Annotated in this window: 43 protein-coding genes, 1 tRNA gene and 1 pseudogene (1 of these 45 running past the window's edge); 24 read left to right on the forward strand and 21 right to left on the reverse strand. The window is 67.3% G+C overall.

Annotated elements, in window-relative coordinates:
* Nucleotides 1-95: 95 nt before the first annotated feature.
* A pseudogene (locus ABT299_RS30320) lies at nt 96-452 on the reverse strand (transposase); the annotation flags it as partial.
* A 557-nt stretch (nt 453-1,009) separates the two neighbouring features.
* On the opposite strand from ABT299_RS30320, the gene ABT299_RS30325 reads away from it, so the two are divergent.
* Entirely contained in the window at nt 1,010-1,849 is an 840-nt protein-coding gene (locus tag ABT299_RS30325) for a hypothetical protein (RefSeq protein ID WP_500252812.1), read from the forward strand.
* 493 nt (nt 1,850-2,342) lie between these two features.
* On the opposite strand, the gene ABT299_RS30330 is transcribed toward ABT299_RS30325, so the two are convergent.
* Entirely contained in the window at nt 2,343-5,084 is a 2,742-nt protein-coding gene (locus ABT299_RS30330) for a phospholipase D-like domain-containing protein (RefSeq protein WP_500252813.1), read from the reverse strand.
* Nucleotides 5,081-6,835: a hypothetical protein gene (locus ABT299_RS30335; RefSeq protein WP_500252814.1), complete on the reverse strand. Its 1,755-nt coding sequence runs from the start codon at nt 6,833-6,835 to the stop codon at nt 5,081-5,083. Before ABT299_RS30335 ends, ABT299_RS30330 begins: the two co-directional genes overlap by 4 nt.
* A 209-nt stretch (nt 6,836-7,044) precedes the next feature.
* On the opposite strand from ABT299_RS30335, the gene pglW reads away from it, so the two are divergent.
* Complete coding sequence (gene pglW, locus ABT299_RS30340; protein ID WP_500252815.1) at nt 7,045-11,595, forward strand: BREX system serine/threonine kinase PglW; 4,551 nt, start codon at nt 7,045-7,047, stop codon at nt 11,593-11,595.
* A 77-nt stretch (nt 11,596-11,672) separates the two neighbouring features.
* Here the strand turns inward: pglW and ABT299_RS30345 are convergent, their stop codons facing one another.
* Together ABT299_RS30345 and ABT299_RS30350 are read right to left on the reverse strand one after the other, a co-directional pair.
* On the reverse strand, nt 11,673-11,867 hold the full coding sequence (locus ABT299_RS30345; protein ID WP_500252816.1) for a DUF397 domain-containing protein: 195 nt from the start codon (nt 11,865-11,867) through the stop codon (nt 11,673-11,675).
* The gene (locus tag ABT299_RS30350) at nt 11,864-12,514 is read right to left on the reverse strand and encodes a DUF5753 domain-containing protein (protein ID WP_500252817.1); all 651 of its coding nucleotides are present in this window, start codon (nt 12,512-12,514) and stop codon (nt 11,864-11,866) included. The genes ABT299_RS30345 and ABT299_RS30350 overlap by 4 nt, the downstream gene beginning before the upstream one ends.
* A 257-nt stretch (nt 12,515-12,771) precedes the next feature.
* Between ABT299_RS30350 and ABT299_RS30355 the strand changes: the two genes are divergently transcribed.
* From ABT299_RS30355 to ABT299_RS30380, 6 genes are all read left to right on the forward strand, one after another.
* A complete protein-coding gene (locus ABT299_RS30355) occupies nt 12,772-13,008 on the forward strand; it encodes a hypothetical protein (protein WP_500252818.1) in 237 nt (78 codons plus the stop codon).
* 478 nt (nt 13,009-13,486) lie between these two features.
* Nucleotides 13,487-17,074 carry a BREX-2 system adenine-specific DNA-methyltransferase PglX gene (pglX, locus tag ABT299_RS30360; protein WP_500252819.1) on the forward strand — a complete coding sequence of 1,196 codons (3,588 nt, stop codon included), beginning with the start codon at nt 13,487-13,489 and terminating at the stop codon, nt 17,072-17,074.
* 38 nt (nt 17,075-17,112) lie between these two features.
* Entirely contained in the window at nt 17,113-21,024 is a 3,912-nt protein-coding gene (gene pglY, locus ABT299_RS30365) for a BREX-2 system ATPase PglY (protein WP_500252847.1), read from the forward strand.
* Nucleotides 21,024-23,939, forward strand: coding sequence for a BREX-2 system phosphatase PglZ (gene pglZ, locus ABT299_RS30370; RefSeq protein ID WP_500252820.1), 2,916 nt, complete (start codon nt 21,024-21,026; stop codon nt 23,937-23,939). Before pglY ends, pglZ begins: the two co-directional genes overlap by 1 nt.
* Nucleotides 23,940-23,963: 24 nt before the next feature.
* Nucleotides 23,964-25,277, forward strand: coding sequence for a BREX system ATP-binding protein BrxD (gene brxD, locus ABT299_RS30375; RefSeq protein WP_500252821.1), 1,314 nt, complete (start codon nt 23,964-23,966; stop codon nt 25,275-25,277).
* A complete protein-coding gene (locus ABT299_RS30380) occupies nt 25,277-27,367 on the forward strand; it encodes a DEAD/DEAH box helicase (protein ID WP_500252822.1) in 2,091 nt (696 codons plus the stop codon). The genes brxD and ABT299_RS30380 overlap by 1 nt, the downstream gene beginning before the upstream one ends.
* A gap of 137 nt (nt 27,368-27,504) precedes the next feature.
* Here ABT299_RS30380 and ABT299_RS30385 read toward each other — a convergent pair whose 3' ends face one another.
* Entirely contained in the window at nt 27,505-28,677 is a 1,173-nt protein-coding gene (locus ABT299_RS30385; RefSeq protein ID WP_500252823.1) for a phosphorothioated DNA-binding restriction endonuclease family protein, read from the reverse strand.
* Between the two features lie 796 nt (nt 28,678-29,473).
* Here ABT299_RS30385 and ABT299_RS30390 point away from each other — a divergent pair.
* The 5 genes from ABT299_RS30390 to ABT299_RS30410 all read left to right on the forward strand — a co-directional run bounded on the left by ABT299_RS30390 (nt 29,474) and on the right by ABT299_RS30410 (nt 35,200).
* A complete protein-coding gene (locus ABT299_RS30390) occupies nt 29,474-29,914 on the forward strand; it encodes a plasmid mobilization protein (RefSeq protein ID WP_500252824.1) in 441 nt (146 codons plus the stop codon).
* Nucleotides 29,915-29,949: 35 nt separating this feature from the next.
* Nucleotides 29,950-31,449 (forward strand): relaxase/mobilization nuclease domain-containing protein, encoded by a 1,500-nt coding sequence (locus ABT299_RS30395; protein WP_500252825.1) that lies wholly within the window; start codon nt 29,950-29,952, stop codon nt 31,447-31,449.
* A gap of 224 nt (nt 31,450-31,673) precedes the next feature.
* Nucleotides 31,674-32,240, forward strand: coding sequence for a hypothetical protein (locus ABT299_RS30400; RefSeq protein WP_500252826.1), 567 nt, complete (start codon nt 31,674-31,676; stop codon nt 32,238-32,240).
* 11 nt (nt 32,241-32,251) lie between these two features.
* Nucleotides 32,252-32,452 carry a helix-turn-helix domain-containing protein gene (locus ABT299_RS30405; RefSeq protein ID WP_500252827.1) on the forward strand — a complete coding sequence of 67 codons (201 nt, stop codon included), beginning with the start codon at nt 32,252-32,254 and terminating at the stop codon, nt 32,450-32,452.
* 474 nt (nt 32,453-32,926) lie between these two features.
* Nucleotides 32,927-35,200 carry an nSTAND3 domain-containing NTPase gene (locus tag ABT299_RS30410; RefSeq protein WP_500252828.1) on the forward strand — a complete coding sequence of 758 codons (2,274 nt, stop codon included), beginning with the start codon at nt 32,927-32,929 and terminating at the stop codon, nt 35,198-35,200.
* A gap of 326 nt (nt 35,201-35,526) precedes the next feature.
* Here ABT299_RS30410 and ABT299_RS30415 read toward each other — a convergent pair whose 3' ends face one another.
* The 7 genes from ABT299_RS30415 to ABT299_RS30445 form a co-directional block, all read right to left on the reverse strand.
* Nucleotides 35,527-36,192: a class I SAM-dependent methyltransferase gene (locus ABT299_RS30415; RefSeq protein WP_500252829.1), complete on the reverse strand. Its 666-nt coding sequence runs from the start codon at nt 36,190-36,192 to the stop codon at nt 35,527-35,529.
* 134 nt (nt 36,193-36,326) lie between these two features.
* Complete coding sequence (locus ABT299_RS30420) at nt 36,327-36,785, reverse strand: glycine-rich domain-containing protein (protein WP_500252830.1); 459 nt, start codon at nt 36,783-36,785, stop codon at nt 36,327-36,329.
* A gap of 171 nt (nt 36,786-36,956) precedes the next feature.
* Entirely contained in the window at nt 36,957-37,478 is a 522-nt protein-coding gene (locus ABT299_RS30425) for a hypothetical protein (RefSeq protein WP_500252831.1), read from the reverse strand.
* Between the two features lie 80 nt (nt 37,479-37,558).
* Entirely contained in the window at nt 37,559-38,218 is a 660-nt protein-coding gene (locus tag ABT299_RS30430) for a helix-turn-helix transcriptional regulator (RefSeq protein ID WP_500252832.1), read from the reverse strand.
* Nucleotides 38,219-38,537: 319 nt separating this feature from the next.
* Nucleotides 38,538-38,611, reverse strand: a tRNA-Pro gene (locus ABT299_RS30435).
* Nucleotides 38,612-38,648: 37 nt separating this feature from the next.
* Entirely contained in the window at nt 38,649-39,278 is a 630-nt protein-coding gene (locus tag ABT299_RS30440) for a class I SAM-dependent methyltransferase (protein ID WP_500252833.1), read from the reverse strand.
* A complete protein-coding gene (locus ABT299_RS30445; protein ID WP_372442450.1) occupies nt 39,275-40,171 on the reverse strand; it encodes a metallophosphoesterase in 897 nt (298 codons plus the stop codon). The genes ABT299_RS30440 and ABT299_RS30445 overlap by 4 nt, the downstream gene beginning before the upstream one ends.
* 93 nt (nt 40,172-40,264) lie before the next feature.
* Here ABT299_RS30445 and ABT299_RS30450 point away from each other — a divergent pair, with 93 nt between their 5' ends.
* Nucleotides 40,265-40,720, forward strand: coding sequence for a GatB/YqeY domain-containing protein (locus tag ABT299_RS30450; RefSeq protein WP_190856032.1), 456 nt, complete (start codon nt 40,265-40,267; stop codon nt 40,718-40,720).
* A gap of 88 nt (nt 40,721-40,808) precedes the next feature.
* On the opposite strand, the gene ABT299_RS30455 is transcribed toward ABT299_RS30450, so the two are convergent.
* Nucleotides 40,809-43,172, reverse strand: a complete 2,364-nt coding sequence (locus tag ABT299_RS30455) for a transglycosylase domain-containing protein (RefSeq protein ID WP_190856033.1) — start codon at nt 43,170-43,172, stop codon at nt 40,809-40,811.
* Nucleotides 43,173-43,497: 325 nt separating this feature from the next.
* On the opposite strand from ABT299_RS30455, the gene ABT299_RS30460 reads away from it, so the two are divergent.
* On the forward strand, nt 43,498-43,809 hold the full coding sequence (locus ABT299_RS30460; protein WP_151540244.1) for a WhiB family transcriptional regulator: 312 nt from the start codon (nt 43,498-43,500) through the stop codon (nt 43,807-43,809).
* A 210-nt stretch (nt 43,810-44,019) separates the two neighbouring features.
* Here ABT299_RS30460 and ABT299_RS30465 read toward each other — a convergent pair whose 3' ends face one another.
* Nucleotides 44,020-44,424, reverse strand: coding sequence for a hypothetical protein (locus ABT299_RS30465; RefSeq protein WP_500252834.1), 405 nt, complete (start codon nt 44,422-44,424; stop codon nt 44,020-44,022).
* Nucleotides 44,425-44,549: 125 nt separating this feature from the next.
* On the opposite strand from ABT299_RS30465, the gene ABT299_RS30470 reads away from it, so the two are divergent.
* Nucleotides 44,550-45,410, forward strand: a complete 861-nt coding sequence (locus tag ABT299_RS30470; RefSeq protein WP_500252835.1) for a MerR family transcriptional regulator — start codon at nt 44,550-44,552, stop codon at nt 45,408-45,410.
* 476 nt (nt 45,411-45,886) lie between these two features.
* On the opposite strand, the gene bagB is transcribed toward ABT299_RS30470, so the two are convergent.
* Nucleotides 45,887-47,047 (reverse strand): ATPase BagB, encoded by a 1,161-nt coding sequence (bagB, locus tag ABT299_RS30475; protein ID WP_190856036.1) that lies wholly within the window; start codon nt 47,045-47,047, stop codon nt 45,887-45,889.
* Between the two features lie 79 nt (nt 47,048-47,126).
* Nucleotides 47,127-48,122, reverse strand: a complete 996-nt coding sequence (gene bagA, locus ABT299_RS30480) for an ATPase BagA (RefSeq protein WP_347256650.1) — start codon at nt 48,120-48,122, stop codon at nt 47,127-47,129.
* Nucleotides 48,123-48,342: 220 nt separating this feature from the next.
* On the opposite strand from bagA, the gene ABT299_RS30485 reads away from it, so the two are divergent.
* The gene (locus ABT299_RS30485) at nt 48,343-49,419 is read left to right on the forward strand and encodes a slipin family protein (protein ID WP_387032766.1); all 1,077 of its coding nucleotides are present in this window, start codon (nt 48,343-48,345) and stop codon (nt 49,417-49,419) included.
* 79 nt (nt 49,420-49,498) lie between these two features.
* Here ABT299_RS30485 and ABT299_RS30490 read toward each other — a convergent pair whose 3' ends face one another.
* Nucleotides 49,499-50,746, reverse strand: a complete 1,248-nt coding sequence (locus tag ABT299_RS30490; RefSeq protein WP_433144020.1) for an MFS transporter — start codon at nt 50,744-50,746, stop codon at nt 49,499-49,501.
* A gap of 80 nt (nt 50,747-50,826) precedes the next feature.
* On the opposite strand from ABT299_RS30490, the gene ABT299_RS30495 reads away from it, so the two are divergent.
* Nucleotides 50,827-51,420 (forward strand): MarR family winged helix-turn-helix transcriptional regulator, encoded by a 594-nt coding sequence (locus tag ABT299_RS30495; protein WP_387032769.1) that lies wholly within the window; start codon nt 50,827-50,829, stop codon nt 51,418-51,420.
* A gap of 24 nt (nt 51,421-51,444) precedes the next feature.
* Here ABT299_RS30495 and ABT299_RS30500 read toward each other — a convergent pair whose 3' ends face one another.
* The gene (locus tag ABT299_RS30500; RefSeq protein WP_500252836.1) at nt 51,445-52,635 is read right to left on the reverse strand and encodes an FAD-dependent monooxygenase; all 1,191 of its coding nucleotides are present in this window, start codon (nt 52,633-52,635) and stop codon (nt 51,445-51,447) included.
* A 157-nt stretch (nt 52,636-52,792) separates the two neighbouring features.
* Nucleotides 52,793-53,743: an NADP-dependent oxidoreductase gene (locus ABT299_RS30505; protein ID WP_500252837.1), complete on the reverse strand. Its 951-nt coding sequence runs from the start codon at nt 53,741-53,743 to the stop codon at nt 52,793-52,795.
* A gap of 133 nt (nt 53,744-53,876) precedes the next feature.
* Here ABT299_RS30505 and ABT299_RS30510 point away from each other — a divergent pair, with 133 nt between their 5' ends.
* The 6 genes from ABT299_RS30510 to ABT299_RS30535 all read left to right on the forward strand — a co-directional run bounded on the left by ABT299_RS30510 (nt 53,877) and on the right by ABT299_RS30535 (nt 57,435).
* Nucleotides 53,877-54,281, forward strand: a complete 405-nt coding sequence (locus tag ABT299_RS30510; RefSeq protein ID WP_387032774.1) for a winged helix-turn-helix transcriptional regulator — start codon at nt 53,877-53,879, stop codon at nt 54,279-54,281.
* A gap of 166 nt (nt 54,282-54,447) precedes the next feature.
* Nucleotides 54,448-54,813, forward strand: coding sequence for a DUF4345 domain-containing protein (locus ABT299_RS30515; RefSeq protein WP_500252838.1), 366 nt, complete (start codon nt 54,448-54,450; stop codon nt 54,811-54,813).
* Between the two features lie 49 nt (nt 54,814-54,862).
* Entirely contained in the window at nt 54,863-55,021 is a 159-nt protein-coding gene (gene sp36 / locus ABT299_RS30520; protein WP_151540233.1) for a Sp36 family protein, read from the forward strand.
* A 53-nt stretch (nt 55,022-55,074) separates the two neighbouring features.
* Entirely contained in the window at nt 55,075-55,536 is a 462-nt protein-coding gene (locus ABT299_RS30525) for a RidA family protein (protein ID WP_190856044.1), read from the forward strand.
* A gap of 131 nt (nt 55,537-55,667) precedes the next feature.
* On the forward strand, nt 55,668-56,486 hold the full coding sequence (locus ABT299_RS30530) for an NUDIX hydrolase (protein WP_190856136.1): 819 nt from the start codon (nt 55,668-55,670) through the stop codon (nt 56,484-56,486).
* Between the two features lie 151 nt (nt 56,487-56,637).
* Nucleotides 56,638-57,435, forward strand: coding sequence for an MBL fold metallo-hydrolase (locus ABT299_RS30535; RefSeq protein ID WP_500252839.1), 798 nt, complete (start codon nt 56,638-56,640; stop codon nt 57,433-57,435).
* Nucleotides 57,436-57,502: 67 nt separating this feature from the next.
* Here the strand turns inward: ABT299_RS30535 and ABT299_RS30540 are convergent, their stop codons facing one another.
* A protein-coding gene (locus ABT299_RS30540) for a Crp/Fnr family transcriptional regulator (protein ID WP_067483689.1) crosses the window boundary here: on the reverse strand, nt 57,503-57,671 show its 3' end. Its footprint extends 518 nt past the window's final position; only the last 169 of its 687 coding nucleotides appear in the window; its start codon lies off the right edge, out of view — the gene reads right to left on this strand; it ends in the stop codon at nt 57,503-57,505.

Below are 57,671 nucleotides of genomic sequence, written 5' to 3' on the forward strand. Positions count from 1 at the left end.
CGACTTCGCTCCTATCAGGGGCCTCGCCGCGTCACCGCCCACCTCAGCCCACCGCAACCACCTTGTGACCAGCACGATCAAGCTGGAAAAGGCTCCGTGGTCAGGCCCTTGGCATACAGCGACACGATCGCCTCGTCGAACCCCTCGACCCGGCGGGCGTGCTTGGGTACGATCTGCGGCTCGAACACCCCCGACCGGTCCCGCGGCACCTCGATCCGCACCGGCCCGACCTCGGTCGACACCGTCTTTGCCGAGGTGCCGTTGCGGTGGTTGCCGGACGGAGCGGCCGGGCGTTCGCCTCGCTCATAGCCCAGATGCTCGGTCATCTCGGCCTCCAGAGCGGCCTGCAGCACGGTCTTGGTGATCCCGGCAAGCAGTCCGTCCGGCTCGACCAGTGACACCCCCTGCGCCTTGGCCTTCTCGAGCAGCTCGGCCGCGAGCTGCCCATCCAGCCCGCCCTGCGGCTCGTCCTCGTCGTGGTTGGTCACGTGTGATCCTTCCCGGCCGGGGCACCAGCCCCAGCCTTCCGGATCACCACCCCACCCACACGATCTTCAGGACAGTCCCGCGGCACGAGCCGTAACCAGTCACACTGGTTAGTGTGATCGCCTGCTAATGGAGCGATGGATTGCTTCTGCAGAAGATAGGCCTAGAGCAAGTGGTGCGGCCAGAGAAGGATAGGCCACTGCAAGGGCTACTACTGAGAAGACTCCTATGGCCAGAATGACCCAGTAGCGCCAAGAGCGGGTAGCTGCTTGGTCTGGTCTTCCTGAACGTTCTGGCGGTTCTAGGCTGTCGCTGGCAGGCATGGGGATCCAGATTCTGTCTCTTTATAGGGCGTGTGTGCCATCTATGAATCTCCAGCATGTTGGCCCTGCGCGGGGATACGCTCAACAGTGTTCCCTCACCCTCACTCTGGAGGCAAGGCAAGGTGTCCCCACTACTTCCCCCCACGGGACTCTTCGATCTCAAGTTGTGGCCAGGAAGTCCTCTACCTATTCCGCAAGTCATGTCTGTACCTGATGTTCAGATAGGTAATGACCTCATCTTTAGCTATGAGAATCCCGGAAACTATGTCGAGTTTCCCGAGGAGTTTATATTAAGAGAGGCGCTAGATCTCGACCCTAATGATCTAGGGCGTGCGGCAGATATTTACGAAAACTACGGTGAACTCTTCAGCCCAAATTTGCAGGAGCTCCCCACCCCCGACACTCCTGAACTTGCGGTGAAGGCGAGGAGGATAGAGCTGGAAAGAAATATAAAACTGCCAAAGCTTGGAGTTTCGGAGAACCAGTTCTTTACTGCACTCGAGATTGAGCTGCATTTCAAAGCGATGCACTTTCTGGCTGAAACCTGGATCGCGATGAAGACTCCCGGCGGCCTAGAAGCTTTGGCGGAACGAGAATTCACGAGTGAGTACATAGGTGCGAAGAGGAAAGAAATTGAGGAAGACTGGGAGATCTCATATGTCGATTTCATGGGCAAGCTAACGGCAAGCGAAGAAGAGGTCATGCTTTATATTTTCTGGCACGAGCGGCGAGATAAATTTGTGGACCTCCTGGACGTTGCGTTGTCTAAATTTCATGTCGGGGTGGATCTCCCGCAGGAGCGAAGTGTAAGCGTATATGCGGTTGCATGTCTGCAGCTCTATAACCTGATGGTCAATCAAGTCCCAGTGAGGGTATGTGCAAATGAGACATGTGGCCGCCGATTCTCACAGCAGATTGGAACGGCCAAGTATGGTCAGCATCGAAAATCCGGCGTGAAATATTGTTCAAGTGCTTGCGGTAAAGCTCAGAATGAGAGAGAGCGGAGACGTAGGAAAAGTCGACAGAAAGATGATGGGTGAGGTATCAACCTTGCCTTGCGTTCCTGTCGGCTCCCGCGCCTCGGAGATCAAAGGGTCCCCCAAGTGATCCGGTGATAAAGACTTGGAGGTGATGAGTACTTTAAAGGTATTTTCGTCAGCGACTGGGCGTGCATGTGGGTCGGGAGGATCTTTCCTTCAGTTCGGCGGGCAGCTCGATGGAGGGTGAAGGCTCCGACAGCATTCGCATCCGCAGCCACCGACAGCGACGCCGTTGTAGGTGACGTGCTGTGGTGTATCGGGGTGTCCTTGGTGTTCGGTCCGGTTCGGGTGAGTGTTTCGAGGTTCGGGACATCGGTGTGATGCGCGCGCTATGCTTTCCTTGGGGCGGCATCTAGAATGATGGAACGTTTTCTGGAAGGTTGCCTGCTGTCAATAAATAGCGTCCAGTGCCGGCTTTTACCCGTGATTGAAGTACTAGTCGTTACGAAGCGTCTTCTCCCTGCCGCTCGCCGCCTCATGGTGTGGACTCAACCTAGGCGACAACCCGGGTGGGTCTGCGTGCATCTGCCCAGTCTCGAAGTTCGTCAAGGATGAACAGCCAGTCCGGCCAGGGGGGATCGAGAGTGAGGCCCTCGCTCTCTTCGTCGCCGACCTGGATGAGGAGCTTCCACTCGTCACCTCCTTCGTCCCAGATCCCCACATCGCGCCCGTTGCCTTCGAAGCGGATGCGCAGGTAGGAGTAATCGAAGCCAGCGAGGCGGCGTGCTACAGCCAATCGGCCAAGTGCTGCTCGAACGTCGTCGCTACTGAGACCGGGCACATGCTCACGGATGACCAGGACGTCCGCTTTCAGGGTGGTGATCTGACCTGCGCGTGAGCGTCGAACCTCTGCAACCTCCCAGGTAGCGGCAAAGCGTGACAGACCTAGGGGCGAAAGAACGTAGTCTCCCTGTTCTTGCTGGCTGGAGGTACTCGCGATCTCCGTGAGGACGGCGAGCATGGTCGGGGTCCGGCTTCCTTGGGGATCGAGGGCCTGAAGAAGTCGCTCGTCGAGGCCGAACTCGTGGTCGACGATCAAATGGCGCACCTGATCGCGAATTGCGCGACTCAGTGCCTCGTCGAGGTCGTGATCGTAGATGCGGACCATTGCTCGCATTGCGGCAGCTTGAACCTCTGTTTCTGAGAGTCGTGCTGCAATCTCTGTTCTCTCGTCATCAGCAGCAAGTTCGAGTACTCCATCTCGTCCCGCGGGCGACCCCCATAGCAGTTCCCATACGGCCAGTTGCGCTTCTATGATGCGATGTGCGTCCGCATAGTCATTTTCCGACAGCTGTTCTAGCAGAACACTGAAGATGGCCGCGTTCGTCGCGGTTACCAATGGGCCCATTTCCTCGACGAACTTGTCGTCGCGCGTGGCGACGGCGTAACGCCTGATGAACCGGTTCCAGGCCATGCGCCCCTTCGTGCTGATCGAGAGCGTCCGTCTTGTCTGCTCATCTTCCAGTTCATCTTCGTGCTCCTCCGCGCCATCGGCAGACTCGGTGCCCCCCTCGCGCGCCAGATCCGATTCGTCATCGTCGTGATCAGGCGTCGGGGGGAAGACACCGAGGTTTCCGAGACGGCCACTGATTGCAGCGAGGATGAGTTGGATGTCGGACGGCGCGGTCCCGGGGCCGCGGCCACGCGACAGGTAGCCCGTGTATCGCGAGTCCCGCCGGACACGGTCCCAGTCGAGGTCGTCCCACGAGATCGACACGCCTTCGCCATCTGCCTCAGGCGGCGGCACGGTCGGCTTTGCCACACGCCAGGCCGTGGTGGCGTCGATGATGAGTGACTGCTCCAATTCATGGAGGAGCTCGATCAGTTCTGTTTCAGTGTCTGGAAGCTGGCTGATCCTGGCCAAGTGTTCTCGGCGGCCGGCTCTCTCCAAGCGTCCCCGGAGCTGGGCGAGTTGATACGGCCAGGCGTGGCTTACGGCATCTTCATCGTCGCCGAGATGGACCTCGACGGCTCCGCCTTCTGCCACCACGGCAGCCGACTCAGCGGTGAGCTGCAGCACCACGGATGTGCCGTCGGTCTGGACTGAGGCGTACTCAAGCACTACGCCGCCGATGGTCGCTGACAGCTCCACTCCAGCCTCGAGCTCGTGGTTGAAGACCAGAATGAGTGCCTTGCCGTCCAGCCGGCTCCACAACAGGACCGGATGGTCTGGCCGCCCGATCTCCTCCTCAGTAGAAGGTTGGATGCGGAGCCCAAGCTCTCCGGTATCCGCGACGGGCGTTCGGAGCAGATGCTCGTAGAGAGAGGTGAAGCCTCCCGTTGCGCCCCCGCGTATCAGGCCGACCTCGATGTTCCCTGTCTCGGCGGAGTGGAGCAGGGCTGAGCGTGACAAGTTGGCCGATCCACTCAGGAGCGCCTCTCTGTCCTGGCCGATTAGGTGGACCCACTTCGCATGGACGTACGTCGCGGGGTGCCTCGCTACGGTGATGACCTCCGTGGATGCGGCTGGCACTCTCGACAGAACCGAGTTCAAGTGCTCGGGCTCGACGGAGGTCCCCTTGCTCACGAGGGCGGTCACCTTTGCGGGGGAGAACCTCGTGATCAGCTCGGCAAGGGCCGCACACTCGGGATCGTGGAAGGGGGCGTAAGCGACGAGTTCCCGTACTGGCCAGGTGACTTTGTCAGCGAGTTGCTCGATCAAGGACCGATCGAGGTTGTGCCGTATGAGGGTGTCGGCGACTCCTGTAGCCGGAATCCAAGGGGCCGTTCCCCAGACGTCTCCCAGTAACTCCACGACCGGGGGGTCTAGGAGGCCGCGCCCAGCCATGCCATCGATGAGTGATCGCGCCGCCACGAACTCCGGAAGGTGGCCGGGGCTTTCGTCGTGATAGCGGAAGATGCTCCAGAGTTCCCCGGGCGACGCGTATCCGTCGTGACCGAGGTTTCCAGAACCGACGACCAGCAGTCCCTCGCGCTCTGCGGCCAGCATGATGACCTTGGCATGTGCAGACCGCTGATGCCGGATCGGCCCGGCAACGTACGTTCGGTTGGCCCGCCTCCAACGCTGACCGGTGGTAGTGGCCTCCGCGAGCTTGGCTCCGAGTTGCTCGCTATCGGCGAGGATCACCCGGAGGGGAACTTGCGAGAGCTGGCCGAGGAGGCTGGTCTCGAAGAATCCGAGCTCGGCCCCGAAGGTCAGGATGACCAGACTCGACCATTGCCCTTGGAGAAGTTCCGGCACGACGAGTTGTGCCGGGACGGCCGGCTCGGTCACTTGGGATCCTCCCGCGGGGGCTCGAAGGCAGCCGCAGCCGCTTCCATGTCCCCTGCTTCGAGGTCCCCTTGCACGAGCAGTTCACGCCCGGGTGCCGTCAACCTGCGGCCTGCATCTCGCAGGGGACTCACCAGCCCTAGTTCGTGAACGGTCGTGCTCAGCGCAAGAAACCGGCTGTCGTTGAAGGCCGCCGGCGCGTCTTGAACGAAGAAACGCAGCTGCTCGCCGGACCGCCGTACTCGGAAGGTGTCATACGGGAGCTTGGATGTCGCGACCCGTTCGTGCTGGATGATCACGTGGTACTTGATGACCCAGCGTGCGAGGCTGGACAGGGTGACTCCGGCAAGAACCCTTTTGTGGAGCTGGGTGAAGAAGCCGAGCATCCCGATCCGCAGTGATTCACCGCTTCGGAGGATGTTCCAGTCCGATTGGAGGTCGGCCACCCTTCCCGGCGTGCCGAGTCGGCGGTAGAGGAGCAGGAGGACGGCCAGCATCGCCACCAAGGTCTCGGCATCGTCGACCTGAGAGGTGCACCGCTCGTAGAGTGCGTGCTCGTCGACGCTGGCGTTGCGCGGCCAGATGGTGTTGACGCCGGGACTGAGGTCGACGTGCTTGGCCAGCAGGTCGGCGAACGATGCCGCTGTCGTGGTCGCGTCCACCACGTTGTCACCAAGGTCGCACTCGCTAACGAACCTGCTCTCGTCGAGGGCCCGATCGACTATCTCCCAGAGCCGGCCGATGGGGACCGGTGAGAGTCCATCCTCGGACTCGTCCAACCCCGTGCGGGTCACCCAGCCAAAGAGGCGGTTGAACGCGAAGGAAAAGTACTCGCGTGCCTGATAGAGCCGCCAGCGGCGAGCGACGACGGCCAAGTCCTCCCGCGGCTCGTACGTTGCACCTCCTAGCTGGCGATAGAAGGCGAGCTGGCGGAACTCATCCGGCTCGATTCCGACCTCCTGCGAACTCTGACTGAGATCGAGGACGAACCTTAGTGTTTCCCGGCGAGCTGCAGGCTCGCTACCGTGACCGACGTGTAGGAACAAATCCCGCACGAGGGGAAGATCAAAGTTCTCGGCAACACGGAGTCGGCATAGGCAGGCTGCGTCGGCGAAGGCGATGACATTTTGACGCGAAACGCGTTCCGGTATCTTGTCAGCTGCCATCATTTCACCAAGAGGCGTCTTTTCGACGGACCGCCCATAGGCTGCGGCAAGTGCCCTGCCGACCGGAGTCGGGGCATCGAAGGGGAAGTCGTTATCCGTTCCGGCTATGACCAGAACCCCCATCGCCTCCATGGCCGACCGATAGTACAGACCGTAACCGCCGAGCGGCTCCTTGATGTAGTCGTGCTCGGGATCGAAGGTCTGGTCGTTTCGTAGACCCTGTACGCGCCGCGACCCCACTATGTTGCCGACGAGCGTGTTGTGCTCAGGAGCCTCGCACACATGACAGGCCATCGAGAAGAGTGCCTCACGCGGCCGGTAGAAGCTCCTGAACGACGCCCTTGTCCGAGGGAGATCATTCTGGTTCCAGAACGTCGCCAGCACCCAGGCGTAGAAGGACCAGTACCTCGGGTGGATGGTCAGCACGTTGATACCTGGCGACAACGCCGGCAGTATCCGGTCGGAGCTCACCGAGCCAAGACCCAGGTGATCCTGTCCGCCCTTGGGGTCATATGCCTGCGCGCCCCAGACCGGACCGGTCCTGTCCTCCCAACCCCAGTCAGATGTCGTGGACTTCCGTTTCGCCATGTCGCGCCGCCATTACTCAGGACTTCTTGCGGGAGTGCGAGGCAATGCCTCCTTCAGGTCGGTCGCGGCCGCTTCTATGGATCTCTCCCCTGATGATAAGTCGAGAACTCCTCGAGGGGCGTCCGAATGTCCGCGTTCGGCTATAGCATCTGACCACCGGTGGTCAGGCGGGCGGCCGGTGAGGTACGCGTCGATGGGTGGGGTTGGGGATGCTCGAAGGTCGGTGGACGACGGTTACGGAGTCCGAGTTCGAGCACGAGCGGCGCGGCCTCCAGGCGATCCGTGAGCAGCTGCCGGATGCCGACCCGTGGCGTGCCTGGTCGAACTTCACGTTCACTGCTCACACCGGTCATATCCGTGAGGTGGACCTGCTGGTGGTCACACCCGGTGGCGTCCACATGATCGAGCTGAAGAACTGGCATGGCCGTCTGACCACCGAGAACGGTACCTGGGTACAGATGGCGCCGAACGGTCGGCGCATTCCGCACGGCAATCCGTTGCATCTGGTGAACCAGAAGGCCAAGGAGCTTGCTGGGCTGTTGGGTCAAAACGGGGAACGTGTGTGGGTGGGCGCCACTGTCTGCTTCACCGACTCCTCGCTGCGAGTCCAGCTCCCGACGGGAGACCGGCACAGCGTCCACACCATCGCCGAGCTCATGCAGATGCTTCGCCAGCCGCCGAACGACGAGCGCCGGCGGATCACTGGTCCCCGTTCCCGGGCGATCAAGACCGCGCTGGAGCGGGTCGGTATCCGCCGCAGCGAGGCGGAGTTCAAGGTTGGTCCGTACCTGCTGGAGAAGACCGCGTTCGACACAGGCCCGACCTGGGCCGACTACCTAGCCCGGCACAGTGACCTGCACGAGATGGCGCGGGTCCGTATCTATCTGAGCGAACGCGGCGCCGACGCAACCATCCGCCGTTCGGTGGAGAACGCCGCTCGCCGGGAAGCCGCTGTCCTGCAGAGGTTCCACCACCCGGGCGTCATCCAGCTCAGGCAGTACGACCCGTCCGGCCATTCCGCCGGTCCGGCTCTGATCTTCGACTTCCACCCCGACACGCTGCGGCTGGACGAGTACCTCGTCCGCTATGGCGACAAGCTGAGCATCCTCGACCGTATGGCTCTGGTCCGGCAGCTCGCCGAGACCATTCGTTCCGCGCATTCCAGCCGGATCCACCATCGCGCCCTGGCGGCGCGTTCTGTTCACGCGATCCCGCGTCCGCGCCGGCGTGGCGACGCGTCCTCTGACGAGGACGCCCGCTGGCTCTCGCCGGCGCTGCAAATCTCCGATTGGCAGATTGCGACGCAGCGCGCCGGGTCGTCAGGCATGACACGTTTCGCTCCGACCCGGCTGTCGGCGATCCATGTCTCGGATGGCTCCGACGCCTACCTGGCACCCGAACTCACGGCCCCGAGCCCCGACGCAGTGGCGCTCGACGTGTACGGCCTGGGTGTGCTGACCTACCTGCTGGCAACGGGCAAGGCTCCTGGTGCGAGCCAGGCCGAGGTGTTGGCCCGGCTGGAGAAGGGCGACGGGCTGCGTCCCAGCGCGATCGTCGACGGCCTGTTCGAGGACATCGACCTGCTGGTGCAGGCCGCCACCGCGTACCGTCCGGACCGGCGGCTCGCGACGGTGGACGAGTTCCTGGAGCTGCTGGAGTCCGTCGAAGACGTACTGACCGCTCCGGCCGCCACAGCCGATCCGGCGCCGGAGCCCATGCCGGAGAAGGATCCCCTGGACGCCGTCCCCGGCGATGTGCTGGCCGGCCGCTGGGAGGTCCGGCGGCGGCTGGGCACCGGCTCGACGAGTCGCGCCTTTCTCGTCCGTGATCTGCATGCCGATCCGGCGGCCCGGACCAGCCGGCCGCTGGCCGTCCTGAAGATCGCGCTGTCGGACGCGCGGGCCGCGATCCTGGTCCGCGAGGCGGAGGTCATGGGGCGGTTGCGCGCCGACTCCCGAGTGATCCGCCTGGTCGAACCGGAGCCGCTGACCATCGGCGGTCGGACCGTGCTGGCCCTGGAGTACGTCGGTGACGAGCGCGTCGCCGACGAGCAGCCCGGCCAGGGCTCCCGGCACCGCCAGGAGACCGTGGCCCGTGAGCTGCGCGAACGTGGACGCCTGCAGATCGACCAACTCGAGGCGTACGGCGACTACCTGTTCGGCGCGGTCGACTTCCTGGAGGGCGAGGGCGTCTGGCACCGCGACATCAAACCCGACAACATCGCGATCCGGATCCGTCCGAACCGGACCCGGGAACTCGTCCTGATCGACTTCTCGCTCGCCGGCTACCCCGTCCAGGAGACCGAAGCGGGTACCGAGGGCTACCTCGACCCGTTCATCGGAGGCCTGACCCGTTCGGTGTACGACGCACATGCCGAGCGGTACGCGGTCGCCGTCACGCTGCACCAGATGGCGTCGGGCGAGCTTCCCAAGTGGGGCGACGGCAAGGTGTCGGTAAGGCAACTGGATGCGGAGGAGTGGCCTTACCCCACCATCGCCGCCGACGCGTTCGACCCGGCCGTCCGCGACGCCCTGGTGGCGTTCTTCCGCAAGGCCCTGCACAGGGACGCCGCGCGGCGCTTCGCCGAGCTCAAGCCGATGCGAGACGCCTGGAAGAAGATCTTCCTGGATCTGTCCGAGAGTGCCCCGTCCACCTTTCCGGGGAGCCGCCATCCGGCACCGGTGGACGCGGCGACCGGCATCGCCGACGCCGAACCGGAGACTGCGCAGCAGCAGCGCGACAAGCTCGCCAAGCAGGTAACGCGTGAGACTCACCTGACAGCGGCGGGTCTCACACCCGCCGCCGAATCGTTCCTGTACAGCCTGGGCATCACGACCGTGGGAGAGTTGCTCGACTACAGCCGACGCAACCTCGTCAACGGTCCCGGTCTCGGGCCGAAGACGCGCGCCGAAATCCAGGCTCGGCAGCGCCAATGGGCCGAGGATCTCGGCCGGGCACTGCGGTCCCCGCTGACGCCCGAGGGACGCAAGGCCGCGGCGAAGGAACTCAGCGAGGCCGAGTCGTCGCTGGTCGACTCGGTGGTGTCGGGCGACCAAGCGGATGCTCTGCCGGGCCGCGTGCTGCGCATGGTTAGCCTGGACGCGCTGGCGGCACTACTGGTGCCAAAGCTGAAGGCGGACGGTTCGAACCGCAACGAGGTCGAGATCGTCCGGCTGCTCCTCCGGCTGCCGGACGAGACCGGCCAACTGCCGGACATCCCGGTGTGGCCGACACAGGCGAAGGTGGCCGAGCCGCTGGACATCAGCCGAGGCCGGGTCCCGCAGGTACTGAAGGAGCAGCGCAAGCGTTGGCGCAAGCTGGCCGCGGTGAAGGAGCTGCGCGAGGAGATCCTCGAGCTGCTGGCCGGTTTCGGTCGGGTCGCGTCCGCCGCCGAGATCGCCGAACTGCTCACCGTCCGCCATGGCACCGAGTTCCAGTCGCCTGTGCTGCGCCGTGCCCTCGGCTTGGCCGCCGTGCGGGCCGTGGTCGAGGCAGAACAGTACGACCCGGAGAACAGCGCGTTCCGCCACACCCCTAATCGCGACGATGAAGGCGGCGCCGCCAACGGCGGCCTGCTGGCCTTGGAGGTCGGCGAGGACGACGGTCCCGACACCCCGTCGGCACCCGGCTTGCTCGACTACGCCGTGCGACTGGGGCGGGTCGCCGACCGTTTCGCGCGCCTCGACACACTGCCGACGGCCGCGACCGTCCTCGGCGAACTCGGCGCGATCAGCCCGCCGCCCGGCGCGATCGATTGGGACGAGCGCCGCACGGTCGAGATCGCCGTCGCAGGCTCCAAGACCGCCGCCGCCACCCCGCGGCTCGAGATCTACCCGCGTGACCTGCCGCTGGTGCGGGCGCTGCGGCTCACCCAGGCTGGTCTGGTGCGTCTAGTCCCCGGCCTCCCGGAGGAGCGCCAGCCAGGCCTGACCGCTGAGGAGATCCACGAGCGGGTCCTGACCCGTTTCCCCCGGTTCAACGATACGGGCGACCGATTGCCCAACGACGGCCGGCTGACCAAGGCGCTGCGCGAGGCTGGGTTCGATCTGACCCGGTCCGAACGCCGCGACACCGGCACCCGCCGGTACTTGCCGACCGACCTGGACATCATCTCCAGCTACGTGACCGCCTTGGCCGCACGCCGCTCTACGCGCAGGGGCGACGCGGCACGCTACTCCGACGATCCGCTGATGGCCGCCGCCGCGGCGGCCGAGGAACGCTTGGAATCGTCGGTCCATCGCGACGGCTTCCGCGTGTTGACCGTCCGCGCCGGTCTGAGCGGGGAGGCGGTGGCGGAACTGTCGGGTGCACGTTTCGGCGCCGAGCCGCTGTCGGTGACGGACCTGTTCCTGCGCGTCCTGCACGAGCTGGTTCCGCCCGGCACCAAGCCGACCTGGGAGACGATCCTGCGTGCGGACGTCGCCGAGCCCGGCAGCAAGGCGGCGATGCGGTTCAGCGAGTACACGCGGACGGCGTGGGGTCGTCTGGAGCCGGTGATCCGTGACCGGATGGCGTCGGGCGCTGGGCCGCTGCTACTGACCGACACGACGGCCTTCGCCCGTTACCAGGCGATGGGGTCGCTCGCCTCGCTGGCCGCCGCCGCCCGGAGAGGCGGACGAGGATTGTGGCTGCTCTGCCCGCAGGGCGACCCGTTCCGCGAACCCCGCCTCGCTACCGTCGCCGTCCCCTACCAGGACGCGCTGGGCGAATGGATCCAGCTACCCGATTCCTGGATCAACAACGTGCACCGCGCCGCCTGAGCCGCGAGCCCACCACCAGGAAGGACGAGCCCTCGACCCGCATCGGGCCGAGGGCTCGCACAACGCCAGGGGACAGGTCAGGTCAGGTCGTGGTCTCCGCGCTTCACACGGTCGGCGAACATGCGCCAGTCGGCTACGCCGAACTCCAGGTGGGGAGTTTCGGGAGCCTTGGAGTCACGCACTCCGATTGTTCCGGGGAGCTGTGCGACTTCCACGCAGTCGCTCTGGCCGGACGTGCCGCTCCGGCTGGACTTGCGCCAAACGAGAGTCAATGAAGCCCCTCCATTACTCGCTTGATCAGCTCGATCGAGGCGTCAACCGGCAACGCTTGGTCGCTGATGCGGTCGAATCGAAGGCGGAACGAGCGTACCTCCTCCACGTCCATGACCAGTCTCCCACCTCCACACGCTTCGGTGTAGGCGATGTCGGACTTGCCGACCGTCATGATCTTGAATGAGCCGTCTCGTCCCATGTGCGCGCCTACGCTTCTCGGGACGATCCGGAAGGTGATGTTCGGGTGTTGTGACCACTCCACGAGTGCGGCGAGTTGGGCTCGCATGACATCTGGACCGCCGACGGGCTGTTCAAGGACGCCTTGGTCGAGGAAGGCGCGCACGACGGGAACGGGCTGGCGGTTCAGAACCTCCTGGCGCTTCATCCGGTTTGCGAGGTCAGCCTCGACGTCCGGCGCGCCGGCCGACTCGAACAACGCTCGCGCGTAGTCCTCCGTTTGGAACAGACCCGGTATCCAGGACAGCTCCCAGATCCTCAGCTCCGAGGCGCGGAGCTCCATCTCGGAGTGGGCCTTGAACCATTCGGTGTCATGTCCGGCTATGGCGAATCCCACCAGAAATGCGAACAAACCGTCGGTCTGCCACTCCTGGTCGAGGATCTTCGCGTGCTTGAGCTGGAGCTTCATCCCGCCAGATTCAAGGCGCGAAACACTCGACCTATCAAGATCGAGTATTAGCGCCAACTTTGATCCGGACATTTTTCGCTCTTCGCGGTGTCTTCGCAGCTGAACGGCTATGAGGTCCCACAGGGAACCGGCTGGATCGAGCATGTCTCGAGCACTCATCGCCACCTCCTCCTGGTGAATTTCGTGCGCGAACGTAGCGAAGATAACTCGCGGCACTCATGCTTGTCTCAAGGAAACGCAGAGGGCGGAGGTCGAGCGTGAGCGAGATATCCGATCACGAGGATCAACAACTTGATGGTCTTCGCAACGAATTCACGGGTCACCGGATCTGGCGGGCGGTTCGTTGGGACGGGCGGCTGGGCGACTGGGTCGCCAGCCTCCACGACCCAGCCGCCGGCATCTACCCGACAGTGATCTGCTCGGACGCTGCCGCGCTCCGCGACGCCCTGCGTGCGGAGGCCGAACGGGCCGCCGCGCGAGGAGGACTCCGGTGATGGAACAGCCGTACTACCGTGCGGCCCAGCCACCGGAAGGGACCGCGACCCCCAGGGCGGTTCCGTGGAAGGAAGTGGAAGCGGCGCGTCCGGTGCGCGTCCCCCCGGGCACCCCGGCCGCGCCGCTCCACCGCTCACCCCCACCCCAGTCCCAGTCCCGAGAGTCGCCCGCCGTGGCGGACATCGAGGAGCACTTCCCGGGCGTCCGCTGCTGGTGGGGGCTCTACACCTGTCACTGGTGGGCCTACATACCGACCGCGCAGGGCGGTTGCCTGCGAGAGGCCGTCACCTCGAACGCCCTCTTCGCACAGATATCGGACGCGTTGCGAGCTGCGGGCCGAACTGGTGCAGGCGGACGATGACCAGCGTGCTGATTGAAATAACGAATTGGGTCACATCACCCAAACGTGAGGCCATCCGACGATAGCGTGTGCTTTGGGTAGTCAACCAGAGTTCAATAGCTGATCGGACGGCTTACGTGATCGATCGGAAGGCCCTGCTCGCCGACCTGAAAAAGCAGGTCACCTCCCTTGAGAAGGACCTGTCGCAGCAGGTCAGGGCCTTGCCGGAGATCAACTCCCGGCTTCGAGTCGAATATGATCAAGCACGCAAGCTCGGCCGGACCGCCACGACATGGAACTCCTGGCTGGACGAGCGCATCACCCAGGTAGCGGTGGCGTGGGTCCTCGGCACGGTCTTCGTCCGCTTCTGCGAGGACAACCGCCTCATCCCCGAGCCCTATCTGGCCGCTCCCGAGGCCGACCGCCACGACCTCTCCCGCGCCCGCTACGAGGCGTACGTGGAAGAGGACGACGACCCGACCTACCGTGGCTGGTTGGAACGTGCCTTCGCCGAATTGGGTAAAGGACAGGCCGGAAAGCTCCTTTTCGACCCCGATCACAACCCGCTCTTCCAGATCCCGATCAGCCACGACGCCGCCGGTGTCCTGATCGCCTTCTGGAAGACGCGTGAAGATGGCTCCCTGGTCCACGACTTCACCGACCCCCTGAACGACGACGGGACCGAGGGCTGGGACACCCGCTTCCTCGGCGACCTCTATCAAGATCTCTCCGAGTCGGCACGCTCGACGTATGCCCTCCTCCAGACTCCCGAGTTTGTGGAGGAGTTCATCCTCGACCGCACCATGGATCCGGCGATCCGCGAGTTCGGCTACGAAGAACTCAAGATGATCGACCCGACCTGTGGCTCTGGCCACTTCGTCCTCGGAGCGTTCCGTCGACTGGTCCGCCTCTGGAACGACCGGCAGCCTGGCCGAGATCTCCATGAGCGAGTCCGCGCAGCTCTCGACTCCGTCCACGGTGTGGACATCAACCCGTTCGCCATCGCCATCGCCCGCTTCCGTCTTCTGGTGGCCGCGATGGCCACAACCAATGTTCGTACTCTGCTCGAAGCTGCCAAGTATGAGTGGCCTATCCATCTAGCTGTTGGGGATTCTCTTATCAAGGATCGCCAGCTTGAACTAACACTCGCGAGTGACCAGACCGGAGACCTGCTAACCAGTTTTTCTTATGCAACCGAAGATATTCGCGAGCACCATAGAATACTGGAATCTGGTCGCTATCACGTGGTAGTCGGGAACCCGCCGTATATTGCAACCCAAGACAAGGGCTTGAACGGGCTGTACCGAGAGCTATACGATGCTTGCTCTGGAAAGTATACGCTGTCGATTCCATTTGCCCAACGCTTCTTCGAACTGTCAAGGCCGGGCGATGCCGAGGGTTATGGCCGCGGTATGGTCGGACAGATTACGGCGAATTCTTTTGCAAAGCGCGAATTCGGCACGAAGCTCATAGAAGACTATTTTGCAAAAAAGGTTGAACTGGCGGAGGTTATAGACACATCTGGTGCCTATATTCCAGGCCATGGGACTCCAACGATCATTCTTGTTGGCAAGCGACGCTCCAATAGTCCTCCTTCGGAGACTGTGCGGACCGTGAGAAGTGTTCAAGCTGAGCCGTCCCTGCCAAAGAATGGCGAAGTAGGGTTGGTTTGGAATGCCATAGTAAATCAAATTGACCGGCCTGGAACGGTTAGCGCATGGGTTTCTGTGGACGACCTCGATCGGGTCCGATATTTCAGTAAGCAGCCCTGGATCCTTGCTGATGGTGGACTCGAATTGGCGGAGAGATTGGCTCGCAACTCCACATCGACAATAAAAGATATCGCAACCGATGCTGGCATCTCTGCAGTCACGGGCGAGGATGAACTCTACCTGCTGCCATTGAATGGAGCAGCACGGAGGCTACGGATAGAGCATTCAATGCCCTTGGTGACAGGGGACATCATCCGTGACTACCAGGCGCCGTCTTCAGTTGGGGCCATATGGGTATACGATGCGAATTTCAGCACCCTTCCGCTTGATTCAATTCCGGAGACGAAGCAACTGCTGCAGCCCTATTGGCATATTTTGTCCAAGCGTCGACGCTTCGGAACGCCCATGGTGGAAAAGGGTCTTGCATGGTACGAGTGGCAAGAACTCTATTTCACCAAGCTGCGAACTCCACTTACCATAACTTTCGCATTCGTGGCGACGCACAATCACTTCGTTCTAGATTGCGGCGGAAGAGTCTTCAATCGGAGTGCTCCCGTGGTGAAGTTGCGCAAGGATGCAAGCGGGAAAGAGTATCTGCAACTGACTGGACTGCTCAATAGCTCCACCGCCTGCTTCTGGCTCAAGATGGTGAGCCAGGCTAAAGGAGGGAGTGGACTTGGTCGTGGCATCCAGAGCGAAGCTTGGGAAGAGCGCTATGAGTTCACCGGAACGAAGTTGCTGGAGTTCCCGCTCCCAGGCGACTACCCCACCGCCCTCGCGACGGCGATAGACGACGTTGCGCAGGAGCTTTCCGCAGCCACTCCTTCCGCCGTTGTCACCTCTGCACCGCAGACGCTTTCATCTCTTCGCCAGGCAAGCGCGAAGTGGGAGGCCAAGCGGGCGCGGATGATTGCGCTTCAAGAAGAGTTGGACTGGCAGGTCTACTCGATCTATGACCTGCATCCCGAGGATCTGCGGGCTTCGGAACGCGATGTTCCCGAGTTGGCTCTTGGGGAGCGGGCATTCGAGATCGTGCTGGCTCGGCGGGTGGCGAAGGGCGAGGCGTCCGGCGAGTGGTTCAAGCGGCATGGGTCTACACCGATCACGGAGATTCCCTCGTACTGGCCGGAGCCGTACAAGCGGATCGTGCAGAAGCGGATCGAAGCGATCGAGACGTCCCGGGCGATCGGGATGATCGAGCGGCCCGAGTACAAGCGGCGGTGGGCCACCGAGGGGTGGGACGCGCTTCAGGAAAAGGCCCTGCGGTCCTGGCTGCTCGACCGGATCGAGAAGCGTGAGCACTGGTTTGATGCGAACGATATGCCGGTCCTGGTCAATCTCTCCCGGCTGATCGACATCCTGTCCAGGGACGACGACTTCGTGTCTGTCGCCAAGCTTTACCGGCCTCGTGACGAGTTCGCGAGGATCGTCGCCGATCTTATGGCCGAGGAGCACGTTCCGTTCCTGCCTCAGCTCCGCTACAAGCCGTCCGGGCTCAGGAAGCGGTCCGACTGGGAGCACGTCTGGAACCTCCAGCGGCAAGAGGACGCCGCAGAGGACGAAGTGGCCAAGCGGAAGATCCGGGATTCGATCCCGACCCCGCCCAAGTACTCCTCGGCCGACTTCCTCAAGCCGTCCTACTGGCGGGCGCGCGGCAAGCTGGACGTTCCCAAGGAGCGTTTCATCTCCTACCCGACTGCCCTGGGCGTCCAGCCGAAGCTTTTCGGGTGGGCCGGTTGGGATCACCGGGAGCAGGCGCAGGCCCTCGCGACCTACTTCACGAACCAGGCGCTCACCCGCGAGGAGATCATGCCGTTCCTGGCCGGTCTGCTGGAGCTCCAGCCGTGGCTGAAGCAGTGGCACGACGATATTCATCCGCTTTACGGCGGCTCCCCCGCCGCGTTCTTCAACGGTTACCGGCAGCAGATTTCGGGCGAGCACGACCTGACCGACGACGACCTGCGGGCCTGGCGGCCGGATCCGCCGGCTCGGGGCCGAAGAGCGTCCAAGTAGACGCAACCAGACGGCGGAAAGACGGAGGGGGAGTACACATGACACAGCGGCCGCCGCTCCTTCGCGAACTGATCCCGATCAAAGAGTCGATCTCCACCTCGGACTACGTGCTGAGCCTCGCCGAGGCCACCACGCCCGAGGGGGCCGAGCGCGCCCTTGAGAACTACGTGCTCACCGACCGCCTCCGGGAGAACTTCAACGAGGCCCTCGACCTGATCAGGTCAGCGGTGGACGGGCACACATCTAAGGCCGCCTACCTTCACGGCTCGTTCGGTTCCGGTAAGTCGCACTTCATGGCGGTGCTCTACGCGCTGCTGTCACGCCATCAGAAGGTGTGGGGCGACCGCGATTTCGACTCTGTGCTGACCCGGCACGATTGGGTCCAGAGCGATGGCAAGAAGTTCCTGCTAGTCCCGTACCACATGCTGGGTGCGCAGTCGCTGGAGCAGCGGGTGCTCGGCCGGTACGTCGAGTACGTCAAGCGGATCCATCCGGACGCGCCCGTCCCCCAGGTGTACAAGACGGACGCGTTGTTCGACGACATCCGCCAGCAGCGCGCCAACTACGGCGATGCGGCCGTCATCAACGGCCTCGGCGCGGGCGGCGACGACGAGGGCGAGGACGACTGGGGTGACTCGTTCGAGTGGACGTCGGAGCTGCTCGACCAGGCCTTGGCCGCTGAGGAGTCGCACGAGGAAGGTGTCGCGCTCGACCTGCTGAACCCCTCGACCCCCGCGGAACTGCGCGCCAAGCTGGTCCAGGACGCCTCCACCCGTCTGCTCCCCGGGTTCGCCAAGAAGGCCGCCGAGGACGAGCACGGCTTCATCTCGCTCGACGCCGGCCTCTCTGTGATCGCCGAGCATGCGAAGTCACTTGGGTACGACGGGCTGATCCTTTTCCTGGACGAGCTGGTCCTGTGGCTGGCGACGCTCATCCACGACCAGAAGCTCGTCGCCCGCGAAGCAGGGAAGATCACCAACTTCGTGGAGGGCGGGGACGCGCGGCGCGCGATTCCGGTCGTGTCGTTCATCGCCCGCCAGCGCGACCTGCGAGAGCTGGTCGGCGAGGAGGTGTCCGGGGCCGCGGAGGCGTCGATCCAGGACACCCTGAACCTGGCGTCCGGCCGGTTCGACAGGATCACGCTGGAGGACCGGAACCTGCCGCAGATCGCGCACGCTCGGCTGCTCACCCCGATCGGCGGCCCGTCCGGCCCGGCCGCCCAGCAGATCGACGACGCGTTCCAGAAGACCAAGGCGCTCGGCCCGAATGTCTGGGACACGCTGCTCGGGTCCGACAAGAGCACCACGGGCGCCGACGAGGAGTCGTTCCGGCTGACGTACCCTTTCTCGCCCGCGTTCATGGACACGCTCGTCCACATCTCGTCCGCGTTGCAGCGGTCCCGGACCGGTCTGAAGCTAATGGGCGAGCTGCTGGCCGTGAACCGCGACCATCTGCGCCTTGGCGACCTGATCGCCCTCGGTGACCTCTACCCGGTGATCGCCAGAGGTGGCGACAAGCCGTTCGTAGACGACCTGAAGGTGGTGTTCGCCGCCGCCGACAAGCTCTACAAAACCAAGCTGCGCCCCTACCTGCTGAACACACACGAGGTGACCGAGGAGGACATCCAGCGGTACCTGCACGACCCCGAGGACGTCACCGACCCGCAGCTGGCACAGCGGTGCAAGCTGTTCGTCGGGGACAACCGCCTGGTGTGCACGCTGCTGCTGTCCGCGCTCGCTCCGAGCGTGCCCGCGCTGAACGACCTGACGCTCCGCCGGCTCGGCGCGCTGAACCACGGCTCGGTCGTCGCGCCGATCCCGGGCAGCGAGGTCGGCATCATCAAGAGCAAGATCGAGGAGTGGGCGGCCCGGTTCCCCGAGATCAAGCAGACCGGCACCCCGGCCAACCCAGGTGTGCGGCTCGAGTTGACGGGCGTGGACGTCGACTCCGTCATCGCCAACGCCCGGGTCAACAACAACCCTGGTAACCGCAGCGCGCTGGCCCGCCGCCTACTGATCGATGAACTGGGCGTTGAGCACACGTCGGGCCGGCTCGGCGGCGGCGACGAGCTGAACCTGGTGTGGAAGGGCTCGCAGCGCACCATCGAAGTCCTCTTCGGAAACGTTGCCGACGAAGACGAGCTCCCCGACCACGACCTGATGCCGCAGATCGAAGGCCGCTGGCGGATCGTGATCGACTTGCCCTTCGACGAGAGCAACTACGGTCCGGTCGAGGACGTCAACCGCATCCGCAAGCTTCGCGAGAAGCAGCGCGACCCCGCCCGGACCGTCGCGTGGCTTCCCACCCACCTCTCGGCGCAGCGCTACGAGGACTTCGAACGCCTCGTCATCATCGACAAGGCCCTCGACGACGAACAGCGGTTCGCCACGCAGTACGCGGCGCACCTCAACGCCGATAGCCGTGACCGCGCCAAGGGACTGCTGGAGAGCCAGCGCGCTGCCCTGGAAAAGCAGGTCAAGGACGCTTTCAAGCAGGCGTACGGGCTGAAGCCGAAGGACGCCGCGCACGTCCAGGTGGAGTTCGACCAGCACTTCCAGCCGCTTCCCAGCGATCTGCCCGAGCTGAAGGTGCAGTTCGGGCAGTCGCTGCGGGACGCGATCCGGCACATTGCGGGCCGGCTGCTGGAGGCCCAGTTCCCGGCGCATCCCGACCTCGATCCGGAGAGGAAGGGGACGGCGGTGAAGCCGTCCGACGCCAAAATCGTCTTCGGGTACGTGCGGACCGCGGCCGAAGCCCGCGATCACCAGGCGGAGGTTCCCGCGAAGGACCGCAAGCTGATGGCGCGGCTGGTCGAGCCGCTGCGGCTCGGCACGCAGCGAGAGGCGTACTTCAAGCTGTCCCATGACTGGGCCGACGACTTCAGATTGAAGGCGAAAAACGAGGGCGTCACTGGTGACCTCAGCTTGATCACCCTGCTGGACTGGATCGACGAGCCTCACCGGCGTGGACTGGACACGTTCCTCGCGCACCTGATCGTCGCCTCGTTCGCCGAGATGGATGACCGGGTGTGGGTGCGCGGTGGTGTCCCTCTGACGCCCGCCCCCGAGCTGACCCAGATCAGGGACGGCGACGCGCTGCGCACCCAGCCGCTGCCGAGCGAGCAGGACTGGGCGGTCGCCGGGGAACGCTTCGAGACGATCTTTGGCAGGCCCGCGCCGACGCTGCGGCGCGGGCGTCTGGTGAACCAGTTCGCCCGGCAGATCAGCCAGGAGGCGCAGGCACTCCGCAGCGCCGCAGAGGACCTCGTCCGGCAACTGGAGGTGCGCGCCGACTTCTTGAAGCTGGACGAGACCGACGACAGCGGGCGGCTCCAGGTCGCCCGCCGGTCGGTGGAACTGCTGAAGGCCGTGGAAACGGTCGGGCACGGCAGCGCCGGCGCGAAGAAGACCGTCGAGACTCTCGCCCGGTTCGACCTGGGCGAGGTGTCCGCCGACCGGTACGGAACGTCGATGAAGCGCGCGCACGATGTCGCGCAGGCGCTGGCCGGGGCGGCGTGGGACGTCATCGAGCTTGCCGACAGGCAGGGCGCCGAGGGCGCCGCGCTGCTGGAGGAGCTGCGCGGTGTGGCGCGCGTCGACGAGCGGACCGCCGGCCTCGTCGCGGCGCTCCAGGACACTCGCCGGAAGGTCACCGCTCTTCTCGGGCGCGACCGGACCCCGGTTCCGCCGCCTGGGCCGACGCCGCCACGGCCAGGGCCGCCGACGCCTCCCGGCCCGAAAGGCCCGGACGGCGTCGACCTAGGGAATGGAAGCAGTCACCCACCCGTTTCCGCTGACCCGCCGTCAGGCGGGGGAACCGGAACGACGCGCAGGTCCGGCACGCGGCGGACGTCAGCGGCTCGGGCGGCGGACGACCTGCGTCGCGAACTCGCGGAGCTTGAAGTGCCCGCGGAGGCGGCCATCGAGATCACCTGGCGCGTGGTGGACTGATGCCGGTCACCACCGGGAACGGTGCGATGCGGCTCAGCGTCGCGGCCGTCACCCAGTACCTGGCGGCCCGCAAGCGCATCAACGAACGCCCCAAGCGCCGGGTCGTACTCCTGCGGGCCGTCCCGTCGTGGGACGGGCCCGTCGAACTGTCCTGGGGCACCGAGCAGCAGGCCAGGATCGTTCCCGGGACGTCGCCACTCGCGATCCATGAACTCGTGCTGGCACATCTCGGGCCGGACGCGGACGGCCCGCAGGTGCTCGTCGTGCTGACCGACCGGGAAGAGAGCGAACTCGACCCAGGGATCCTCGCCCGTGTTCACCGGAAACGCGTGGAGACCGTCGACAGCTGGAACCTCGTCCAGGAGACGTTTGGTGCCACGGAGCGCGACCGGCGGCTGAGCGACGAAGGCTGGGCGGCCGAAGCGCTCCTTGACGCCACGCCGCCGGGCGGATGGCCCCGGCTGGCCGGTGGTTGGCTGTCACGGCGCGTCGCACTGTCATCGCTCGCGCTGCGGCGTCTGCGGCTCGGCCGGTACGCCTCCGACGCCGCCGGCCCGGGCGACGCTGATCCAGGCGCCGGGCCATCCGATGCGGACAGTCTCGACATCCGCATGCTGCTGCGCTGGTCGCTCGCCCCGGGCGGGCCGGAGCAACTGCGGGCGCTGCGCCGCCCCGAACGCGAAGGGCTGATCGCCTTTCTGAGTGAGGCGGAGCAGGCTGGAGCGGCCGGGCGGGTCCTGTTTTCCCTCGTGGAAGCCGATCATGGCCCTGATGCGGTGCCGTTCGGACTGCTCTGCGCGGCTCTGTGGCTGGACGCACCCGCCGACACCGATACCTACAGGGCCCGCGGCCGGATCGAACGCTGGCTGGGTGACCCGCTGCCCGCCACCGGAGAGGCTCTGGACACCTTCCTGAGCACGTTCGGCCGGGCCTGCCAGGAGTTCGTCGCGGCCCTGCTCGCGGCTGGCGACACCGACGAGGGCGAGGTCGGGCGTGCGGCCCGGCGGACCACCGACCGGGTACTCGGCCGAGCTTCCGAGCTCTCCCGACAGTTCGGGATTGAGCAACAGGCAAGGCACAGCACCGTGCTGCCCGAAGGTCTGAACGAGCGCTTCACCTCCCTCGGCCATGCGCTGCAGGGAAGGGACCTCGACGCGATTCTGGCCGGCCTGGCTGCCGTGCAGGACCACAGTCTGGCCACCGGCCACGATGCGCGGGTCCGAACCAGACGGGCCCGGATGGCGGCGCGGCTCGTCCACTGGCTCGCAACCGGCCCAGCCACCGACTCGGCCAGGGGGGACGTGCCGACGGTCGCGGCGGGCATCGATCGGCACGTAGCCGAGACCGGCTGGGCCGACCAGGCCCTCGACCACATCGAAGCCGGTGGCGACCCCGACCCTGCGCTGAAGTCCGCCTACGACCTGATCGGCGAGCGGGTGCGCGAGGCCCGCAAGGAGATCGACCGCTCCTTCGCCAAGGCGCTGGAAAGGTGGACGGTCGCAGGTTCCGGGCCGGGGTCGATGCTGACTGTGGAGACATTCCTGCCCCGGGTCGTCAAGCCGGTGGTGACGGGCAAATCGCCGCGCCGCGTGCTGCTGCTGGTGCTGGACGGCATGAGCGCCGGCATTGCCGCCGAACTCGCTGAGGAACTGCGCCGCAACTGGGCCGAGTACGATCCGATGCCCGACACGTCCAGCACGTTGCCCCGGCGGCGGGCTATGGCGGCTGCCCTTCCCACCGTGACCGCGGTATCGCGGACCTCCCTGTTCGCCGCCGAACTGATGACGGGCGGGCAGGCCGACGAGAAGCGGTTGTTCCCCCAGCACCGGTTCTGGGGCAGCGCGAAGGCCGCCGTGTTCCACAAGGACGACTTGCGCGGCGAGACCGCCGGATCCCCGTTCAGCGAGGCGTTGACCGACGCCCTCAAGGACGAGACCGCGCACATCGCGGTCGTGCTGAACACCATCGACGACCGTCTCGCCAAGGAACAGAAGCTCGGCGACGCCACCTGGCGGCTGGAACACATCGGTGAACTCAGGGAACTACTGCGGGAGGCCGCCGAACGCGGCATGGCGGTGCTCCTCACCAGTGACCACGGGCATGTGGTGGACCGCCGCGGAGCCAGGCTCGACTGTGCTGACATCGTCTCGGCGCGATACCGCCTGCCCGGTGGGCCGCTCGTTGACGGCGAGGTCACGCTGTCCGGGCCGCGCGTCGTCAGGGATGCCCCAGACGGTGAGATCGTGGCGCTGTGGGATCGCGACCTGCGGTACACAGCGCAGCGGGCGGGCTACCACGGCGGCGCGTCGCCTGCCGAGTTCGCGATCCCCGTTCTGGCATTCCTGCCGTTCCGTTCCGCGCCCCCCAAGGGATGGCGGGAACTGGGCGACCAGCGTCCCGCCTGGTGGCGGCTGGAGACCGAGCAGACGCAAGCCGAGTCCCTCAGTCCTCTGGCGCAAGCGTCGGCCGAACCGGCTGCGGTGCACCCGCTTGCTTCCGTGATGGTGAAGGAGTCGACCGACGCGCTGTTCGACCTAGAGGCGCAACAGCACGAGGTCCTCCCTGAGCCGGAAGCCGTACCGGTCCCGGAACCCGAGCCTGCGCCCGCGCCGGACGACCTTGCGACCGCACTGCTCGCGTCGGAGACCTTCCAGGAGCAGCTGAGCCTGGTGGCGCGCAAGCCGCCCCTCGGCAAGATCGAGGCCGCAGTGCGGGCCTTGCTGGATACCGGCACGCTTCCCGTCACCGCGTTGGCGCAACGGGCCGGATACCCGACCACCCGCGCCGACGGCTTCGCCGCCGTGCTCGGCCAGGTGCTCAATTACGACGGCGTCCAAGTCCTCGAAACTTTGCCGGACGGCCGCACGCTACGGCTGAACACCGTCCTGCTGCGCGAGCAGTTCGACGTGCGGTGACGGGGTGGTGGAACACTGGTGGGCGTGAGCACCGCACGATCCAGCCAGGTCAGTATTGTCCGCCGGCGTGCCGTCATCGACGCGCTCCGCCGCGGCGCGGTACCGGAAAGCGGACTGGATCTGCTGGCCACCGGGCTCGACCGCTTCGAGGCCGCGCTTGACGGAGAATTGAACACGGTCGCGTCCGGCGGATCGGTCTTCAAAGCCGTCCGCGGGGAGTACGGATCAGGCAAGACTTTCTTCACACGGTGGCTCGGCGAACGCGCGAAACGCCGCAACTTCGCCGTCGCCGAGATCCAGATCTCCGAGACCGAGACGCCGCTTCACAAGCTGGAAACCGTCTACCGGCGGCTGACCGAACGGCTTGCCACCGCGAGTTTCCCGCCGAGCGCGCTGCGGCCGGTGGTCGACGCATGGTTCTACGCGCTGGAAGAGGACGCGTTGGCGGCCGGGGCGTCCGAAGAGGACCTGGCCGGCGAGGTCGACCGGTTGCTTACGGCGCGGCTCGCGGAGGTGTCACGGCAGGCGCAGTCGTTCGCGACCGCGCTGCGCGGCTACCGGGCGGCTCTCACCGCGGGCGACGAGGCCACCGCTGCAGCCATCCTGGCGTGGCTCGGCGGAGAGCCGCACGTCGCCGCAGCCGCTCGCCACAGCGCTGGAGTACGGGGAAATCTTGACCACTTCGGCGCGCTCGGCTTCCTGCAAGGTCTCCTGACCGTCCTGCGGGATGGCGGGCATCCAGGTCTGCTGGTGGTGCTCGACGAGGTCGAAACGCTGCAGCGGGTCCGTTCCGACGTCAGAGACAAGGCGCTCAACGCGCTACGGCAGCTCATCGACGAGATCCACGCCGGCCGCTTTCCTGGCCTCTACCTAGTGATCACCGGAACGCCGGCGTTCTATGACGGGCAGCAGGGCGTGCAACGCCTCGCACCACTCGCGCAGCGGCTCGCGACCGACTTCACCACCGACCCGCGCTTCGACAACCCTCGGGCCGTCCAGGTCCGACTGCCCGGCTTCACCCTGGAATCGCTGACCGGGCTCGGCATCACCATCCGCGACCTCTACGCGGCGGGAGCCGATGCACCCGAACGGATCAAGGCGCTCGCCGACGACACCTACATCGCCGACCTGGCTCGCACCGTCGGCGGCGCACTCGGCGGGAAGGTCGGCGTCGCACCGCGGCTGTTCCTCAAGAAACTCGTCGGTGACGTCCTGGACCGCATCGACCAGTTCTCCGATTTCGATCCCCGGGTCCACTACAAGCTCACCGTCTCCGGCACCGAGCTCACCGACGTGGAACGGAACCTCACAGCGGACGACATCCAGCTGGAGGTGTGATGGAACGGCTGCACCCCGTCGTTCTGCATCACATCGTCAACTCGCTCGGATGGCCCGACCTGCGCCCCCTGCAACGTCGGGCAGTCGGACCGGTCCTCGACGGCGACGACACTCTCCTACTGGCACCGACCGCGGGCGGCAAGACGGAGGCGGCGGTGTTCCCGATTCTCACCGCCATGGCCGAGCAAGAGTGGATCGGCATCTCGGTGCTCTACCTGTGTCCACTCAAGGCGCTACTCAACAACCTCGCGCCCCGCGTCGACCAGTACGCGCAGTGGCTCGGCCGGCGCGCAGGACTCTGGCACGGCGACACCCGCGAATCTCAGCGGCGACGCATCCGTATGGATCCCCCGGACATCCTGCTGACCACGCCTGAGTCGCTCGAGGCGATGCTCATCAGCTTCAAGACCGACCACTCCCACGTGCTTGGCAGAATCCGTGCCGTGATCGTCGACGAGGTCCACGCTTTCGCCGGAGACGATCGCGGCTGGCACCTGCTCGCCGTCCTGGAACGGCTCACCCGCATCACCGGCCGCCCCATCCAGCGGATCGGCCTATCGGCGACCGTCGGGAACCCTCAGCAGTTGTTGACCTGGCTTCAAGGCGCTGGAGCCGGGACCCGACCTGCCCGGGTCGTTGCCCCAGAAGCCGACGCGCCGACCGCGGCGCCGATCGCTCGGATCGAACTGGACTACGTCGGCTCCATCGAGAATGCCGCCAAGGTCATCGCGTCCCTGCACCGCGGCGAGAAACGCCTCGTGTTCTGTGACTCACGAAGCCAGGTCGAGCAGCTCGGTGCCGCCCTACGCGCCCGCGACGTCACCACCTTCCTCTCCCACGCCTCCTTGTCGGCTGGGGAACGCCACCGCTCGGAGCAGGCCTTCGCCGAAGCACGTGACTGCGTGATCGTCTCCACGTCCACGCTGGAACTAGGCATTGACGTCGGCGATCTGGACCGCGTCGTCCAGATCGACTCCCCCGCCAGCGTGGCTTCCTTCCTGCAACGATTGGGCCGCACAGGTCGGCGCGCCGGAGCCGAACGGTCCTGCCTCTTCCTCGCAACCAAGGAACGCGCACTCCTGCAGGCTGCAGGACTTCTCCTGCTGTGGGGACGAGGGTGGGTCGAGGACGTCGCCGCCCCGCCGATGCCGCGCCACCTGGTCGCGCAACAGATCCTTGCCGTCGCGCTCCAGGAACGCCGGATCGGGAACAGGCTCTGGTCGGAACACTGGAATGGCCTGCCGCCATTCGACCGTTCCGGCGAGCCGATCCTGCGCCACCTCGTCGCAGAAGGGTTTCTCGACGAAGACGACGGCATGCTGTTCATCGGCCCCGAAGCAGAGAAACGGTTCGGCCACCGCCATTTCATGGACCTCACCGCTTCCTTCACGGCGCCGCCACAGTTCACCGTCCTGTCGGGGCGCGCGGAGATCGGTCGCACCGACCCGTCCGTGCTCACCGAGGACCGCCCCGGTCCGCGGCGCCTCCTCCTCGCCGGACGAAGCTGGCAAGTCACCTACATCGACTGGAAGCGGCGCCGCTGCTTCGTGGAACCAGCCGAAGGCGGCGGCATCGCCAAATGGACCGCCGGCGGCATAGCGGGACTGTCGTTCAACCTCACCCGTGCCATGCGTGACGTCCTGCTGGGCACCGACCCTCCCATCGCGCTCACAGGGAGGGCGAGCACGCGGTTGCAGCAGATGCGGGGCGAGATCGCATCCGAGTCCGTTCACCCCGCCGGCCCGATCATCACCCGAGCGGGCAGCGACGTCCGCTGGTGGACATGGGCCGGGTACCGAGCCAATGCCACACTGGCTGCCACAATGTCGTCCGTTACCGACCAGATCCAGCGTCCCACGGACTTCTACGTGAGGCTCCGTGAGGAGCTAACATCTGATATGTGGAAAGCGGCGCAGGCTGAGGCGCCCCTCGTGCTGCCTGACGTCGATCCTCGGGCTGTCCGGGGTCTGAAGTTCTCGGCAGCTCTCCCCGACCATCTCGCGGTTGCGACCGTGGCGGCCAGACTCGCCGACCTAGACGGTGCTGCGAAGGTGCTCGACGAGACCACGCGCTTCACTGTCTTGCACTGAGCCCGATGAATTTTGAACCCCGGTTAGCCTTGGGGTCTTAGGATTCCGGCCCCGCCGAGCACGGACGTGGCCTGATCTCCAAGGACCGTCATGCCAGGCTGAAGGCAGCACTTTCTCGGACCGCGACGGCACCTGAGCTAGCTTTCGTACACCCAAGCATTATGTCTCGCTCGAGCCTCCGAGAGGAGAAGCTTTGCTAGCTGCTCACCTGTTCGACCTCGTGTCTTGATGGCGTGACAGTTTGGGCAGAGAGCAATCATCTGGGTCGGGTGGTCGCGACCCCACGCTGCTCGGTCCTGGACATGGTCGACCTCGAGGATGGGGTTGCCGTTCTTGGTGACGTCATTCGGCTGACCGGTGCACGTCGGGTTCTCGCAGCGCCCAGCGCTTCGGATCAGGACGGCCTTGACCGCGGCCGCGGAGCGTACAGGCTGTTCGCGGGTGGTGCTTCTGATGCGATCGTGGTCGCCACGTGCCTCTGCGGCTTCGATCGTCCGGCAGAGGCGTAGGTAGGTTTCCAGCGGACTCGGACCATGAGGTGGCGTTACGGCGGTCGGCTCTGCCTGACGCAGACCAACTTCCTCGAGCAACCCTTGGGGGAGCTTGCCTTCGAAGGACATGGCGCTGAGCATCTTGACGGCGTCCGACCGCGTGGATCTATCGAGCGCGACGAACTCATACGCCCAAGCCTTGAGGCCGCAAAACGGGTTCTGCTCTTCGAGCCAGGTGATCGGTTTGCCGTGTGCAGGCGGGATGGGCCCAACGTGGCCTTGAAGTTCCCACAGGTCCGTGCGAGCAAGGGCAAGGACGGGGAACTCAGGAGTCGCCTTCGAGGTTGGCTGACCATACTCGCGCATGAGACCGCGTAGCTCGGGGTGTGCGTCTTGCCACGGGACAAGGCGCGGACGATGGTGTGCTGCTCGTCCCAGCGCCCAAAGAAGGGTTATGGGTTGATGCCGAGCGGGGCCGTCCGGGGTGTTCGCGACGCGTAGCGTTCCGAGGAGTTCAAGGAGGCGCTGCTGAGGTGAGGGTGGCTCGTCGGCGACGACCTCGAAACCCAAGCGTGTGAGGAGCCGGCCGACGGTTTGTTGCCCGCCAGAGAAGTCGCCGGCGGACAGCGGGTCCCCTGCCACGTAGCGGTAAGCCACCCCAACGATGGCCTTGGAGTCGTAGTAGATGCCGTCGTGACGAAGGAAGTATCGACGGGCTCGCTCGAATCCGTACTGCTCGAGGAAGCGGTCACGTCCGAGCTGGTCACACTCGGCGATCGCGTCGAAGACTGCCTCACGTGTGATCACCGAGAGATCCATGTAGGCATGGTACGACCGATATGACACGAATGTTCTTTTGATTACTTGGTTCTGCTAAACAGGCCAGCAGGCCACCATGCGCTGGGGCCTGCGTCATCGACGCCGGTGATCTGGCGAGTTGATCCGGTTTGTACTTGCCTGGGGCGATGTGGCTGACAAGGGGTGCTCGGGCGGCCACGCGGGCAGAGGGCGTGACGCATGAGGTCCATGCCCCGGTGCTGCGGCGACTACCCTGACCGGCCTTTGTCCGCGGTCCGTCCGCGATCCGTCCGCGGTCCGCTGTCCGTCCGCCGGGCGTTCGCCGGGCGGACTGCCCCGGCCCGGTTGCGGACGGATCATTGGCCGGCGGCGCACGAAGCACGGACCGGGCTGTGCGGCGGCGCGTCCGATGCTGAGCCGGCCTGCTGGGCACCACTGTCGCGATCTTAATTGCGACAACTTGTCGTCCCCCAGCTTTCGTCCCCTCTCTACCGGCGCGGCGGTAGAGAGAGGGGGATGTCCCATGGTCAGCTCTTAACGTGGCTTATAGAAGGTGAGTGTCGCGGTACCAGTTTGAGCGCGAGGAGAGTTAATCTATGTGCCGTTCGTTGAAGATGAGAATCATATGACACTGGGCGACACTCATTAGCACGTCTATACGGTCAGCGGCGGAGATGGTGTAGCAGCTGACAAGTACCTTGCGGTCTCTCACAAGTCCCTTCTTAGGGGCTGCAAGGTAGGACCGTGTCGCGACACGCAATGGACCCGCGGCGGGTCCATCACGTGTGCACCCGGGGCGGGTCGACCGGGCGCGGTCGTGATCGATGTGATCGGAGGTGGAGCCACGGAAGACGAGCAGGTCAGCGCATCACGCAAGCTGCAGCGACGCTCGCAGCTTGGTGAGGGGCGTCGGCGGGACCGGGAGATGAGGTTCCGAGTCAGCGACGAGGAATACAAGGAGATCTGCGAAGCAGCGCACCAAGCGGGAGCTGCCTACGGGACATTCATCGTCCACACCGTACAAGCAGCCAATCGCCAACACAGATTCGGACACGAACTGACACCGAATATCTGCGAGGAACTACGCGGCATCGCACGACAGCTCAACCGGATCGGCGTGAACCTCAATCAGCTCGCCCGCATCGCGAACACGACGGGACAGATGCCCCACGAGCTGCCCGCTGCGTTGGCGTACCTGCAGAACGTTCTTCGAAGAGTGGACGCCTCGTCCGTCGAGCTCGGCCGGCTCCAGCGTTGATCGGCAAAGTGACCCGAGGTGAGAGCGTCGCCCGGTTGCTGTCCTACCTCTACGGCCCCGGCCGGCGCAACGAACACGTCAATCCCCACCTCGTCGCGGGCTTCCGACTCCCCATGGCCCTGGAACCCGGACTGGACGCCAGAGGCGATCGGGACTTCCGGCACCTGGTCGGAGTCCTGACCTCCCCGCTCGACACTCTCCGACATACCCCGCTGACGTCTCCAATCTGGCAGTGCTCGGTCCGCGCCGCCCCCGCGGACCGGCGCCTCTCGGACGACGAATGGGCCGACATCGCCGAGGAGGTGATGCACCAGACCGGGTTCGCGCCACGAGGCGACGACGAAGCATGCCGCTGGATCGCAGTGCGACATGCCGACGACCACATCCACCTCGTCGCGGTCTTGGCGCGCGAGGACGGACGCAACCCCAACGTCCACCGCGACTACTTCAAGGTCGCCGACGCCTGCCACATCGTCGAGAAGCGTTACGAACTCACCCCGACCGCGTCCGCAGACCGGACAGCAGCCCCACGACCAACCCGAGCCGAGACCGAACTTGCTCACCGAAAGAACTGGGCTGAGCCGCCCCGCGCCACCCTCCGCCGACTCGTAGCCACCGCAGCCGCCGGAGCCGAGAACGAGGACGACTTCTTCACTGCACTCGAACATGCCGGAGTGCTGGTCAAGATCCGCCACAGTGCCCGCACACCCGAGGAGATCACCGGTTACGCCGTTGCGCTCCCACATCACAACAACAAGGAGAACCAACCAGTCTGGTTCTCCGGCAAGAAGCTCGCGCCCAACCTCACGCTCCCCAAACTTCGCGAGCGCTGGTCGGCGCCGCACGAGGGTAACCGCTTCGATCGTCGCCCCTTCGGCGGGGTGGAGCTGACCCACGAGGAGCGATCCGCTGCTTACCAGCAGGCCGCCCGAGCCGCCGCGACGGCCACCTGGCAGATGCGTCATATCCAGGACCCGGCCGTCCGCGCCGACGTGGCAGCCGCAACCTCCGACGTCTTACACGTGACTGCGGCCCTCACAGGAAACCGGGAACTCGCCCGTGCCGCCGACTTCTACGACCGCGCAGCTCGCGAACCCTACGGACGCCAACCACCCTTGACTCCCTACGGCACGAACCTTCGCAGGGCTGCCAGAGCACTGGCTCTATCCGGTATCCGGGGGCAACGCGGTAACCGTCCAAGCCTCGCTGGCGTCCTAGCCCACCTGGTCGTGCAACTCGTCGCCCTGATCGAGGCGATTGCAGAGTACCGGCAGCTGCAGCAACGCGTTGCCCAGGCAGCTGCCGCCCGCAAGGCTGCCGCCCAACTCAGCAGACTCACCCGACCAACTCCGCGGCCAGCTTCCCCCACGCTGCCACGGACACCGCCGAACTACACGGCGGAGCAGAACGCGGCGCGCCTCGCTGCCACAGCCTTCCCCGTACCCCTTAGCGACCAGCTCGCAGGCATCCCGTACCGGTCCACCGCGCCCACACCGTCGCACCCCAGCCCCCACCGCCGGGGCCCAGCACGGTAACCCGACCACGCAACCCCGGCGCCACGCCGTCCTGGTCCTGGCACAAAGATCGACGCCTCTGCATACTACGGAGCGTAAACGGCGCCAACAATGTGCAAGCAGTGCATCGGTGCAGCGTCTGCGCCAGCAGAGCTGCACAACCTCACGCCCACCACGCAAGAGAGGCGAAGCCATGACCGACCACAGCCCCCAAGTGGGCCCCGTATCTACAAGGACACATTCACATGACCGACCACAGGCAAGCTCCCGCTACCGCTCGTAACGACGACCAAACGGCGGACCTCGCGAGCAACCTCTACGAACACGTCCGCCAGCTCAACCTCGCCACGGCCGGCGTTCCGAGCCTCACCCTCCCCGGCACCGCGTACGCCATCCTAGGCAACCTCAGCGCAGCCACCTACGGCCTCGATCAGCTCCTCGACCAGATCAACCGCTTCTTCCTCCGGGAGCTGCAAGCCGACCGCCTCGGCCACGACCAGGCCGAAGACCTCGCCGACGTCCTAAGCCGTCACGGCCAAGCTCTAGCCGAAGCCAGGCAGTATGCCCGAGCCCTCTGCGCGGCCCTCGGCGATGCCCAATCGGCCATCAACGCCGTCCACTCCCGCGCCACCCGCCGACGTGAAGCGACCCCAACCATCGAGGGCAAAACCCACGTGGACGACGCCGGAGTAGCAGCGGCGGCCAACGACTTCCCCAGGCCGATCACCGATCCGACGCTCCTCGCACCATCTCTCACCGGCGAACGAAACCGCTTCATCCTCACTCGCCGCCCGAGCCCCGGGGAGGCTTGAGCATGGAGCCGATGACCCACGAGGAGCTCGCCGCCCTCCCCACCACAACCACCATCGAGACCGCCGCCCGAGCCCTCGGCCTTGGCCGAACCCGCGCCTACCAACTAGCCCGCGAGAACCGCTTCCCCTGCAAGGTCATCCGCATAGGCGCTACCTACCGAGTAGTCACCGCCGACCTCCTACGCCTTATGTCTAGCAACAGCAGTGCGTAGCCCGGATACGGAGCCTCCTTGCACCGCTTGGTCGCCCTGACACGGTCGCGAGCGGCTGAGTCCAGCACTAAGCGAAATCAGGGCTCGGCAACCGACAGCTTCTCCAGTTCCAACACTGGGGAAGCTGTCGCAGGTTGTCCGCAAACACACACTCGGCAGCCAAGCCGACCAGACACCCGTCGAGCATCTGATGGGATAGAGGTGTCAAGCATCTCCCGGGACAGGACAGATCGGCGCACCCGTGCCCAATGAGAACTATCCCTGGGTCTTCAAGAGCGGCCGCTGCGCGGCCGGCACCGGTCGGTCCGGGCCGGGCATGCGGCCTCTCCGGGCCGACCCGCCCTGGCCGCCCGCCAAAGGCACTAGGACGGCCGATCTAGCCATGCCATCTGACCGGTATGGGGGTATCATCAGACACTTATCGCGCTCGCCTAGATCGAGCGCAGCTACACGAGGCAAAAGGTTTGCGACGGGATGGACTCATACGAAATCGGGCGGCTGACGGATTTCGATTTCGAATCCCTCTGCAAGGACATTTTCGAAGAATTGCTTGGGGTTCAGCTCGAGATATTCGCACCAGGAGCCGATCAAGGAGTTGACCTCCGACACCTAAGGAAGGAAGTCGACTCCTCAACGATTATTCAGTGCAAACACTGGATGCGAACCGGGCGTAGCAAGTTTCTAAGCAAAATGAAAGAGATCGAACTGCCGAAGGTTCGCCGCCTCGCGCCGTCCAGATATATAGTGGCGACCACGGTCGAGCTGACTAAGGCGGCGAAAGATTCTCTACTCGAAACATTTTCCCCGTATATTCAGTCGAGCGGCGACATCTATGGATTGCAAGAGATTGAAAGTGAACTGCGAAAGCACCCTCAAATTGTTCAGCGGCATCCTCGTCTATGGTTGAACAGCACCGCAATTCTTCAAAGCTTGATGGCGAAAGAAATCGTCGTAAGGTCGCACGCTCTCGCGGAGGACCTTGATCGCAGTCTTGCGTCTTATGTGCCTAACGAGAGCCTCATGCGTTCTCAAAATATCCTTGATGCGCAACATGTAGTCGTGATCTCAGGTGCGCCAGGTATCGGGAAGACAACTCTTGCCCAAGTTTTGACAGCGGCGCATCTTTCTCAAGGATATAGCTTGGTTGAAATATCTGAAGACGCAGAAGAAGCAAATAGGCTATGGATAGATGACGAGCGCCAAATCTTTTACTATGATGATTTCTTGGGACAAACAACTCTTGAGGACAAATTGGGTAAGAATGAAGACAGTCGCCTACTCACCTTGCTTCGTCGAGTCCATGGTGCATCCAATAAGCGCTTTGTTCTAACGACGCGCGAGTACATCTTCAGGCAAGCCCGCCAACGGTACGAAAAGCTCGCTCGCAGTGACTTCAGTCCGATGACATGTGTAGTAGATCTGGCCGACTACACCAAGCGAATCCGCGCGCAAATCCTGTACAATCACATCTATTTTTCGAGCTTGCCAGCCAGAAATAAGGCGATATTCGCAAAACCTGAAATATATAATAGGATCATCAATCACCGCGGTTTCAATCCTCGGCTTATCCACTTAAGTCTTGAGGCATCTAGCTGTGAGGAGGGGCCGAGGGCCACCGCCCAGCGACTCTACGATGATCTGGAGAATCCTGAGCGGATATGGCAGCACATTGTGGAGCACCAACTCGACGAAAGCTCTGTATCCCTGCTGGAAATAGTGTTTTCCTTGGGGGCGGCGACCCCCCTCGAAGCCGTTAGAGCCGCGTGGCGCAGCTATCAGAATGTCGAAGGGCGATCAGAGCAACTACGTCGATCGCTACAGGTTCTCGAAGATACTCTTATCAAAGTTCACATAAGCAAGAGCGGCGATCAATCCATTGGCTTCGCTAATCCCTCTATTAGGGACTATATGAGGGAGTACTTGTCGGCGCGGCCGGAACTCGTTGAAGGCCTTCTTAAGCGTGCGATCTATTTTGAACAGGTCCAGTACCTTTGGACCTTTGGTAAGGGGCACCGAGGAAAGCGGCTTCTGTCCGCATTGTGTGCCAACAAGGATGTTTTGCACGATGCCGTTGTACGTACGCTTTCGGGTCCACATCCGCGTAGCAGGTGGAGCAACAACCTTGTGGGCAGGTCGGAAGTTGCTATACGTATCGCAGAGCATTTGGACTCTTCCCACCTGGCTAAGACTGTCGACGAGTTGGCACTTAGCCAAATTGACTTCGCAGAGGACGCTGCCGACGGTGACAGCATAGTTTCTCTAATCACCACACTCGCAACTTCTCAGTTTCAGCCGATGGTAGATCGCGCGGTCGCTCTGATCGATGGCGCTATTGAATACGCAATGGCAGATCTCTGGTCTTGGGATAACATTGAATATGCAGATGCTCTGATCGCAAATCTTGAGAGACTCTCCAATGCAGAGATAGGCGCTGCCGTAGAAGCGGCTCGCTTCGTACTGGAAGAACGCATGGATGATGTCGCGTTTGACTCTTTTGAGCGCTGGAGCGAAAACCTTGATGCGGTACTGACGGACTCGCCGCCCGCGGAAATGGAAGGCGTCGTCAGTTATGCCTCAAGGTACTCCAATGCTGAAGAATTGTTCGAATCTTATGACGTCATCTCCGACCACCTCAAAGATCTCCAAAAGCGCAAAAATGAATCGACGCCGCTTCCGAAAATCAATCTTGTCGAGGAAGCGGCGTCGGTTGATCAGATTCTTGGTATTCTAGGGGAAAATTCCATTTGACTTAAGAATAAGAGCCGCAGGCGCCTCGACAACTCCCCGTAGAGCTGATCGCAGTATGTGTCGGTTTGTCGAGCGTGAAGCGGGGGCTTCGCGGCTAGCCCCCGCGGGTTGGCGGGTACGCTCGCGGGCGGCGGAGTGATCAGCCAGGATAGTGATGAGTTCGCTGGCTCGGCAGTCGCGACGATCACACAGTACGAGCGCTCCTCTGTAACCGGAACGAATATACCCGGCTGTCACGGGCGGTCTTCCCGCCTGTGCCGGGCCGATAGTCCAAAGACGATAACTCGTTGCTGCCTTTCTATCTCAAATTCGGCAGTTAGAGCGTTCTATGCACGATGAGCTTGCGTGATTAGGGTACCCATATGGTCTGGGGTGGAAGCTGGTTCTACGTGAGACCGGCTTCTAACGAAGCCTTGGGCTTGGAGGATGGCTGTCCAGGTGTCTGGTTCGTAGGACCAGCGGTAGAGCCAGACTTGGGGGCCGGTGAAGCCGGCGCCGTAGATACCTTGGACGCCGTAGGCACCGGGGACGGCGGGGGCATGGGAGAAAACCAGCTTGCCGCCGGGGTTCAAGCGGTCGTGGATGAGGGGTAGCAGGTCGTCTGGGTTGGTGAACCAGACCGCGCCCCAGATGGAGTAGATGGCGTCCCAGCGTTGGTCGGTGGCGGTGAGGTAGTCGATCGCGTCGCCGTGTTCGAAGCGGGCTGAGGGGAGGTGGCCCCAGCGGTTTCGGGCGTGCTGGCACTGGGTCGGGGAGATGTCGAGGCCGGTGGCGGTGATGCCCTTCGTTGCGAGGGCTGCTACGGCGTCGCCTCGGCCTGAGCCGAGGTCCAGGGCTGTGAGCGGGTCGCCGAGCAGCTCGTCACCGGGACCGTGGCCGGGGTACTGCGTCCAGCCAAACGCGTTCTTGAGAGCCTCCTCGGGGGGCTCGTCGGTGACCCCTTCGGCGTAGTGGTCCCAGTAGGTAGCGCGGTCATTGACGCTGGTCGGCATGTGTGCGGGGCCCTTGGTAGGTGGCTGGTGGGACCCATGTCACGGTAGCCGTGGAGCTTGGTGAGCACTGCCGGTTCAGCTCAGACATGTTGAAGGGCCAGCGCCTCGTTGCGCCGGCCCCTCGAGTGCGTGGGTCAGTGGCAGCTGCTGCCGGGGTAGCAGGGGGTGCACTTGGCGAAGTCGGCTTCCCACAGCGGCCAGTCGACCGCGAAGCCGTTGGCTTCGATGACGTGGGCGGTCCGCTCGACGGAGCCGTCGTACTTGAAGTCGACGGCCGGGATGTGCTCCAGGAAGCGGCCGAAGTGCCGGTCGCAGAACTCGCGGTAGTTGCGGGTGTCGAGGACGAATCCGTGGACGGCCATGTCGACCAGGGGGCCGCAGCCGATCTCGAGCTTGTCGTCCCACTTCTCCATGGCGGTGATGAGGTATGCGACGGCCTGGCCGAAGAGCCGTCCGGCCATCACGGTGTCGAAGGGGTGGTCGCGGACGAGGAGGGCGATCTGCCGGTCCCACACCTGCGGGTCGACGAAGGACCTGGGGTCCCTGGTCGTGCTGTCCGACGGACAGACCTCCTGGACGGTGCTGCTGGACATGACGGCCTCCTTCAGCCGATTGACCTTGGCCGTCTCGTGCGGCCTTAACTCCAAGGTCGGTCGATCGGTGCGGTTTGAGGAGACGTGTGTGCAGGCGCCGGACATGGCGTGCGTCTCTTGCACGTGTTCTGGTGTGCGCTGGCTCTGCGGCTTACGTTGAATGGTTAGGTGTCAGCGGATGCCGCAGCGGGCGGCCAGGCCGCGTAGGTCTGGGGACGTCCGGCCTGAGGTCAGGAGGCCGGTGACCAGGTCGCGGACGGCTGGGCGGGCGTGCGTCTCTTGCGGTGCGGCGCGTTCGGCGTGCAGGAGCGCCTCCAGGCATTGATCGCGGCGGCCCCACATCCCGTAGGCGCGAGCGATGTCTGTGAAGTAGCGGGCTCGGCGCTCCACAGTCGGGAGCGCGCGGGGAGGGATCTTGCGGGCCGCGGCTATGGCCGCAGCCGGGTCTCCAGCGACGTACTCGGCCGAGATCCTGTGGAGCTGGACCGCTGTTGGGCTGAAGCCGCCGCCGTGGTCGCGGAGGAGAACTCTACCGCCGAGGTGATTGGCGAGCCTTGCAGCCTGGTCGGTTAGCTCGCGCATGCCGGAGCGGTCGGCGGCATGGGCTGCCGTGTAGGCGGCCGACATGACGAGAAGGCCGCGCTCGGCCGTCCGAGCGGGGTCGCGTCCTTGGTGCATGTCGCCCTCGGCCATGCCTATTGCGATCTGACCCGCCTCGGAGTGCCAGCCGGCCCGGCGTGCCAGGACGGCGAGGTTGCGGGCCGCTTCGCCAGCTACGAGGGGTCGCCGTTCGCTGCAGCGAGAAAGCGGGCTCGGTCTGCTGCGATCCACCCGAGCTGGTCGTCCAGCTTGATCATGAGGCGTGTGACCAAGGTGTAGGTCTCAGCCAGGACGGTGTCCGTGGTGCTGTCAGTGGCGTGGGCGTTGGTAATCAGCTGCGGGAGGACAGTGGCGAGCTTGGCGTACTCGCAGTTGTCGTAGGCGCGGATCGCGGAGGCGAGCGTGGCACGGAGCTGAGCAGGAGGGATTGGGGCGGCAACAGAGCCTGTGGTCAGCATGGCGCTGCGGACTCGGGCAATGAGGAGGTCCGTGGGTCTTGCTTGCGCGTCCGCGGCTGCGGATGCGAAGGCACGGGCTGGAGGGCTGGCGGCAGCAGCGGTTACGGCGAGGTTGGTCAAGAGCTGACGGCGCCGCACATCGTCCTCCGCGGGTGGCTGGACCGTCACCGTAGCGGTGATCCCCAGCGCCGTCGGGGAGATCCCTAGGACTTCGGCGAGGCGGCGGAGTGTGGCGATGTCGTCCAAGGGCTGTGCGCCGGTCTCCAGACGCGAGACGGTCGAGCGAGAGCAGTGAAGATGGTCGGCGAGGTCGCGTTGCGTCCAGCCGTGGGCGACGCGGGCAGATCGAACGAGTGTGCCGAGGTTCTTGCTCATGGCAGCCCCGTAGTCCGAGGAACGACCCCGTAGGAGTTATGCCCCGCCCGGGTGCTGGGCAGTGTCCCAGGCGGCGGCCATGTTGGGGCTCTCGCTAGCCCGTTGCGTGACGCCGAGCTATGTCCGTTTAGGGCGCTTGGACGCGGGTGGACCGGGGTGTGGATCTGAACGTGGAGTCGGTGGAGCAAAATCCGCTCGGTGCTGGTCCGGGACGGACGGTGTCTGGGGGTGACGGTTGGGTTCGCGGACGGATGGCGGACAAAAGATCTTGAGGCCGGTCTCCTTGGGGGAGAACCGGCCTCTGACCTGGCGTTTTCTGTCGGGGTGGCGGGATTTGAACCCACGACCTCTTCGTCCCGAACGAAGCGCGCTGCCAAGCTGCGCTACACCCCGGTGGTGGCTGCCCGGGAGTCGTACGTGCTCCCGGCGCCTAGACCACTTTAGCGGATGTTCGGGAGTGCTGCGTCCCTGATTTTCGGGCTGTGAAGCCGGTCACGGCGCCGGAGGGGGTGAGGGTGATGTCGGTCAGGCCGGCGGCGGTGAGCCAGGCGCGGAGATCGGCGGTGGTGCCGGAGGGGCCGAAGAGGCCGAGGCGGCGCATGAGGGCGAAGAGGGCGTCGTGGCGGGGGGAGGTGCCGCGGACGAGGGTGGTGCCTCGGAGGGTGCCGCCCGGGCGGAGGACGCGGGCCAGTTCGGAGACGGCCTTCGCGGGGTCGGGGAGGCAGTGGAGGCCGTTGTAGGTGAGGCAGGTGGCGAAGGTGGCCGACGGGAAGGGGAGGTTCGTTATGTCCGCTTGGACGAGGGTTCGGGCGCCTCGGCGGCGGGCTCGGTGGAGCATGGCCGGGGAGAGGTCGGCGGAGACGTGGTGGGCGCTCAAAGGCGCCAGGCCGCCGCCGCAGGGGATGTCGAGGGTGGGGCCCTCGGGGCGGATGGCGAGGCTGCGCCACAGGTGGGTGATGTCGTAGCCCCACAGGGCGCGGGCGGCCAGGCGGGAGACGGTGGGGTTGTGGACGCCCGCGTCGTAGAGGGCGGCCTGGAGGCGGGAGGTTCGCCAGTTCACCGGGGGACGAGGGTGAGGAGGGACGCCTCCGGGGGGCAGCAGAAGCGCATGGGGGCCTTCGGGGACGTGCCGAGGCCGGCGGAGACGTGCAGCCAGGAGCCGCGGTGCCGGTGCAGGCCCTTGACGCGGGGCCGGTCGATGCCGCAGTTGGTGGCGAGGGCGCCGTAGAACGGGACGCAGACCTGGCCGCCGTGGGTGTGGCCGGCGAGGAGGAGGTCGTAGCCGTCGGCGGCGAAGCGGTCGAGGTTGCGGGGCTCGGGCGAGTGCATCACGCCGAGGTGGACGTCCGCCTGCGGGTCGACGGGGCCGGCGACCTTGTCGTAGCGGTCGCGGTTGATGTGGGAGTCGTCGATCCCGCCGAACTCGACGTCGAGCTCGCCGACCTTGAGGCGTCCGATGCGGTTGTTCAGGTCGAGCCAGCCGGCGGCCTGCAGGGACGAGCCGAGCTCGCGGTAGGGCAGGTCGGGCTCGCGGCGGTGCCGCTTGTAGTCGGACTTGCTGGTGCGCCAGATGTAGCGCAGGGGGTTCTTGAAGATCGGAGAGTACAGGTCGTTGGACCCGTAGACGAAGACGCCGGGACGGTCCAGGAGGGGGCCGAGGGCGTCCAGGAAGGGGCCGATCGCGTCCCGGTGCGAGAGGGTGTCGCCGGTGTTGACGACGAGGTCGGGCTCCAGGGCGTCCAGGGAGCGCACCCAGTGGATGAGGCGGGAGCGTCCGGGCGTGAGGTGCGCGTCGGAGATGTGCAGGATCTTGACCGAGGGACGGCCGGGCGGCAGCACCGGCACGTCGAACCGGCGGAGCCGGAACCAGTTCCGCTCGATCACCGAGGCGTACCCGAAGGTAGCGGCGCCCGCGCCCAGGAGGCCGAGGGACGCGGCGTAGATCTTTCGCACGGTTCTCCCTTCTCTGGTTCCCATGGTTCCAGAGATGGGCACCTCGCGGTAATCCTGATGAGGCGGCCGGGTTCGTGCGGGCATGATGTGACCATGAGTGCCCTGAAGGAGAAGCTCGAGACCGACCTGTCGGCGGCGATGAAGGCGCGCGACGACGTCCGCACGCGGACGCTGCGGATGGCGCTGACGGCCGTGAAGAACGAGGAGGTCGCCGGCAAGCGGTCGCGCGAGCTGTCCGACGACGACGTGGTGAAGGTGCTGACCCGGGAGGCGAAGAAGCGCCGGGAGGCCGCGACGGCGTTCGGGGACGCGGGCCGCGCCGAGCAGGCGCAGGCGGAGCGGGACGAGGGCGCGGTGCTGGAGGAGTACCTGCCCGCGCAGCTGTCCGACGAGGAGCTGACCGCGCTGGTCGCGGACGCCATCGCCGAGTCGGGCGCGGCGGGGCCGCGGGCGATGGGGCAGGTCATGAAGGTCGTGAACCCGAAGGTCGCGGGGCGCGCCGAGGGCGGGCGGGTCGCCGCGGAGGTCAAGCGGCAGCTCGCGCAGTGAGCGAAGGGCCCGGCGGTCGCCGGGCCCTTCCCGTGCCCGGCGGTCGCCGGGCCCTTCTCATGTCCGGCGGTCGCCGGGTCGCGCGTCGTCAGTTGCCGGGCGGCGGCCAGCCGGGGTAGCCCTGGCCGTTGCCGCCGTCCCCGTTGTTGCCGTGCCCGTTCCCGCCCGCGTCGCCGGGCTTCTTCTTGCCGCTGCTGATGTAGAGGATGACGGTGGTGCCGGGCGGGACCTCGGTGCCCGCGTCCGGCGAGGTGGACACGACCGTGCCCTTCGGCTGGTCGGAGTCGACGGACCCGGACGCGACCTGCACCTTGAGGTCGGCGCCCAGGAGCTTGGCCCTGGCCGCGGCGACCTTCATGCCCTTCACCTTCGGGACGCTGGTGGTGTCGCCGAAGTCGCGGGACGGGGTGTTGAAGTCGGGGGCGGGCTTGCCGGCCAGCGCGGACTGCATGCTCTGCTGCCACATGGCGCCGGGGGTGTCCGCGCCGTACACGCCGTACACCTTGTACTGCCAGGGGCCGCGGTAGTCCCAGTAGGCGGTGGCGGCGGCCAGGTTCGGGGTGAAGCCGGCGAACACCGCGCAGGTGAACTCCTCGCAGGTGCCGGTCTTGCCGGCGGCGGGGCGGCCGATGCCGCGCCCGGCGGCGGTGCCCTTGGTGAGGACGCCCTTGAGGATCGAGTCGACCTTGTCGGCGACGGCCTGGTCGACGGCCTGGTGGCAGTCCTGCTTGGGCAGCTTCAGCTGCTTGCCGTCGGAGTCGATGACCTGCGTGACGGACAGGGGCGAGCAGTACTTGCCGCGGGCGGCGAAGCCGGCGTAGGCGGCGGCGAGGTGGACCATGTCGACGTCGTTGGTGCCGAGGACCTGGGACGGGACGGGCGCGAGCTCCTGGCCGTTGGCCTGCTTCATGCCGAACGCCTTCGCCATGGCGACGGCGTCGCAGACGCCGACGCGCTTCTCCAGCTGGGCGTAGAACGTGTTGACCGAGTGCCAGGTCGCGGTCTTGAGGTCGAAGTTGCCCGCCTCGCTGTCACCGGCGTTGTGGAGCGTCCAGGTGCCGCCGCCCGCCATCTGGTTCTTGTACTTCACCCCGTTGATGGTCCCGGTGTACTTGCAGGGCTGGAAGCCGCTGACGGTCGTCGTCTGCGGCGAGTTGATGGAGGTGCTGACCGGGATGCCCTCGTCCAGCGCCGCGGCGAGCGTGAAGGTCTTGAACGTCGACCCGGCGGACACGCCGGTGCCGCCGCCGTGGTGGACGTCGGCGGGCAGGTTGATGGTGGTGCGGCCCTTGCCGGCGCCGAACCGCTTGCTCAGCCCGATCGCCTTGATCCGGCCGGTGCCGGGCTCGACCATCGCCTCGGCGCCGACGCGGTTGCCGGCCGGCGCGACGTTGCTGCGCAGCGCCCGGTCGACGGCGTTCTGCGCCTTCATGTCGAGCGTGGTGCGGATGGTGTAGCCGCCGCGGTTCAGCTTGTTGACGACGCTCTCCTGCTCCTTCGGCGTCATCGACCAGTACTTGCCGTTGGAGAGGATGTCGAGCATGTCGTACTTGACGTACTCGCAGAAGTACGGCGCCTTGCTGGACTCGCAGCCGCCGACCGGGTCGGTGCGGTTCAGCAGGATCGGCTTGGCGGCCTCGGCGTCCGCCTGCGCCTTGGAGATGTGCCCGAGCTGCGCCATCCGGTAGAGGACGATGTCGCGCCGCTTGCGGGCCTCCTTCGGGTTGCGGATCGGGTCGTACAGGGTGGGGTTCTGCGTGATGCCGGCCAGCAGGGCGGCCTGCCCGAGGTTCAGCTTGTTCGCGGGGACGCTGAAGTACCGCTTGGCGGCGGCCTGGATCCCGTAGGCGCCGGCGCTGAAGTACGCGACGTTCAGGTAGCCCTCGAGGATCTGGTCCTTGGTCATGCGCTGCTCGATGTCGAGCGCGTAGCGCAGCTCGCGGAGCTTGCGGCCGACGGTCGGGGCCGTGACCTCCTGGTACTCCTTCTCGGTCGTCGCCTGGTCGACGAGCAGGTTCTTCACGTACTGCTGGGTGAGGGTGGACCCGCCCTGCGTCTGCTCGGACTCGACGTTGGACGCCAGCGCGCGGATCGTGCCCTTGAGGTCGAGGGCGCCGTGCTTGTAGAAGCGCGAGTCCTCGATGTCGACCATCGCCTGCCGCATGATGGGCGCGACCTGGTCGAGCCGGACGGACTCGCGGTACTTGTCGAAGAACGTGGCCACTTGCTTGCCGTTCGCGTCGTACATCACCGTCTTCTCCGACGGTGGTGTCGTCTTGAGGGCGCTGTCCATGTTCTCGAAGTTGTTCGCGGCGTCGCGCGCGGTCAGTCCCGCACTGCCGACGCCGGGAAGCGCGATGAACGCGACCAGGACGCCCGCGACGACACCTGCCCCCAGCAGCCTGAACAGCGTGGAGAAGGCCTTACCCCGATCTAGCTTCGCATCGCGCACGGGGTCTAGGGTACGCGGGACGACCAGTGCATACGGGACAGGTCCCCCGGGCCTGGGCGCAGCGGGCCGCCGGCGCAACACGTTCGTCCGGTATGTGCCCCTCGTGACAACCTGCGCCATGTCTGGCGCGTCAACTACAGGTAACTAGTCCGTTCCGGCGGTATGGCCCCGGTGGGCTATATCGAGAATGGGCCCATCGGGGTCTGTTGAATCGTCCCTCGCTTCCGTAAGTTCTTCCCCACGGCTTTCGTTTGGCGGCCTGACGTCCGCGCCCGTCCGGCCAAGGAGCGCAAATCGACACAGACCCTAGGGGAGTGGGGCCAAGATGTGGATCACGGATTGGACCGCCCGCGCCGCCTGCCGTAACGCGGATCCGGACGCCCTGTTCGTTCAGGGAGCGGCGCAGAACCGGGCCAAGCTCATCTGCCGCGGCTGCCCGGTGCGCACGGAGTGCCTCGCCGACGCCCTCGACAACAGGATCGAGTTCGGCGTCTGGGGCGGCATGACCGAGCGGGAGCGCCGCGCGCTCCTCCGCCGGCGGCCGGACGTGCGTTCGTGGCGCGACCTGCTGGAGACCGCCAAGGAGGAGTACGAGCGGTCGGTCGAGGCCGACGAGGAAGAGCTCGTCGCGAGCTGAGCGGGACTCGGCGCCGGTTGGGATGACGCCCACGGCCGTCCGGTGGACGGGCGAGGGCACGGACGGTCCGCGAGGTCCGTCCGGCGACGGCAGGTGACCGGAAGGTCCACCTGAGTGCGGCTGCGGGCCCGTACCGATGCGGTACGGGCCTGCCGCCGCGCCTGCCCATGCTCACACCGCGCAGCGGCGTGTGTGCGCTGGGCTCGCGGGTCATGCCTTCAGGGGCTGCACGGTGAACTGGTAGTCGTAGCGGATGAGGTCGTCCTCGCCGAGGACGAGGAACACCCGCGCGGCCCACGCGACGTCGCCGTCCTCCGTCACGAGCCGGACGGTGAACGTGACGGCGTCGTGGTGGGCGAACACGTCGCCCGCCGACACCACGGCGTACCGGCGGCCGACCACGAACTCGTCGTACGCCTCGGTGATCCTGTCCGCCAGTTCGGCGTGGCCGCCGAACCGCGCGGACTCGACGAGCTCCACACCGCCCTCCGCCCACAGCGCGGCGATGGCGGCGCGGCGCTTGGCGGCGTCGGGTTCGCTCCACACCGCGACGTAGCGGCGGGCGATGTCCTCGATCGTGGCGGGCCGCGGCTCGTAGTCGGTCGCCTGCGTCATCGTCGGTCTCCTTCCGTCGGCCCGGCGGGCCGTCGCGACCGACGTTTCCGGCTGCCGCACGGGCAGGGTCAAGGCGGGCGGTCGGTGAGGACTCTCCCCCGAGGGGAGACCCCACAATGGGCGGCATGACGTACCTGTCCATCGGGGACTTCGCGCGCGCCACCCACATGAGCGTGAAGACGCTGCGGCACTACCACCGGGTCGGGCTGCTCGAACCCGCCCACGTGGACCCGGCCACCGGGTACCGCCGCTACACCGCCGAGCAGATCCCGACCGCGCAGGTCATCCGCCGTTTCCGCGACCTCGGCATGCCGCTGAACGACATCGACGCGGTGCTCGCGGCGCCGGACGTGCACGCCCGCAACGAGCGGATCGTCGCGCACCTGCACCGGCTGGAGGACGACCTCGGCCGCACGCGGCGCGCCGTCGCCGCGCTGCGCGACCTCCTCGCGCCTCCCCCGGCGGACGCGTCCGCGAACGTCGAACTGCGCAGCGTGCCGGCGGTGCGCGCCGCGGCCGTCACCGGTGTCGTCGACGTCGCCGACATGGCCGCGTGGTTCGAGGGCGCGCTAGGTGAGCTGTACGGGACGCTCGCGGCGCAGGACGTGCGGGAGACCGGCAATGCCGGCGGCGTCTTCGCGGACGAGGTGTACACGCGGCATCGCGGCGAGGCGACCATCTTCGTGCCGTGCGCGGGGACCGTCCGCCCGATGGGCCGCGTCGTCCCGCATGAGGTGCCGGCGGCGGAGCTGGCCGTCATCACGCACCACGGGCCGCCCGCCGAGGTGGACCGTTCCTACGGCATGCTCGCGGCGTACGTCTCGCGGCACGCGCTCGCGGTGGACGGTCCGATGCGCGAGTACTACCTCGTCGGCCGCCGCGACACCCCCGACCCGTCCCGCTGGCGCACCGAGATCGGCTGGCCCGTCTTCCAGACCGCCCCCGCCGGCACCACCACCCCGCCCCAGCCCGCACGAACGGACTAGCCCGAACGCACCCGTCCGTGAGCCCCACCTGGTGTCGCCCAGATGTCCTCCGGACGCACCGTCCGGGCGCGCCAGGCGTCCACTGCGGGTTGCCTCGGCGCCATCGGCCGCATGCGTTCCCACGCGCCTGGCGGCCCGGAACGGTGGCGTCGCCGGGGAGGCGGCACGCTTGCGGCCGACGACTGCGGTGCTCGGGGATGCAGGGCATCCGGCTACTGCTTCCGCGACGGCGCACCGGGCGAGGCCCGCATCCCGGTGAGGCAATGGTGGTCGGGGGCCTGAGCCGTCGCGCGAGCGCGTTATCTGACCGGCGGGGCGATGCCGGAGGCGAGCCCCGCCGGGAAGCTCGCGAAGCGAGTTCGCGCTCGCCCAAGCCCGGTCAGGGTGCGAGCCGCTAGGCGAGCGCCCTGGGCCGGGCTTGTGGAGACACAGCCGCTAGGCGAGCGCCCTGGGCCGGGCTTGTGGAGACACAGCCGCTAGGCGAGGCGCTTGGGCCGGTCTTGCGAAAATACCGAGAGGTCTTCGCCGACCTGGCGGAGGCCTTCGAGGTCGTGGACGTCCTCGGCCTGGGCGGGGACGGCGGTGACCGGGACGGTCGGGTGCGTCGAGGCGAAGTGGTCGCGGAGGCGTTCCTCGCGCGCGGCGAGCTGCATCCGGTCGGTGTGCAGGCGGAGCAGCGCGGCGGTCAGGGGGTGCTCGCCGCGTTCCTCCAGGGTCTCGGCGGCGGCCTGGCTGCGCGCGGCGGACAGCCCGTCGGCGGCGGACTCGTGGACGCGGTTGACGACGAGCCCGGCGAGCGGCATCCGCTCCTCGGCGAGCCGCTCGACGAAGTAGGACGCCTCGCGCAGCGCGTCCGGCTCGGGCGCGGCGACGACGAGGAACGCGGTGCCGGGGGTCTGGAGCAGCCGGAACGTCTTCTCGGCGCGCTCGCGGAACCCGCCGAACATGGTGTCGAACGCGGCGACGAACGTCTGCACGTCGCGGAGCAGCTGGACGCCGAGGACCTTGTTGATCGCGCCGGTGAACATGCCGAACCCGGCGCTGATCACCTTGACGCCGAACCGGCCGCCGGTCTTGGCGGGGGCGGCGAGGATCTTCATGAAGCGGCCGTCGAGGAAGCGGCCCATCCGCTCGGGCGCGTCCAGGAAGTCGAGGGCGTTGCGGGACGGCGGGGTGTCGACGATGATCAGGTCCCAGGCGCCGGAGCGGTGCAGCTGCCCGAGCTTCTCCATCGCCATGTACTCCTGCGTGCCGGACAGGGACGAGGAGAGCGACTGGTAGAAGGGGTTGGCGAGGATCTGCTTGGCCCGGTCGGGGTCGGCGTGCGCCTCGACGATCTCGTCGAAGGTCCGCTTCATGTCGAGCATCATGGCGTGCAGCTCGCCGTCGCCGTCGATCTCGATCCGGCGCGGGTTGTTGTCGAGCTCGGACAGCCCCATGGACTGGGCGAGGCGGCGCGCCGGGTCGACGGTGAGGACGACGACGTCGCGGCCGCGCTCGGCGGCCCGCACGCCGAGGGCCGCGGCGGTGGTGGTCTTGCCGACGCCGCCGGACCCGCAGCACACGATGATCTTGGTGCGCGGGTCGTCGAGCAGCGCGTCGACGTCCAGCGCGGGCGGGTTCTTGGCCGGGCTCATTCGATCTCCAGGATCACGCTGGTTTCCTGCGGAGGGCGGCCGCCCGGCGACGAGGGACGCGGGACCTCGATCCGCCCGGTCATGCGGCGCCCTGGGCGCGGAGGGCGGCGGCCAGGTCGTACAGGCCGGCGAGGTCCATGCCGTCGGACAGCATCGGGAGCGTGTAGCGGGGCCGGTCGACGGACTCCAGCCGCTCCTTCTCGCGGCGCTGCAGCGCGGTGCGGCGGGCGTGCTCGCCGGCCTCGGCGGCCAGGACCGCGGCGATGGACTCGGCGTCGTGCTCCAGCCCGGCGGCCTTCACGCCGCGCAGGATCTCGTCGGTGTCGAGGGTGCCGGCGGCGGCCGCGGCGAGGTCGTCCTCGGACAGGACGGGCTGGTGCTCCATGTTGACGATGACGCCGCCGACGGGCAGCCCCACCTCGGTGAGCTCGCGGATGCCGTCCATCGTCTCCTGGACGGGCATCTCCTCCAGCAGGGTGACGAAGTGGACCGCGGTCTCGGGGCTGCGGACGACCTTCATCACGGTGTCGGCGTGGTTGCGGACCGGTCCGACCTTGGCGAGGCCGGAGACCTCGTCGTTGACGTTGAGGAACTTGGTGATCCGGCCGGTGGGCGGGGCGTCCATGACGACGGCGTCGTAGATGAAGGAGCCGTCCTTCTTCTTCCGCCGGACGGACTCGGAGGTCTTGCCGGTGAGGATCACGTCGCGCAGGCCGGGGGCGATGGTGGTGACGAAGTCGACGATGCCGAGCTTGGTCATCGCCTTCCCGGCGCGCTTGAGGTTGTAGAACATCTCGAGGTACTCGATGAGCGCCTCTTCGGTGTCGACGGCGAGCGCGTGGACGTCGCCGCCGCCGGGCGCGACCGCGACGCGGCGCTCCTCGTAGGGCAGCGGAGGGCAGTCGAAGAGCTGGGCGATGCCCTGGCGGCCCTCCACCTCGACGAGCAGGACCTTGCGGCCGCCGGAGGCCAGGGCCAGGGCGAGTGCGGCCGCGACGGTGGTCTTTCCCGTCCCGCCCTTGCCGGTGACGACGTGGAGGCGTACGCCGTCCCAGTCGGTGTCTCTCGCGCTCACCCGATCGACCATATCGTTCACTCGGCAAGGACTTTAGAGGGCGCCCTCCCCGATGCAAGTGATCCCTGACACGATGCCCTACGCGTCGGTAGATCGCTCGCCGGGGCCGTTGTGCCGGGCGTGCCCGCGAGGTTAGCTGGGAAACGTGAGGCCGGCCTTCGGGCCGGTACGTCCGCACCCCGACGGGTACGGACCGTCCACGAGCGAAAGGTGGCCCGTGATGGCAACGGTGGCCCTGATCATTGTGTTGATCGTCGTGGTGGGCGGTTTGATCACGCTCGCCTCGTCGCTGCGCGTCGTGCAGCAGTTCGAGCACGGCATCGTGTTCCGGTTCGGCCAGGTGCAGCGCGGGGGCCAGCTGCGGCCCGGTGCCGTCCGCCGCCCCGGCCTGACGGCGATCATCCCGTACGCCGAGCGGATGCAGAAGGTGAACCAGCAGACGGTCACGATGGGGGTGCCGGCGCAGGACGGCATCACCCAGGACAACGTGAGCGTGCGGGTCGACGCGGTCGTCTACTTCCGGGTGGTCGACCCGGTGAAGGCGATCGTGAACGTGCAGAACTACGGGTACGCGATCTCGCAGGTGGCGCAGACGTCGCTGCGGTCGGCGATCGGCCAGGCGGACATGCAGGAGCTGCTCGGCGAGCGCGAGAAGATCAACGTCCGGCTGCGCTCGATCATCGACGAGATCACCCAGGATCCGTGGGGGATCCTGATCGAGCGGGTGGAGATCAAGGACGTCTCGCTGCCGGAGGGCATGAAGCGGTCCATGGCGCGGCAGGCGGAGGCGGAGCGGGAGCGGCGCGCCCGCATCATCACGGCGGACGGCGAGTTCCAGGCGTCCAAGCGGCTGGCCGCGGCGGCGGAGATCATGTCGCAGGACCCGGCGGCGCTGCAGCTGCGGCTGCTGCAGACGGTCGTGGAGGTGTCGGCGGAGAAGAACAGCACGCTGGTGATGCCGCTGCCGGTGGAGATCCTGCGGTTCTTCGACAAGATGAGCGGCGGCGGGGACGGCGGGTCCCAGTCCGCGGCGAACCGGCTGGACCTGCGGGAGCGGCTCGCGAAGGCGGAGGAGGACCTGGCGAAGGCGGCGGAGCAGCCGTCGACGCTGGAGTCGGCGGAGGACGTCCCGCCGGTCATCGGGCTGGACGACCCGCGGCCGCACCACGGGGTGGCGCGGGGCGAGAAGTCCGACGAGGTGCGGGGGCCGAAGGAGGGCGAGCGGCGCGGCATCGAGGGCGGCGACCGCCCGGCCGGGGGCGGTGCCTCCGAGCAGGAGCCTCCCACCGACTTCTGACGCCAGCCGCCTCTCTCGTTCACGCGCGCGCCCGCTGCGGGCGCGCGCGTGACGTGTGTACGCCCGCTGCCGGCGGGGCTCAGGGCGCCGCGGGGACGGGCTCGGGCTCGGCGGCCTTGGGCATGGTCAGTGCCCGCACGCCGGGGACCGCGGCCGTCCCCAGGCAGGTCGCGCCGACCAGCACCGCGCTGATCATGAGGGGGACGGACGCGCCCCACGCGGACGCGGCCCACGGGGCGAGGGCGTAGCCGAGCGGCGCGGCGCCGAGGGAGAGCAGCCAGTCGTAGGAGGTGACCCGCGCCAGCGACCGCTGCGGGATGGTCAGCTGGACGACGGTCTCCCACGTGGGGTTGAGCACGCCGAGCCCGGTGAGCGCCAGCCCGTACGCCGCGATGACCAGCGGCGCGGGCGCGGCGGCCGCGAGCAGCGCGAGCGGCAGCGCGAACGCGGCGAGGCCGAGGTTGGCGACGAGCACCGGCCGGTGCGGCCGGACGCGGGCGGCCAGCAGCGCGCCCGCGACCAGCCCGACCGCGCCGACCTGCACGGTCGCGACCCAGGTGCCCTCGCCGCCGAGCCGGTCGACGGCGATGGCGGGGCCGAGGGTGAGCAGCACGGCGGACGCGCCGTTCCAGGCCGCGTGCGCGATCAGGCTCGTCCAGTACCAGTCGCGGGAGCGGACCTCGCCCCAGCCTTCGGCGAGGTCGCGGAGCAGGCGGCGGCCCGATCCGCCGTCCGCGCGGTCCGGGGCGGGGGCGCGGCGGACGCGGGCGAGGGCGAGCAGCGCGGCGCTGGCGGCGAACGAGGCGGAGTCGAGCAGGAACGTCCAGCCGGGCCCGGCGGTGAGGACGAGGGTGCCGGCGAGCGCGGGCCCGGCCAGGCGGGTGGCGCCGTTGGCGGTGCCGAGCAGGGCGTTGGCCTTCCGCAGCCCGCCGGCCTCGACCGTGCCGGTGATCATGGGGGAGATCGTCGGGGTCTGGAAGGCCGACGCGGCGCCGCCGACCGCTTGGGCGGCGGCGAGGTGCCAGAGCCGGGGGTGCCCGCCGAGCAGCTCGATCGCGGCGAACAGTTGGGCGCCGCAGCCGGCGAGGTCGGTGGCGACGGCGACCGTGCGGGCGTTGAGCCGGTCGGCGAGGACGCCGCCGACGGGCAGCAGGAGCAGGCGCGGCACCATCGCGCAGCCGAGCACGAGGGCGAGCGCGGACGTGGAGCCGGTGGCGCGCAGCACGGCGAGGGCGAGCGCGGCGGGCACGGCGGCGTCGCCGGTGAGGGACAGCACGCGGGCGGTGAACAGCAGCCGGAAGTCGCGGCCGCGCAGCGGGTGGGCCATGGCGGCAATGTAATTCGCCACCGAACTATTCGTCAAAGAATTATTCGCTGCCGAAGTAGCGAGGGTCGTACGATCCGTGCATGGACGGCAGCAGGGACGGCGGCGGGGACGGCGGGCCCGGACCGCGCGACCGGAGCGGCGCGGCGGCCCCGCGCGACCGGGCCGGCGCGGGCGAGCCGCGCGACCGGACCGACGAGCACGTCGCGCGGTGGACGCGGATCCTGACCGACCTCGATCCCGACATCGAGGGCTCCGTCACCCGGATGATCCGCTTCGTCGAGCACATCAGGCGGGTGAAGGACCGGTCGCTCCTGGAGTACGACCTGCACCGGCACGAGTACGACACGCTGCAGGCGCTCGGCGGCCGGCACGGCCGAGCCGCCCCGTCGGAGCTCGCCGCCGACCTCGGCATGCCGCCGAACTCGGTCACCGGCCGGCTGGACGCGCTGGAGCGGCGCGGGTTCGTCCGCCGGACCCCGTCGGCGACGGACCGGCGGCGCGTCCTGGTCGAGCTGACCGAGGAGGGGCGCGCCGCGTGGCTCGGCGCGATGGGCGGCGTCGGGCACGAGGAGTACCGGCTGCTCGGCGGCCTCACCGCGGACGAGCGCCGCACGCTGTCGGACCTCCTGCGGCGCGTCATGGTGCGCGCCGAGCAGGAGGCCCGAGAGGGGTGACGGCCGGGCCGCGGGGGCCCGCCGTCATGCCGCGAGCGCCGGGTCGGGGTAGTCCTTCAGCTTGATCGCGGTGGCGGCCTGCGTCGCCAGCTTGTCGAGGACCTTCGTCAGCGGGCCCCTGGTCAGCAGCTTGTACAGGGTGGCGCGGCGGCGCAGCGAGCCCGCGCTCTTCGGCGCGAAGAACGACCCGGCGCCGCCCGCGACCCGCTGGCACGCCGTGGTGAACTTCTTGATCGCCTTCTCGTAGGCGGCGAACGCGGCGCGGTGGTCGCCGCCGGCGGCCGCCAGCTCCCCGGCCAGCACGTACGCGCAGACGACCGCCAGCCCGGTGCCCATCCCGCCGCAGGTCGCGCCGTACCCGGCGTCGCCGAGCAGCGCGACGCGGCCCTTCGTCCAGGAGTCCATCCGGACGATGCTGATCGAGTCGCAGTAGAAGTACGGGGCGTTCCACATGTCCTGCAGCAGGGTGCCGGTGTGCCAGCCCATCCCCTGGAACCGGTCGGCCAGCGCGCGCTTCTGCCCGTCCACGTCGCGGTGGTGCGGCCCGAGGCGGTCGTCGGTGAACACGCACATCACGTTCGCGCCGGCGCCGCCGCGCGTCGGGTAGACCGACACGCCGCGCCCGACCTCGCTGTACAGCTTGCCGGTGTCGAGGCCGAGCCGGTTCGGCGCCTCGAAGATCGCGACGTGGTGGCCGGAGTCCTTGACGTACCGCGACTCGTCCCCGAACGCGAGCCGCCGGACGTTGGAGTGCAGCCCGTCCGCGCCGATGACCAGGTCGAACGCGCGGGGCGCCGCGTGCTCGAAGGTGACGTCCACGCGGTCCCCGGTGTCGGTCATGGTCGCGATCGAGTCGCCGAAGACGTACTCGACGCGGTCGCGGGTCAGCGTGTAGAGGATCTCGGCGAGGTCGCCGCGGTGGATCTCCACGTCGCCGCCGGTGAAGGAGTCCGGCAGGCTGACCTGGACCCGGCCCTCGGCGTCGACCATGTCGAGCGCCCCGCCGTGCGTCTGCCGCCGCCGGATCTCGTCCAGGACGCCCATCTTCTCGAGCACGCTCAGGTGGACCTCGCCGCGGAAGTCCACGGCCTGCCCGCCGGGGCGGATGCCCGGGGCCCGCTCCACGACCGTGACCCGGTGGCCGTGGCGGCTCAGCCAGTAGGCCAGGGAGGGGCCCGCGATGCTCGCACCCGAGATCAGCACGTTCATGGTCATCGTCGTCTCCGTTCGTCGTCGTTGACACAGAGACTCGGCGGACGCCCTGACCGGCGGCGCACCGCTCGCTGACCGCCGGGGGCCCGGCGGCGTCAGCCCCGGTCAGGACGCCGGCCCAGGGCAGGACGCCGGCCGGGCCCACCGGCGGCGAGCCGGGTCAGGCGGCGGTGAGGACGAGCCGCCCGCGCAGCCCGCCCGCCTCCAGCCGCTCGTGCGCCTTGGCGGCCTCCTCCAGCGGGAACGTCCCGGCGACGCGGAGCGCGAGGCGCCCCGCGTCGACGAGCGCGGACAGCTGCTCCAGCCGCGCGCCGTCCGCCCTTATCCACACGTTGTGGACGGTGATGCCGCGCAGCGGCACCGGGGCGGCCGGACCGCCGCTCACCGCGACGAACACGCCGCCGCCCCGCACCGCGTCGAGCGCCGAGACCGACAGGAGCGCCGCGTCCAGCGCCCCGTCCACCCCGCCCGGCACGAGCGCGCGCACCGCGTCGCCGAGGTGGACGCCGCGCGGGACGAACCACTCCGCGCCCAGCTCGCGCACCAGCGCCTCGTCCGCCTCCGACGCCGCTGCGACGACCCGCAGCCCGCGCAGCACGGCGAGCTGGACCGCGAACCCGCCGAGCGCGCCCGCCGCGCCCGTGACCAGCAGCGTCCCGCCGGCCGGGAGGTCCAGCAGGTCGAGGGCCTGCGACGCGGTGAGCCCGTTCAGCGGGAGCGTCGCGGCCTCGGCGGGGGACGCGGAGCGCGGCGCGCGCGCGACGGCGGACGCGTCCAGGACGATCGCGTCCGCGTAGGCGCCGAGCGGGACGTCCAGCCGGTCCCGGAGCCCGACGACCGGGTCGCCGGGCGCGAACCGGGTGACGTCCGGGCCGACCGCGTCGACGGTCCCGGCGACGTCCCAGCCGATGCCGATCGGGCCCCGCGAGCCGAACGGGGGCATCAGCCCCGCGTCGGCGAGCAGCCCGGCGCGGGTCGCCGCGTCCACCGGGTTCACGCCGGCCGCCGCCGTCCGGATCCGCACCTGCCCGGGTCCCGGGCTCGGCTCCCCGACCTCGGCGACCTCCAGCGCGGCCGGTCCGCCGGGCTTCTCCACGATGATCGCGCGCATGCCGAAACTCCGTTCCTGACGTGGGAGGGAAGCGGGGAAGGCCCCCGCGGTACGGCCACTGTCGCCCGGAACATCGCGACGGCGGAAGAGGTTACTTCGGAGTGCGATCGGCACCCGGAGGTGAGTCCGCAGCATGACGACGATGACCGCGGCCGAACGGCGGCGCGAGGCGAAGGCCGCCTTCGACTCCTACATGGACGCCTGCCCGACCCATGACGTCCTGGCCGTCCTCGGCAACAAGTGGACCTCGGTGGTGGTGTTCCAGCTGACGCAGGGGTCGCGCCGGTACGCCGACCTCGCGCGCGCCCTGCCGGGCGTCAGCGCCAAGATGCTCACGCAGACGCTCCGCTCCCTCGAACGGGACGGGTTCGTGGCGCGCAGCGTCACCCCGTCCGTGCCGGTCCAGGTCGAGTACACGCTGACGCTGCTGGGCGAGCGCCTCGTGCCGCTGCTGGCGTCCGTCCGGCACTTCGCCGAGCACAACATCGCCGAGATCCGCACCGCCCGCGAACACTACGACGCGACCGCCACCGACTGACCCCGGCAAGGCCAAGGGCGCGCTCCCGGCGCGGCACAAGCCGGTGCGGCCAGGCCGCTGGCAAGCCGGTACGGCGCGCGGGCGCAGCACGTTCTTGGAAGCGCCGGTCCGGCGCGGCGCGCCATGCTCCGGGGTGAACGCATTCGGCGAACCCCGGAGGTCGAGCATGCCCACCGCCGTGATCGCGGTCGTCGCGGTCTTCTTCCTCGGGATGGGGGTCTACGGCCTCGCCGCGCCGGCCGCGCTGATCAGGCCGTTCGGGGTCGTCCTGGGGTCGCCCGCCGCCCGGACGGAGGTCCGCGCCGTCTACGGGGGGTTCGGCGTCGCGATGGCGGGACTGCTCGCCGCGGCGGCGGCCGACGCGCATGGCGTGCGGCAGGGCGCCGTCATCTCGGTGGCGTGCGCGCTCGGCGGGATGGCCGCCGGGCGCCTCGTCGGATGGGCCGCGGACCGGTCCGGCGGCTTCTACCCGACGTGGTTCTACTTCTGCGTGGAGGCCGCCGCCGCGGGCGCGCTGGTGGCGGTGCTCTGAGGGCGGGTTCCGGCGGGGGCGCGACCCGCTGATCGCTAGGCTGAAACCCATGAAGAAGTGGGAGTACGCGACCGTTCCGCTGCTGGTGCACGCGACCAAGCAGATCCTCGACAACTGGGGCCAGGACGGGTGGGAGCTCGTCACCGTCCTGCCGGGCCCGAACCCGGAGAACCTGGTGGCCTACTTCAAGCGCGAGATCCAGTCGTAGCCTGCCGAAGGTCACCGCAAGCACGTGAGAACGCCTCAACGAGGAGGAACGCCATGAGCACGCCCGAAGAGCGCATCATCGAGCTGGGGCTGGAGCTGCCCGAGGCCGTCACGCCGCTGGCGTCGTACGTGCCGACCGCGCGGACGGGCTCGCTCGTCTACACCTCCGGGCAGGTCCCGCTGGTGAAGGGCGAGATCAAGGTGACCGGCAAGGTGGGCGCCGAGGTCTCCGCCGAGGTGGCCGCCGAGCAGGCCCGGATCTGCGCGCTGAACTGCGTCGCGGCGCTGAAGGCCGAGCTCGGCGAGCTGTCGCGGGTGGTGCGGATCGTCAAGGTCGTCGGGTTCGTCGCGTCCGCCCCGGACTTCTACGGCCAGCCGCAGGTGATCAACGGCGCCAGCGACCTGCTGGGCGAGGTGTTCGGGGACGCGGGCAAGCACGCCCGCAGCGCCGTGGGCGTCGCCGTGCTGCCGCGCAACGTGCCCGTCGAGGTCGAGCTGATCGCCGAGGTCTCCTGACCCGCGCCCGGACCGGCCGCCGGACCTGTCGCCGGGCTTGACGGAACGCCATTCGGTATGTCCGAATGAACCGCCATGAGTGCGACGAGTGGGGCGGGGCGATGGTGAACGGGCTGAAGCTGCCGGAGACGATGCGGGACCAGATCGACGACATCCTGTCCGGCAGGGCGCAGCCGGCCCCCGCCCGGCACGCCGCCACCGTCGTCGTCCTGCGCGACCACGACCGGCACGGGCTTCAGGCGTTCATGCTGCGCCGGGTGCGGTCCATGGCGTTCGCGCCCGGCGCCTACGTCTTCCCCGGCGGCTCGGTCGACCCGCGCGACGGCGAGGCCGACCTCGCCTGGTCCGGGCCGTCGCCCGCCGAGTGGGGCGCGGCGTTCAAGGCCGACGAGAAGACCGCCCGCGAGCTGGTGTGCGCGGCGGTCCGGGAGACGTTCGAGGAGACGCTGGTCCTGCTGGCCGGCCCGACCGGCGACTCCGTCGTGGACGACACCCGCGGCGACGACTGGGAGGCCGACCGGCAGGCGCTGCTGGACCGGTCCCAGTCGTTCGGCGGGTTCCTGGACCGGCGCGGCCTCGTGCTGCGCTCGGACCTGCTGCGCCCGTGGGCGCACTGGATCACCCCGAAGATCGAGCCGAAGCGCTACGACACCCGGTTCTTCGTCGCCGCGATGCCCGAGGGGCAGCGCGCGCGCGACGTCAGCACCGAGGCCGACCAGGTCGCGTGGGTGCGTCCGGCGGAGGCCGTGGAGCGGGCGCAGGCCGGCGAGTGGTTCATGCTGCCGCCGACGCTGGCGACGCTGAGCGAGCTGGCGGCGTTCGACACGGTCGCGGACGCGCTCGCCGCGCCGCGCGAGATCATCGTGCACGAGCCCACCGCCGAGATCATCGACGGCGAGGCGTGGCTGGTGCTGCCCGAGAAGGCCGCCGAGTACTACCCGAAGGGCTAGCCGGGACGTGCCGCGCCGGGTGCCCGCTCGTGGAGGCTGGTCGCGGGCCGTCATGTGGCGGCTGGCGGGCACGTCCGCGCTGCGGCGCCTGGAGGCACTCGGCTGGAACCCGGTCCGCCACCCCGATCGGGCCTCGGGCAGGATGGGCGATATGAGCGAGATCGATGGGATGGGTACGGAACGGGCGACCTGTGTGCTCGCGCCGAACCCGTCCGCGATGACCCTGGACGGCACCAACACCTGGATCATCGGGGAGCCCGGCGCCGAGGAGGTCGTCGTCGTCGACCCCGGCCCCAAGGACGGCAAGCACCTGCGCCGCGTCGCCGACCTGATCGCGGGGCAGGGGCGGCGGGTCGGGCTCGTCCTGCTCACCCACGGCCACCCCGACCACTCGGCGGGCGCCGCGCGGTTCGCCGAGCTCGCGGGGGGCGACAAGGGGACGGGCGTCAAGGTGCGGGCCCTCGACCCGCGGCACCGGCTCGGCGACGAGGGGCTCGGCGAGGGCGACGTCGTCACCACCGGCGGCCTCGAACTGCGGATCATGGAGACCCCGGGCCACAGCGACGACTCGCTCACGTTCTGGCTGCCGGCGGACCGCGCCGTCCTCACCGGGGACACCGTCCTCGGCTACGGGACCACCGTGCTGGAGGGGAGGCTCGGCGACTACCTGAGCTCGCTGGACCGGCTGCGGGCGTTCTCCGCCGAGCGGGACGCGGCCGTGATCCTCCCCGGACACGGCCCGAAACTGGACGACCCGCTGGCCGCCCTCGACCACTACATCGACCACCGCCGCGAGCGCCTCGCGCAGGTCGAGGCCGCCGTCGCGGCCGGCGCCGGCACCGCCCGCGAGGTCGTCGAGATCGTCTACGCGGACGTCGACAGGTCGCTGTGGCCGGCGGCCGAGTGGTCCGTCCAGTCGCAGCTGGACTACCTGAACGAACGCCGCTGACGCTCCGGCCTGACCCTCCGCGCGCCGCTGAGCGGGGGCCGGGACGGCCGGGCGGCCGGCGGCGCCCCTACTTGGAGCGCTTGCGCAGCCGCTCGATGTCCAGGATCACCACGGCGCGCGCCTCGATCCGCAGCCAGTTGCGCTGCGCGAAGTCGGCGAGGGCCTTGTTGACCGTCTCCCGGGACGCGCCGACGAGCTGCGCCAGCTCCTCCTGGGTGAGGTCGTGGTGCACGTGC

This window comes from Spirillospora sp. NPDC000708 (genome assembly GCF_040299565.1).
GTDB lineage: Bacteria > Actinomycetota > Actinomycetes > Streptosporangiales > Streptosporangiaceae > Spirillospora.

Excerpts from the sequence above, each read along its gene's own strand:
- ABT299_RS30325 (WP_500252812.1), top strand. The coding sequence starts at position 1,010 with ATGTCTGTACCTGATGTTCAGATAGGTAATGACCTCATCTTTAGCTAT.
- ABT299_RS30335 (WP_500252814.1), bottom strand. The coding sequence starts at position 6,835 with ATGGCGAAACGGAAGTCCACGACATCTGACTGGGGTTGGGAGGACAGG.
- pglW (WP_500252815.1), top strand. The coding sequence starts at position 7,045 with ATGCTCGAAGGTCGGTGGACGACGGTTACGGAGTCCGAGTTCGAGCAC.
- ABT299_RS30350 (WP_500252817.1), bottom strand. The coding sequence starts at position 12,514 with ATGAAGCTCCAGCTCAAGCACGCGAAGATCCTCGACCAGGAGTGGCAG.
- pglY (WP_500252847.1), top strand. The coding sequence starts at position 17,113 with ATGACACAGCGGCCGCCGCTCCTTCGCGAACTGATCCCGATCAAAGAG.
- pglZ (WP_500252820.1), top strand. The coding sequence starts at position 21,024 with ATGCCGGTCACCACCGGGAACGGTGCGATGCGGCTCAGCGTCGCGGCC.
- ABT299_RS30380 (WP_500252822.1), top strand. The coding sequence starts at position 25,277 with ATGGAACGGCTGCACCCCGTCGTTCTGCATCACATCGTCAACTCGCTC.
- ABT299_RS30385 (WP_500252823.1), bottom strand. The coding sequence starts at position 28,677 with ATGGATCTCTCGGTGATCACACGTGAGGCAGTCTTCGACGCGATCGCC.
- ABT299_RS30400 (WP_500252826.1), top strand. The coding sequence starts at position 31,674 with ATGACCGACCACAGGCAAGCTCCCGCTACCGCTCGTAACGACGACCAA.
- ABT299_RS30405 (WP_500252827.1), top strand. The coding sequence starts at position 32,252 with ATGACCCACGAGGAGCTCGCCGCCCTCCCCACCACAACCACCATCGAG.
- ABT299_RS30410 (WP_500252828.1), top strand. The coding sequence starts at position 32,927 with ATGGACTCATACGAAATCGGGCGGCTGACGGATTTCGATTTCGAATCC.
- ABT299_RS30415 (WP_500252829.1), bottom strand. The coding sequence starts at position 36,192 with ATGCCGACCAGCGTCAATGACCGCGCTACCTACTGGGACCACTACGCC.
- ABT299_RS30420 (WP_500252830.1), bottom strand. The coding sequence starts at position 36,785 with ATGTCCAGCAGCACCGTCCAGGAGGTCTGTCCGTCGGACAGCACGACC.
- ABT299_RS30425 (WP_500252831.1), bottom strand. The coding sequence starts at position 37,478 with ATGGCCGAGGGCGACATGCACCAAGGACGCGACCCCGCTCGGACGGCC.
- ABT299_RS30430 (WP_500252832.1), bottom strand. The coding sequence starts at position 38,218 with ATGAGCAAGAACCTCGGCACACTCGTTCGATCTGCCCGCGTCGCCCAC.
- ABT299_RS30450 (WP_190856032.1), top strand. The coding sequence starts at position 40,265 with ATGAGTGCCCTGAAGGAGAAGCTCGAGACCGACCTGTCGGCGGCGATG.
- ABT299_RS30460 (WP_151540244.1), top strand. The coding sequence starts at position 43,498 with ATGTGGATCACGGATTGGACCGCCCGCGCCGCCTGCCGTAACGCGGAT.
- ABT299_RS30465 (WP_500252834.1), bottom strand. The coding sequence starts at position 44,424 with ATGACGCAGGCGACCGACTACGAGCCGCGGCCCGCCACGATCGAGGAC.
- ABT299_RS30470 (WP_500252835.1), top strand. The coding sequence starts at position 44,550 with ATGACGTACCTGTCCATCGGGGACTTCGCGCGCGCCACCCACATGAGC.
- bagB (WP_190856036.1), bottom strand. The coding sequence starts at position 47,047 with ATGAGCCCGGCCAAGAACCCGCCCGCGCTGGACGTCGACGCGCTGCTC.
- ABT299_RS30485 (WP_387032766.1), top strand. The coding sequence starts at position 48,343 with ATGGCAACGGTGGCCCTGATCATTGTGTTGATCGTCGTGGTGGGCGGT.
- ABT299_RS30490 (WP_433144020.1), bottom strand. The coding sequence starts at position 50,746 with ATGGCCCACCCGCTGCGCGGCCGCGACTTCCGGCTGCTGTTCACCGCC.
- ABT299_RS30495 (WP_387032769.1), top strand. The coding sequence starts at position 50,827 with ATGGACGGCAGCAGGGACGGCGGCGGGGACGGCGGGCCCGGACCGCGC.
- ABT299_RS30500 (WP_500252836.1), bottom strand. The coding sequence starts at position 52,635 with ATGACCATGAACGTGCTGATCTCGGGTGCGAGCATCGCGGGCCCCTCC.
- ABT299_RS30505 (WP_500252837.1), bottom strand. The coding sequence starts at position 53,743 with ATGCGCGCGATCATCGTGGAGAAGCCCGGCGGACCGGCCGCGCTGGAG.
- ABT299_RS30510 (WP_387032774.1), top strand. The coding sequence starts at position 53,877 with ATGACGACGATGACCGCGGCCGAACGGCGGCGCGAGGCGAAGGCCGCC.
- ABT299_RS30515 (WP_500252838.1), top strand. The coding sequence starts at position 54,448 with ATGCCCACCGCCGTGATCGCGGTCGTCGCGGTCTTCTTCCTCGGGATG.
- sp36 (WP_151540233.1), top strand. The coding sequence starts at position 54,863 with ATGAAGAAGTGGGAGTACGCGACCGTTCCGCTGCTGGTGCACGCGACC.
- ABT299_RS30525 (WP_190856044.1), top strand. The coding sequence starts at position 55,075 with ATGAGCACGCCCGAAGAGCGCATCATCGAGCTGGGGCTGGAGCTGCCC.
- ABT299_RS30530 (WP_190856136.1), top strand. The coding sequence starts at position 55,668 with ATGCGGGACCAGATCGACGACATCCTGTCCGGCAGGGCGCAGCCGGCC.
- ABT299_RS30535 (WP_500252839.1), top strand. The coding sequence starts at position 56,638 with ATGAGCGAGATCGATGGGATGGGTACGGAACGGGCGACCTGTGTGCTC.